Source organism: Candidatus Nomurabacteria bacterium (assembly GCA_020632395.1).
In the GTDB taxonomy this organism is placed as follows: domain Bacteria; phylum Patescibacteriota; class Dojkabacteria; order SC72; family JAHDCA01; genus JACKFQ01.
This window is the reverse complement of the sequence record JACKFQ010000001.1, coordinates 115,343-173,013: the sequence shown is the minus strand read 5'-3', so window position 1 is coordinate 173,013 and position 57,671 is coordinate 115,343. Positions and strand designations below refer to the sequence as shown.

Genomic DNA, 57,671 nt, shown 5'->3' with positions numbered 1-57,671 from the left:
GAATCTTTAAGGGCATCATGTAATTTCAATGATGTTGATCTGTTAGAAACAACTTCATTCAACTCATCAATACTCAGACCATGCATATTAGCTACTGATCCAAACTTTTTCATAAGCTTTTTCTTGATCTTAGGCCCAACACCTTCAACCCTATCTAGTAGCGAGCCTTTCATCCCTTTTGCCCTAGCGATCCTGTGGTGCTTCAGAGCAAAACGATGCGCCTCATCACGTAGTACCACTAGAAGTCTTGGCTCTTTAGTAAATACCTGTTCTGTACTATCTTCCCGATGTAACCAGAACATATCTTTTCTCCTTTTACCGCGTTTTCTTAGACTCCTTCCCTTGCTTATTCCCATAAGCGTTATCTCAGTCGGTATCTCCTCTGCAACTGCAGATATCTGTCCTTTCCCACCATCGATCAGTATCAAGTTTGGTTTATTGGATAGTGAGACGTCATCGGATATCGAAAGATGTTTTATCCGCCTTGATATCACCTCATTGAGCATTTCGAAATCGTCTGGAGTTTTCCCCTTGCGTATTTTAAATACTCGATATTGATCTGGTCTAAGCTCCCCATCAATAGCTACTGTCATGGAGCCATAGGCGTGATCTCCTTGTAGATTTGATATGTCATAACATTCGATGCGTTCAGGAAGTGGGATAGCAAAATCTTTCTGATATTTCTGAATGATCTTATGATTCTGTGTCTTCTTTTGAATTATGAAATCTGATTCACTCTGATAGTAAGGAATGTCCTCTCCAAGATGCTCAAGGTCATATATCTTATCCCTTAGTATCGCTGCATTTTCATAATCACGATCCTGACTTAGCTGATCCATCTGTTTCCTTAATTCTTTTATATGATTACGCTTACTACCCTCAAGGAACTTAATGACTCCTTCTATACTCTGCTGGTATTGAGACAAGGTATGGTCTCCAAATTTGGGGTTATTGCATAATTTCATTCGATAATACAAACACGGTTCACTCGGAGAATCACATGTACAGAAAGGATGGATCTGACGAATATATCTGAATATCTGTCGGGTAGCTCGACTATTTGGGTATGGTCCAAATAATCTACCCTTTTTATAATCTTTGAGATTTATTGATCTGAGGATAGACACTGTTGGTAGTTCATCTCTTGTGTTTATGTATATCCATGCGTAAGATTTGTCATCTTTCAGCATGATATTGTAGTGAGGCTGATTTTCTTTGATCAATGCACTCTCTAAAACTAATGCCTCTATCTCATTTTCTGTCTCAGTTACTTCGATCTTTTCGATCTGTTCGATCATCGGAATGATATGAGGTCGATCATCATGGATCTGGGTGAAATATGATCTCACTCGAGTTCTGAGATTGTTTGCCTTTCCTACATACAGAAGTTTTCCTGACTTATCTATGAATTTGTATATCCCTGATGTGTTGGGGATCTTGTCTAGTTGCCTTTCGATAGATAATTTTGCCACTAAGAGAATTTTTTAAGATAAGCTTCAGTCTGCTCATCGACCTGTACTGGACGGTCAAGATACACCGATCTTTCACTACTATCCTCATCAACTATAGTGATCTTAACAGGAACATCACCCGGATGTTCGCGAATGTACTGCTTTAATTCATTAATTTCCTCAACAGAATGCTTACTCGTCACTTTGAATGTGATGCCTTGAAAATTGGTCCCGTGTTTCTCTTCATCAACAACTTTTGCCTTCTCAAGTACAAAACTTATCTCATTATTATCTCTCTGATTCAATCGACCGGCAAATAAAGTTGGTTTATTGGGCTGAAGTTCATCTTGTAATTCGTCATAAGAGGATGGGAATACGACCATCTCTATACTACCTGTTTTGTCTTCAACTGTAAGAAAAGCCATATAGTCGCCTTTCTTTGTGGTTATTCGCTTTATATTTGCTACGATACCCCCTACTATATAAATCTTCCTTGAGGGTGGTTCGTGTATCAACCTCGAGATCTGGATAACACCTTTTGATTCGAAAAAATCATGCAGATCATCAAGAGGGTGACTAGTAAGATACAGCCCGAGAAGTTCTTTCTCCCATTCTAAACGTTGATGAACAGTCGTTGGCTCCGCTTCTTGCAGAACTGTAGGGGTTTCGATATGTGTCTTTATTTCACCATTACCAAAAAGATCGAACTGACCTCGCTCAGCGTCTTGATATTCTGACTTATATCTTTCATACAAATTACTCAGATTAAAGATCAGTTGATTGCGATCACCAAGGGTATCCATTGTACCGGCTTGTATAAGATATTCGATTGTTCGCTTCTGGATACGTTTTTTGACTATACGGAACAAGAAGTCATCAAAGTTGAGAAATGGTCCGTTCTGCTTTCTTTCTTTAACGATCTGGTGAATAACGTCCTCTCCGACATTTTTTATCGCTGCCATTCCAAATCTAATGTTCTCTTCATCTTCGATAGTGAATTTTGCATCACTCAAGTTTATATCCGGTGGTAAAACAGCGATTCCCAATCTCTCACACTCCTGCAGATCGATCACAACACGATCGAAATTGTCCAGATCCCCTTCTAGTAGTGCGGCCATGAACTCTAGCGGATAGTGTGCTTTAAGGTAACCTGTCCAATACGAAACCAAGGCATAAGATGCACTATGAGCTTTATTAAAACCATAATTTGCAAATTGTAAAAGTCTTTCCCAAAGAGCATCAACACTTGCTTGATTAAAACCTTTTTCAACCGCTCCTGATATAAACTTCGGCTTTTCCTTCTCCATTACATCCATCAATTTTTTACCCATAGCTTTTCTAAGCATATCGGCAGCACCCATCGAATATCCTGCAATATCTACCGCTATTCTGATGACCTGTTCCTGATACGTGATAACTCCGTTTGTGATCCTCAAGATCGGCTCTAGTTCAGGCATTAGATATTCGGCTTCCTTATCTCCATCCTTTACAGAGATGTACTCTGGGATAAATTGCATTGGACCTGGTCGATATGCCGCAAGGAGGTAACAGATCTCTTCCTGAGTAGCTGGTTTCAAACCTTTTATAGTTTTTCTCATACCTTCACTCTCAAGTTGGAAAATACCTACCGTATGTCCTCGTTGAATTATCTTGAACGTATCTTCGTCATTTGGGTCAACACTCATTAGGTCTACATCAATACCTCTGGTATCTTTAATTTTTTCTAATGCTTCACCAATTACAGCTAAATTCCTCAATCCTAAGAAGTCAAACTTCATCAGACCAACAGGTTCAAGGTCGAACATCTCATATTGTGTCATTCCGATACCTTCGTTCTTTGAATCTCTCTGTAGAGGTACGTAGTCAGATACTGGTGTGGGAGTAATAACAACACCACAAGCATGAGTGGACACACCTCTGCATAGTCCAGCGATCTTCCGAACTATTTCAGCCATTCTTTGAAGTTCAGGTGATGAATTGATAAGATCTGCAAACTCAATGTTGTTCTCGATCATATAATCGATGCTCCTAGCCTTACCGAAAAGGATCTCTACCATTTTACTTAGCTGATCGGCGACCTTAAGATCTATCCCTAATACTCGAGATACATCACGGATAGCTTGTCTTGTCTGTAATTTACTGAATGTACCTATCTGTTTTACATTCTCTTCTCCAAAATGATCGATCGCAAATTGGATCACTTCGTCGCGTCTTGCATCAGCAATGTCAAGGTCAAAATCTGGTGGTGAGTTTCTCTCAGGATTTAAGAATCTCTCGAAGTATAGCTCCCACGATATCGGCTCAAGATGGGTAATATCAGTACAGTAAGCAACAACAGATCCACATCCTGAGCCTCGCATTCCGACAACAATTCCATTATCCCTGCAGAATTTCACGAACATCCTCGTTACTAAGAAATAATCGTTATATCCTTTGTCATTGATTACAGATAGCTCAAAATCTATCCTTTCTTGCAACTCTCGAGTTATCTTGCCGTATTTCTTCTCTGCTCCTTCGTATGTTAGCTTACGCAAGAAAGTCTCAGAGTTCTCTCCTTCTGGTAATTCATCAAATATCGGTTCTACCCTACCGAAGGTGATATCAAATTCTTCTATCTGCTCTTTTATCTTTTGAGTATTTTCTAAGGCTTCAGGAAGATCTGAGAAAAGCTCTTCCATCTCCTCTGAAGTTTTTAGATACAGTTCCTGAGTTCCATAACTTCTACGTGTCGGGTCATCTAATGTTTTTCCGTCAGCAATACACCATAGTATCTCCTGGATCATTGAATCATCCCTATCCAGATAGTGAGCATCACAGGTGGCAACAATAGGAAGTGAAAGTTCCTCCGCTACTTGAAGTAACTGTGGATTCACATCATCTTGTTCTTTTAGACCGTTTCGCTGGATCTCGATATAGAATCTATCGGGAAACATCTCCTTGTACATAATGGCATTGTTCTTAGCCTTATCGTACTGTCCGTTCAATAGATCTTTGGCAACAACACCTCCAAGACATGCAGATGTGGCAATTAATCCTTTCGAATACTTTCGGAGATGCTCTACATCTATTCGAGGTTTGTAATAGAAGCCTTCCAAATGAGAAATAGAGAGTATCTTTATAAGGTTCTTATAACCCTCGAGATCCTTTGCAAGTAAAACCATATGGTTGTACTTATTGTCTATTCCGGCTTCTTTCATATGATGATCTCTAGGGGCGACATATATCTCACAACCTATGATCGGTTTTAGACCCGCTTCCTTCATCATCTTGTAAAACTTGTAGGCTCCATACATCACACCATGGTCCGTGATAGCACAAGCATCCATACCTGAGGCTTTAAGTTTCTCGATCAATGCAGGGATCTTTATCGTCCCATCAAGCAAAGAATATTCTGTATGTAGATGTAGATGTGTAAATTTCATAAATTCGTATAATTCATTATACTGATATTGAATAAGAGTCAAACCATTCTGTTATACTATGCATACAAAAGTGATAATATACCACTCAATTTAAAATGACCCTGACTCTACTGTGCGTAGGATAGTCGCAATAGCAAAAAACTTCATACTGATATTTATCCTTATCATAACATTCGTTCAATTTTGGTCTCCAAATCTCAAACCACGGATCGAATCAGTCCTGATAACTCTAGCTTCAGAAAAAAGGTCGACATCTACTCAGTACCTATCTGCTATCGCAGATCGTGAAAATTCTGCAGAAGCAGTAGCTGGGATCACAAATCGTCAAGCAGTAGATCCTAACGACCTTCCTCAAATAATTACAACAGATCCACGGATCATTGCAATGAGAAACTTCCTTATAGATTATCAAAGCCCTATGTATCCTTATGCAGATGTATTTGTCACTGAAGCAGATAAGGTTGGATTGGATTGGCGATTGGTAGCTGCTATTTCAGGTGTTGAATCAGCATTTGGCAATCTCATTCCATATAGATCTAACAATGCATGGGGGTGGAAAGGCGATCCTACGCGGGATTGGAGCTATTTCACTAGTTGGCGACAAGGTATCACGACTGTCACACAGCGTTTAGCCATAGGATACGGGACAGATCTAACACCTTTTGATATTGAAGCAACATACTGTCCTCCATGTGGCCTAAATCCAGCACATGCTTGGGCTAACGGTGTCAACAATTTCATGATCGAACTTGACTCATATACAAAAGACCTATAGTCCCATTGTGATATAATACACACATGGCTAAAATAGACCTTAAAAAGTCTGCAGGTTTTGACCTAGTATATGATCAGGGCTCGTTGATATCTCAAGACCTCACTGTGAAAAGATCTAAAATGTTCTCGATCGACGATATTCGAGAACAACTTCTAAATCGAGAGCTTTCTTATCCCGAGCACTGTTATACGAAATTTTACTCATTAGATCATGAGGGGGTGTTTGAGGAGAAGGGATTCAAAGTAAACATATATGTAATCCCACAAAATCTAGCAGGCATCGAATTCATCAAAACACGAGCACTTCGCGCAGATACTCCTAGGATCATGGAGGTTCTTTCTGGAGGAGGTACGATCATTGTCCAGAATTACATTAAAGGAGAGAATGATGTTATCGTTTCTAAGGTCAAACGTGATCAGAAGATCCTCATACCAAAGGGTTATGCTGTATCACTTATAAACACACGACAATCATCTTTCATCATCTCAGAGGTTATACCTATGGATGCGAAACTTACACCAGTTCTAGACGAGATGAATGGTATGGCATATTATGTAATCAGAAAGAATGCAAAACAGGAAGTTGTACGAAATCCGTTATACAAAGATGTTGTTAGTTATAGGAAAGTTGTTTGGGAAAAAATAGTACAAAATTACGGGATCACGTTGAAAACCCCCTTAATAAAACAGATACTACGTAAGCATGAAAAATTTGAATGGTTATATGCAAATTCTGGGATCACTATTGAGATCTAAAGGTCTTTCCGTTCTGTTTTTAATACTCTTTTACATCCTTCCACAACAAGTAGTTGCTGTAGAAGATAGTGTGACGATCTCATCCTCATTAACCTATGACCTAAGGGATCCTGGAGGTACAGTCGATGGAACTCTTCTAACTGTGGTCTCAAATAGTAGTGATTCACCAATTCCAATACGTACCATAACCATCACGTTGCCTACCACATCCCCATCTAAGATTTTGGTGAGAAGATCTTCAAAATATTTAGAAACAAAACTTAAACCGATCACAAGTGGTACTGAGGTGACGATCGATCTAAATAATGAGATCGCACGAAAGAATGATCCCATACTGATCCAAACAACCTATGAATTTAGTAGTAAGGACGATCCACAAGATACAATGATCACTCTTCCAACTAATTTCGGAGGTACTTCGATCTCCTCAGCTGAGATATTGATCCCCGAGCCTACCGAGCTTCATCTACTCAGTCCTTACTCTGATAGATCCTCACGTACTGACTATACAAAATACTTCATCGAGGAACCGAGATGGAATATCTATCTACTGACTGGCGAAAGTATTCCGTATAAATTCATATTAACGCATGAACTGACCAATCCAGACAGTATTTCTAAAAGTTTTCATATATCACTTCCTCCGTCAGACAGATCACAATTATTGTCGATCACGCAGATAACCCCCCTTCCTGATTCATCAAACGAAGATAGCGAGGGTAATCTCGATCTGATGTATACTCTACAGCCTTCTTCTACAGTATCAGTATCTATTTTGGGTAATATTACTAAAAAGATCATCTCAGAACCTCTACTATCAAATCCGTTCTTGAATCCTTTATACAGCATAGAAACTGGTTATTGGTCAATAACCGATCCTAACATTGAAGATCTCCCTACGATCACGAACTGGGGTGAAAGTACGCAGGGTGAGAGGAGTAGATTTATCGATTCTGTGAACTCAAAGGTGACAGAGTCCTTAGACATTTCGAGATCAACTGAGCTTACTTATCGCTTGGGTGGAGATGTTCTCTTGAAAGGAAATACTGAGGCTACTCCACAAGATTATGTCGATCTCACTCTAAGCCTCCTTCGCGAAAATAAAGTTCCTTCACGACAAGTGATTGGTTACACACTTGATATCATGGATGACAAAACTCCTGGCACTACTCATACTTGGGTCGAGTATTGGGATCCTCTCACAGGATGGATGCAGTTAGATACTTATGAAGCTGAGCTTTATGGTAATAACAAAAGCAATGACTTTGTACTAAGTAGGATCAACCTGATGTATAGAGGTTTGGATCCTACATATCCACAATTCAACAGCTACACCATTAAGGAGCTTTCGTTAACACCATTGAACCAACCCTTTTCCCCTATCGATTCGATAGGATTATCCGCTTATACCCAAGAAGCAAGCATATTTGATACAAATTCATCATTTACTATTGAGATATTGAATAATGGAAGCACAATAGTCAGATCTGCAAATATCCTTATAGATGGGGTTCTGAAAGAGACGCTACCGGATCTTATCATCCTACCCGGTCAGACTTTCACACATAGTATACCCATTTCTACAAAAGCTCCTGAAGATCTAGACATCCAGGTGAATACTGTAAGTGATCGCGGTACAACATTACAAGACTTTGTTTCTGTGACACCTCAGATCTCATTTCCATGGTGGTGGGGTCATATGATAAATATTATCAATCTGATACTATTTGTAGGAATGATATTTTTAATTCAATTATTCTCCGAGAAGATCTATGGACGGCTTACTCGTAAATAATGTAATCCTTATACTACTTTTAGTAATAGTTGGTGGTGGAGTATTTCTGGGTTTCATTATGAAAAAAGCTTCTCCCAAAAAGAGGCTCATACTCGATAAGCTAGATATGCTACGCGCCCTATCTTCTATCAATGCTACTTCAGAAGCTGAGTTAAGAGATCTTGTAATAAGAGCGGATAATATAACTGCTGATTCTTTTCATTCATATTTCGGAAATTCAGGTACTTTTGGAGATAATCTAAAAAAAGCAAAGTACTTATTCACTTCTATCGAGTATAATAAGATATGGGATGCTCACAAGATACGAAACAAGGTAGTACATGAGCAGTACGCACCTAATAAAAGCGAAGTTTCGGAACTACTTTATACATTTGCAAAAGCTGTAGGTAAGTTATTATAAGAAAATAGTTATGAAAAATTTGTCTCTACTGTTAGCGATACCGATACTTTTAGTCTTGCTCAATACGGTGTTTGATCCTTCTATTGTTTCCGCACAGAAAGATGATACGCCACCTGATGGTGCGGAAGAAATTCTTCAAGATCAAAATGTCTACGATAATTCACCTGATATTCCAGAACAGATGGATAGTATTGATACAACCACAGACGAGAATGGTAAGATCCTAGACCCATTTTTTGTTGATATATCTGTTGGTCCACAATCACCATGGAATGGAAAAGTTCCTTTGACAGTAACGATCCGTTCAAAGATCGACGCTAGCAGGACAGAGGTAACATGGGAATATGGATATGGGGTGAGTATAGACGATACAAAGTATAAGAATTTCTTCCCACTACCAAAAGATACAGAGACCACAGTCACGGGTTACCTCAAACCAGCTCAATCAGGTCCATATACCATAACGGTCAACGTGACAGATTGGGGCTATGGTAGAAACTATTCCTCAACAGACACTGTACGTATCGACATAGATGAGAACCTCTTAGTCACTCCAAGTCATCCCAATAGAGTTATGTTGGTGATCATTCGAGTTATCGTGTTGATATTACTTGCCATAGTTTTTCTCGTTATTATCTATTTCTTAGGGAAAAAGTTCTTAACATGGCTCAAGATCTGGCTCAAACCACCCCAAATATAATGAATCGAAGATTGATGGTTGTAATTTATCTCACGACTCTGATATTTACAGCCTTTGTGATCGCACTAATTGTATGGGTCATAGATCGTCAGGATGGACTTATCACGGTTGATGTGGAAACTTACGAACAGCTTTCCTCACAGATATCAGATGGAAATGAAAAGCTTAATCTGATCGATGACAATATCACCTCTTTGAACGAGACCCTTGTTTCAGCATCTGATCTTGATGAGAGAAAGAACTTACTGGCTGATCTTTCTGCGCTTTATACTCAAGCCATCCTGATAAACGAACAGATATATTATGAATACGAGCAGATCGCCACTCTAGATCTAGCTGATGAGTATATATTTGATGCTGAAAATCAATTGATACGACTTGATAGTGCCACAGAAAAATACCGTATAACTCTTGAACGGATAGATAGGGAGAGGTTTACGATCGATTTCAACAATTCCTATCAGAGCGCACTTACCTGTTATGATGGTATCGATCTTAAAGAAACTTCGGCGATCATCTCATCAGAAGTCACTAAATGCCATAGACTTTTAGATGATGCGCGTCTGATCATTGAACCATATAGTGCACATTTAACTGTCACAAGGGAGTATTTACAGCTTATCAGATCATACTGGGATACAAATGTGCAATTATACTCTGCAATTGAAGCTCAGGATGAAGCCAAAGCCAATCAGTTACGAACGGAGATCGACAGTATAACCACTCAAAGACAAGAAAAAGAGCCGTTGTCCTCTGCTGAACTCGACTCTTTCACAAACGGTACAGAATGATGCTCATTCTTCGGGGTATCGCAATTCCTTTTTCAGCTTGTTTATCTCCTTTGTAAGCTTTTTTAGTGTATTCTCGATACTTTCTAATCTCTCGTCTAAGCGTATATTGTTGCTGTCAGATAAGAAGAAGGATAAGGGCCGTTTAAGTTCTACAGCAATACGATTAAGGGTTTCGAGTGGTGGAAGTGTTCTTCCGCTTTCATATGCGCTTATAGCTTTATCAGATAATCCAAGAGACATACCCAATTTCTTTTGTGATACTCCAGCTTTTTCCCTATATTCTTTTATTTTTTCGCCGATATGAATTTCCATCCAACCGATACCATTAACTTAATCACTGCACAGAGAAAAGTTCTATTATCTTGTCTTTCAAGCTTTTTGTTCGTTTTTTAATCGCTGAACTCCCAATACTGTCAGAAAACATCGGAACTGAGAAACCGGCTACTGATGAAGTGTCAACCTCCTTTTCTGTATGTAGACCAACTGGATCTGAACCAGATCGATTATCCGGATCAAGAGTCGTTGTATTAGAATCATCAGTCGGGAGTGATTCGTATTGGTCGTTTGTTGTTGACTCAACATCGAGCTTTTTACCAGTATCATGATTCTCTATAAACTGTGGTATTGAGGATTTGGGGCTTTGGAAGCTGTATGGATTGTTTTGATCTCTACGTAACTGTTGTATTAATCGATTCTTTTCCTCAAGAAGATCTGCGAGACTACTGAATTCTTCTAGCTGATCTTTTATTTGTCCCTCTAGCATTTTCACTCTAGTCTCAGCTTGTTCCGCTCTATCCTTCATCTTTTTATAATCCTTCCCATCCTGCAATAATTGGACGTGCTCTTTACCTACCAGTAGTTGAGCTATGATCTCATTCTCTCCAAGTGTGCTGTATTTATAGTAGTTAATATCACGAGTATCTGGCTTTCTATTTAACACATCCTGATATACTTTTTCGATCATTTCAACCCTTTCAGCAGGTGTCAGCTGTTTTGGTGGTTGATTTGCATTAGGATTACCCCAATTTTGCTGACCTCCTCGGGGATCTGCGCTCCAAGGGTCAGACCACGGATCTGCCCACGGATCTGCACCTATGGAATTGGAACCAAATCCACCTCCGCCGAGATCATTTCTAAAACCTCCTGTATTGCCTCCACCAAATCCTGCACCCAATCCTCCACCCAATCCTCCACCAAACCCTCCAAGACCCATATTCCCTACAGTACCTTGTTGCATCTGTGCACCACTTGATCGTTGTTGCTGACTTTGGTTTTGCTGATTGTTTACTTGCTGATTGTGTACTTGCTGATTGGGGGCTTTCTGGGTAGCGGTTTGCTGGTGGTTAGAGACTGGTTGTTGATCTATCTGTTGCTGTGGAGTGGCCTGTGGGTTGGTTTGTTGTTGTGTAGAGGTATTTTGTTGGGCATTAGTTTTTGGCTGTATAGCGTCTTGTTGCTGATCATCACTACTTGAGACTTGGTGAGAAGAGTTGGTATCTGGATTTTGTAGATCAGTAATAATATTCAGGTGATTGGTATCATTATTATTGTCGGCAACTGAGGCTTGGTCATTCTGAAATTCAGCAGTATTTTTTTCTTCGGATTGGATCTTTGAAGAGGTTCCGCCCTTTTTTGGTCGTGCATCATCTACTAGAGCGGAACTTTTTTTTGTTGAGATCGATACAGTAGGAGATTTGGGAACATTTTGTGAAGGATCATCGTTAGTTTTGCCGGTAATTGAAGGTGGCTTAACTGTTCTCAAAGGAGTATTACTACTATTTTGGATAGTGACATTTGTGGCAAAATCATCAGATGAGTTTGCTTTCTTAGTAACTGTAGGAAGTTTTATATCTTTCATAACAAGTACTAATATTTAGTACTTTATTATAGCAAAAAATGGCTCTAAGATACAGGATTATACTTACTCTACAGAAAGTAGCTCTATTTCGAACACAAGTGCAGATCCTCCAGGAATTGCAGGAGGTCTACCCTCGGGACCATAACCAAGTTCAGAAGGTATAGTGATCTTCCTTACTTCTCCTACTTTCATACCCAATACACCTTGTTCCCAACCTTGGATCACTTGACCAGATCCCAATGTGAATGAAAAAGGTTGATCTCTATCCAGAGAGCTATCAAATTTTGAGCCATTGAGCAAAGTACCAGTATAGTGAACTGTTACTGTGTCACCCTCTTTTGCTTCTTCTCCATTACCCTCTGTTATGATTTCTGTAAGTAGTTCTTCTACATCCTCGCCTTGAGGTGTATCAGTAGTAGACCTAGTTGAATCTGTTGTATTGTCGACATTCGTACCTTGTTGTGCAGGAGTTTGGATATTTGTATTTAGAAGTAGGTAGAAGACAAGTCCTGTAAGACCGATAACTGAGATCCCAAACATAATAGTATTTTTATTCATATTAGATTATTAAGAATTAAATTACTAAGCTCTTAAGTTGCAGACCGCATCAACAATTCCACCAAGATCCCACTGATAGGTCTCATTTCATTTTGAAAATCTTTAGAGTAAAAATTCTCAAAAAGCGGGAGACGGGGGTCGAACCCGCAACCTTCTCCTTGGAAGGGAGACATTCTAGCCAATTGAACTACTCCCGCATATTATCGATCCTGCGATTATTCTTCACTGACAGGTTCTTGTGAAGATGTATCGGATGTAGATCCGACTTCTTCTGCAACAACTTCTGCTTGATCTTGAGCTTCTGTCTGATCTGATAGTTCTTGTTCTTTTTCGACAATTTTCTGGTCATCTATAGGCATAAGCTCTGAACCTTTTATCTTCATTGCTTTTCTACCGATACGATCTCTCATATAGTAGATCTTTGATTGTCTTACTTTACCACGCTTAACTACCTCGATCTTTTCTAATGTTGGAGAATGAACAGGGACTATTTTTTCCACACCTACACCAAAAGAAATCTTTCGAACTGTCACTGTCTGATCCATCCCACTACCTTTTATAGCTAATACGATCCCTTCAAAAATCTGGATCCTGGATTTTTCACCTTCTGTGATCCTCATATGAAGTTTCACTGTATCGCCTACTTGCATATCAGGACGATCTTGCAGTTGAGTTTTTTGAACTGTATTAATGATATCTGTGTTCATTATCTTTCTGGAAATATCTTATCTACTAACGGATTGGGGAGATTATAGAATAATTTACAGAAATGTGCCACAATGAATTTAACTATTGTCGGAATGCTATATGAATGAAGGTCTACTTTCCCAAAAAGTGATGCTAATAATTATGGACGGATTAGGTGCTGCCCCTGTAGATAAAGGGAATGCGGTGACTCTTGCCAGACCTGAAAATCTCATAAGATACTGGGATTCGTATCCACATACATATCTTCAAGCCTCCGGGCCAGCTGTAGGATTACCGGAGGGAATATACGGCAATAGTGAGGTTGGCCATCTTAACATCGGTGCAGGAAAGGTCATATTACAAAACTTACCCAAGATAAATCGCGCTATCGAGACTGGGGCATATTATTCCAATACAACACTTCTTTCAGCACTACAACACGCCCAAACAAATGGTTCGAACATACATATCATAGGATGTTTCAGCGACGGTGGAGTACATTCCCATATAGATCACTTTTTAGCTACTCACAAATTCTTTGTACAAAGAGCAGTAAAAAACCCCATATATTTCCACTGCTTTACTGATGGACGAGATAGCCCTCCAAAAGAAGCACGAAGATTCTTCCAGATCCTTAACAAGCAGATCAATGATACGGGATTTGGACATATTGCTTCGATAATAGGGAGAGCATATGCTATGGATCGAAATAACAATTGGGATAGAACAAAATTAGCATATGACCTACTCACTCTTGGTAAAGGAGAATTGTTCAACAATTGGGAAGATGCTCTTAATAATTCATATCTCAAAGGTTTTACAGACGAATATATCAAGCCCTCAATTATCAAAAAAGACCAAAATGTGCCTGTCATCACAAGTAATGACGTTATTCTTTTCTTGAACTATCGTGCTGATAGGGCATTACAATTAACTGAGGCGTTCTTATCTGAAAGATTTGATTCATTCCAGACAAAAGCATTACAAAATATCTTCTTTGCATCTATGGTCTCATACCGAAAAGATTATCCAAATCATGTGATCATGCCAAAAGAATATGTAAATCTTTCATTAGGTAGGATCATTTCTGAGAATGGAATGAGACAACTACGTATCGCCGAATCCGAAAAGTTCCCACATGTGACTTATTTCTTCAATGGTGGTCTTTCTATCAAGTATTCCGGTGAAGATAGGATCGAGGTACCATCACCAAATGTACCTACTTACGATCGAAAACCCGAGATGAGTGCTATGGAGATCCTTACGATCCTTAAACAACGACTGAATCTGAACATCTATGATTTTGTTGTCCTAAATCTAGCAAATACTGATATGGTCGGACACACAGGAAATCTTCAAGCGTGCATCAGAAGCGTACAAGTCGTGGATCATGTCGTCGATCAGCTCGTAAAGCAGTTCACCTCACTTGGTGGCACTGTTATCTTAACAGCTGATCATGGGAATGTGGAGGAGGTGATCAAAGTTGGTACAAATGATATCGATACTGAGCATTCACTCAATCCCGTACCGTTTATGATCATAAATAGCTCTTTGAAGAAGGACAACCTCCCATACGGTCAATTATCAGATATTGCTCCTACGATATTGGATCTTATGAATATCAGGAAACCAGATGAGATGATGGGGCGATCCCTCCTACCAGCTAACTTATAGTCGGTAGGAGTTTTCAGTTACTCTTTCCCTAATAAGGTTTTTCAATTTCTTAACTAAAGCTGATTAGTTATTAATGGATCTTTAATAGTATTTTTAGATGGATCCTACGGTTATAGAAGAGAAGATGCTGATCTCTGGAATTGGTTTGGATTTCCAACCCCATGCGTGAGCTTTATATCTGAAATAGTGTTCATTAGACATTAAATTCACCAGAACGTATCTTCTTTATATTGGAATATCCGAGAGAAACAGCAGGGATCAGAAATAAGATCGCCATGAATACCAATTGCTTACTATCAAATGAATTGATTGCTACTTTTTCTAATTCCAAGCCATCTTGAGCTGTATTTATCACAAACGGGTATACCTCTCTGAACGATCCGATCACCAATCCCAATATCACAGACATGAAAACTGCTATATGATTATCCATGAGGTGCTTGATCAATTTTGAGGATATTGCTAATCCGCTTATAGAACCTAGTGAAAAAGCTGTGATATTGATAATTATTTGTAGGTCGAAATTGAAAGTAATGATGTCTTTGATATTGGATATCACGCTGTAATAGACCCCAAGTACCAAAAGAATAAACGACCCGCTGAGTCCGGGTACGATCATCCCGGAAAGAGCTGTAAACCCGGCGAAAGCTAAGTATATTGGACTTGGCTGTGATATATCAACATTTTGCATACCTAATAAGTACCACGACAATACTGCAAAAACAGCAGTAAAAAGATACAAAACGTATTTTTTATCAATGTAATGTATCGGAATAGGAATAACCGCTACCACAAGCCCCATGATGAACGCTAGTGCATAGTGCGGGGTATTCTCAAAGATTCCCATAACCACAAATGTAAGCGCGATCGTACCGATAACAAGTCCCACAGTAGCAGCTCCTATGAATGTGATGTCCCATCCTTTAATGATTTCGGATAATTTTGTTATCTTTCCTTTTCGTAGATCAGAAAGGATCTTCTTAAACGAATTCATTATCACCGCGATCTGTTCGATCCTCTTCTCGTATACTCCTAAAAGCAATGCGACAATCGAACCATTGATAGCCGGAAGTATCTCAGCTGCACCCATAAGAAAGCCGTTCAAGAAATTTCTCATAATTATATCGTTATTAAAGTATTTTTGAATTATATAGCAGGTGACAGATAACCCATAGTATGCTATAATATGAAGTTGGTATATTACTTTTGTAAGAGATCCAACGATGACATTATCACTAAAAAAGAGAATATTATCAATCACTGCAGGTACACTGATACTTGGTAACTTTGCCTCCTTAGGTATAGAAAATCCACAGAATAATAGGTTCTACTCATCACAACCTGTGTATGCTATCGATGCCTACGAGGCAACTATAGCGCTAGAAGAATATAAGGTGGCTTACGAGACCAAGAACTCTGCTGAGATCGAACTACGTTTGAGAGATATCGACCTGAACAAAGTACAGGTCGAAAAGATCAGAGCCTATCTTGAAAAAAGAGGTGCTCCTTTATCTGCTCATGCTGAAACATTTGTACGAATGGCTAAGAAGTACGATCTACCTTATAACCTCATGCCAGCTATCTCAATAATTGAGTCTAGTGGTGGGAAATATAACTACAGACCCTACAATTATGCAGGGATGGGCGGTCAAGGAAATGCAAAATCTTTTGCGAATTATGATGAAGCGATAGAATTTCATGCTACATTCTTAAGAGCTGGATATTTTGATAAAGGGGCTGACACACCTGAAGAGATCGAAAAATACTACTGTTATCAATGTCCTACATGGGGAGAAAAAGTACAAGGTGTTATGAATGCAATAGATTCAATGTAAATTACCATAAGCATTAGTCTGATAGTACAAAAGGGACATTCAAACTGTCCCCTATTTTTATTCCCCAAAGATCAGATAGCCCTCCGTTCAACTCTAAAACATATCGATAATGCATGGGTGGTACATAGGAAGTACATTGGATTGTCGGCTCACACGGTTGTGCATTCTTATTTATATCTACGATCCTTAAATTCTGGTCGATAAAGATCATATCCAAAGGTATTAGCGTGTTCTTCATCCAAAATCCGTGTCGAATATCACTCTCAAATATGAAGAACATACCTTCATCAGTAGATAAATCAGTAACGCCCATCAATCCTTTCTGACGTTGGGCATCTGTTCTAGCGATCTCGACATTCACATCAAGATCCTTATCTGCTGTTCTTATTGTGACTATATCTATACTACTTATAACCTCAGGGTTGACTACCCTACTCTGCTGTTTCGAGTAGATAAGTACTAATAGAGAAATTATGAAAACTACAGTTACAACAAACAGGAGCTTTATAAATGTACTGCTTTTCATGATTGAACTGATGATATAATCATATCAATGAAAAAGAAAGTATACGTAGGGATGTCAGGCGGTGTAGATAGTTCTGTTGCTGCATATCTCTTATTAAAACAAGGTTATGAGGTTATCGGTGTCTATATGAAGAACTGGTCAGGAGAAGGTTATGGCCTTGAGGACAACTGCCCGTGGGAGGAAGATATTCAATTTGTCACAGCTGTATGCGAGAAATTACAAATTAAGCTTAAGATCTACAACTTTGAGCGAGAGTATAGGGAGGCTGTCATCGAAGATTTCTTTGAGCAGTATCGTTTAGGCAACACCCCAAATCCCGATATTCTTTGTAATAAATATATTAAATTTGAAGCTTTTCTAAACAAAGCTCTAGATGACGGTGCCGATATGATCGCCACAGGTCACTACTCAAAAACAGATCTGGGACGATTGTTCAAAGCTGTCGATACAACAAAGGATCAGACATATTTCTTATCTGCACTTAATTCTATTCAGCTATCAAGTACTATATTCCCATTGGGAGATCTGACCAAAAAGGAGGTGCGTCAAATTGCACATGAGAACGACCTAGCCTCAGCAGATCGACCTGATAGCCAAGGTATCTGTTTTATTGGTGAAGTTGATATCAAGCAATTCCTGTCAATGAATCTAACCGTTAAACAAGGCGATATCGTGGATATTGATACAGGACATGTAGTTGGAGAACATGACGGAGTGTGGTTTTACACATTGGGTCAACGGAGAGGTATCGGGATCGGAGGTACATCGCAACCGTACTTTGTAGTAGGCAAAGATGTCAAAACAAATACCCTTTATGTAGGTATGGGCAGAGATCACCCTACTCTATGGCAGAAACAGATAATCGTAGAGGAAGTCCATACTATCAGTACTAGTACAGATCTGACCAAGATACAAGATCTTGAGGCGATGATAAGATATCGAGGAAAACTAAGTCGAACGGAGATATCTCCCTTAGCTGAGAACAACGGGCGATATCTACTGACATTTTCAGATGCTCAATGGGCACCTGCACCTGGTCAAAGTGTCGTTTTTTATTGTAGCAATGAGTGTTTAGGACTTGCCAAGATCGTTTAGATGTAGTATATTTCGCTTTGTTACTTCGCATAATGTCCATATGCAAGACTTTTATCAATATCTGAACCCGATCCACTCCTCTCTGGAGAGGATATCCGATACTTCTGACCTTTCTCCAAAAAATCCTTTAGAAAAAGTTGAATTTGAATACCTAAAGGATGTTATATTGCCCTTGGCTGAGGATCTAAAGGCTGGTGTATCTCATATTGATAACCTATCGGAACAGATAGAGCATATGATCTGGGTTATCGATAATGAGACAGGAGATGATAAGACTGAAGCTATAGGTCTTTACAACAAGCTTATACAACAGATGCAGGATCTAGTCGATAGATTAAATCGCTTGTTTGATATTCTCGATACACCCTATTTCGGTAAGGTGATCTTTGAACGAAAAGCCGGTGAGGGGTTCTCAAAGACAACTATGCCTGCATATATTGGCAAGTTTGGCTATTTCGATAAATCAACGGGCAAAGCGCTTATATCAGACTGGCGTTCGCCTATTGCAAATCTCTACTACAATAATTCCGGTCCTCAAAAAGGTGTCTCTTTTGTTAGTCCTGTTGGAACTCAGCATGGGGATCTGACTGAAAAACTGCAATTTGATGTATCCATGGGTCGTATTCGAGAGATCTACAAAACAGAAAGTGGAAACATTGCTGTAGATGAATTTTTATTAAAAGAACTTAAGCAGAGATCCGGCGAAAAGCTCAAGGAGATAGTTTCAACCATACAGGCACAACAGAACAACATAATCCGAGCAGATATTGACTCACCGTTACTTATACAGGGAGTAGCAGGATCAGGAAAGACCACGATCATACTTCATAGGATGGCCTATCTTATGTATGCCTATCCTGAAAAGATATTACCTAAGAGGTCCTTAGTGATAGCACCAAACAAGCTTTTCATTGATTATATTTCTGATGTCCTTCCGAGTCTTGGTGTGAAAGGAATGCAACAAAATACATATCTTTTCTGGTCAAGGGAGCTAGTTGCTTTAAGTGACAAGCATGTCATAGATGATACAGAACCGATAGAAGTTAAAAGCATCAAAGGTTCAATACTTTACTATGAACATATCAAGTCTTATCTTGAGCAATTCATTGAGAAATTCTTTGCAAATATGCCTACGACAGCTGCACCTTATGTGGAAGAATCTTTTTATGAGATCAGGGAAAAACATCCGGAATTACCATTTAAGGAACTTGTTGATCTCGCTGTAGAATCAGTATTTTCAACTAGAACTCTCAACCGATCCTTTTCAGAGTCACTATCCAGATCAGGAGCGGATAAAGAACGTGAGAAACATATAAAGGATTATATTCGTTCGAATTTGAACGTATATAACATCTATCTCGCATCTTTCAAGGATAAACATCCTAACAACACACCACTTACCAATGAACAATGGATGTTGATAACCCGAGCTTCGACCCAAACAACACGAAAGAACAAAGGTTTTATGGGTTATGCAACATCTGACCTTGCACCACTTGTTATGATACGGGATTTTCTATTTGGTACTCTCAATGATATGTACGATCACATACTCATCGATGAGGCTCAGGATCTCAGTCCGTTTCAAATAGCTACATTAGTTGTTCATGCGAAAAAGGGTAATGTCACGATAGCTGGTGACACCGCACAATCTATCATTCCTCCTTTCCACTACAAAGAGTGGTCGGGTTTGATCGAATTCCTTTCGAATATTGCCGGGCTAGAAGTGCAATACCATGACCTAAATAAGAGTTATCGTTCAACACAGCAGATCATCGAATTTTCAACTAAGATATTAGCTTCAGAATTCCCTAAAACATACAAGCTTCCTGAAGCTGTCCTGCGTACCGGTGACGATGTTATCATTGATAGAACTGATGATATCATAAAGAATGATCCAGAGGCTTTTAAGTCGCTTCTCAAAGCTATCAAAGAAGAGATAGAAACAAAAGCTCCCTCTGTAGCGGTTATATGTAGAGATGACATACATTCTGATCTTCTATATTCTCTCATTTCACAAGAAGATCTCGGATTGCAGGTATATTCTCATCAGATGGAAAATTTTCATGATGGTATACAGGTACTTCCTGTGCGCATGGCTAAGGGATTAGAATTCTCGTCTGTTATCGTAGTCGATCTAGCAAAGGAATTTTATGATAACGAAGAAGAAGCTCGTTTACTATACGTATCTTTCACAAGAGCCTTGCACAGATTACGCATAATTGCACCAAAGTCCGGTGTCAGCAGGTTTCTGGATTCAATCAGCTAAAGCTTCGTTTAATCTATCGAGAACGTTATCTCTATTTACTATCAGGTAATTCCTCTTTTTCGCCAACTCCTCCGCATCATATTTGGGCTCATAAAGGAAGGAGATATCGACTTGATCCAGTATCTCAAAATCTGCAACACTATCTCCCATTCCAAATGTTTTTTCAGTAGTTTGCAATAAGCTTTTTGTGACTGATCTCTTTTTGTTCTCATCAATTATTGTCGTAAAATCGCCTGTAGCTATATTCTCATCAAAATGAAACTCAGTACCAAAGAATGAGTCAAAGTCCAACAAGTCCTGTGCTTCTTCAAGCAAGAAATCCCAACACCCAGATACAACGATCGTCAGATATCCATTATCCTTTAGAATACTTATAAATTTCTTTGACCAGGGGAAAAGAAGTTTCGTCATATCAAATTCCTCTCGAACAAATCTCACTATATCCGTCCTTTTTAACCCTTCATAATATCTTCCAAAAATCTTCTTATCATCTCGGAACTTCGTATTGTAATCTATGTATCCTTGTTCATAATTTCCTTGTACTTCTTCGATCTCTTCTCTCAAACCGTGCTCGATCAAACCCTTCTCTTCCATCAGAAAACCAAGCTCGTATCTTGAATAACCTTCTGAAAGAGTATTATCATAGTCTAGTATTGCGATATTCATGATATGATTATTATCTTATGAACAGAATTAAAACAGCTTTAGAGCTACAAGTAAAGTTCAAGCAGTGGATAACATATAGAACACGCAGGTCATTACCCGCAGTTCTATTTATTGGTGTCTTCATATTTCTCGGTTTATCAATGATAACTGATATGTCAGGGACCACAGATGAAAAGTACCATCTAACCCGAGGTATCATGTATCTAAACACAGGAGATCCAAGGATCAATCAGCACCACCCTATGTTATTCAACACTTACTATGCAATTCCTACATTATTTGACGACGACCTAGTAATTCCTTCTGAAACAGACCCTTTATGGGTCAACGCTCAAAAAGATTCTATCTCTGATGAGCTAGTGAAAATGAACGGTGGCAAGGTACTTTTTTCACAAAATGTACTGTTCGGACCCAGAGCACTAGCAATTATGACCTCTGCATTCTTGCTTTATGTGATTTTTCGATTAGTCGAAAGATCGTATGGATATAAGATCTCTCTTATACTATTGGCATTCCTATCATTAAGCCCTACAGTCATTGCTCATTCGGCACTTGTGACAACAGACGCCCCCGCAATGTATATGATCTTTATTTCAACACTTGTTTCAGCCGAGTTGATAAAAGATTTTCCAAATAAATGGGATCGTACAAAAACAGTTCTTCTCGTATCAGTTCTTACTACAGCACTTCTAACGAAATATACCGCTGTTTTCTCTGTTTCTTTGATACTGATCATATTTTTGTTAAAAAATTGGAGAGTTACGAAAGGTGGTTTCAAAAAAAAGATATCTCTGACGGTCAAACATCTCTATGGACTACTATTTCCAATCTTTCTGTTGATATTTACTGCATACTCGTTTCAGATCGGTAGTATGTTTGACATGACCTACGGAAATCAGGCAAAAGTATTTGCGAATGTCGATGGATTTAGGATCTTTTATCAGGTACTTCCTTTTCTAGAAAGGCCGTTGAAATTCCTCTTCTACCATATTCCCCTACCATTCCCTCAGTACATCAATGGTTTCTATGAGAACGTCTTTAAACACAATATCTTCGGTCATGACTCATTTCTGCTTGGTCAATTCAGTAAACGGGGGTGGGTATACTATTTCCCAGTCACTTTCATTGTAAAAGAGTATATAGGTGTAGTTATTGTTGTACTGACAGGACTAATTACATACCTCTACAAATATCTGAGTAGATCAAGAAATTCACATAAGAACTCTATCATAAACAGAAAAACAGTAATGGTAGCAGTACCGATCCTGTTAGCCTTCTTGTCTCTATCTAGTTCGATAAATTTAGGGATCAGACATTTCTTACCGGTATATCCATTTTTATTCTTAGGTGTTTTGATATGGCTTTCTGGCCAACTTAACCCAAAGCTATTCAATATCATTATCATCATACTAATCACAGGAAATATCATCGCCCTAGCAAGGCAGTATCCTTATTATCTTGAATATTTCAACGTGATCACAGGAGAACCCGGAGAAGGATATAGATTCGTGCGAGATAGCAATTTCGATTGGGAACAGAATGAGATCCGCATTCAACGATACATAACAGATAACCCTGATCTTATCATCACGAGGGATCCTATGAATTTCATCTACTCTGATGCAATAGTCATATCAAAAGAAGATCTTTATCCCAAGCCATCTAAAGTAAATAGTGAGATCCTAGAACTTCAAAGACTGTATGAGATAGGTAATGACAGTGTAAAGATCGGGAGAACACACCTGGTCATCTTCAACGATCGGCCTGTTGACCGGTAACAATGTCGCGTATACCGTATTCTGTAATTTCGGTACGAGAGCTCATGCGAATAAATTCGATCATTACTCCAAACAGTAACGATACCCCTGCAAAAAAGCCTAACATCAAGGTTGCAACTCCCAGTAAGATCGATAGCTCTCCACCCCAAAAGATCAGAGTACAAATTGCTGTAACAAAAGCTAATGAAAGACTTATGATACTGATCCATCCAAATAGGTAAACCGGTGTTTCAGAGAAGAAGTTATACAGTGCAACAACTGACATATCAAATAAGCCAGCTTGTATGCGATTTTTCAAATTGAAATTACTCTTACCAAAGATCCTTTTACGATTTTCGATAGGAACTTCTGTGATCTTATAACCTTTTGCTTGTAACAATGAAGGAATATATCTGTACCACCTACCTTTTAAATTCAATCGTTTTGCGACATAAGACTGATAACCCTTAAACCCACAATTCATATCATGAACATCTGTACCTGTGATCAATCTTGTAAATGCATTGCCTACATATGATTGGAGAACATAAAATGCACCATCCTTTCTCTTCTGTTTATGTCCGACTACCAGATCGTAACCTTCATCAAGCTTTTGGATGAATTTATGAATATCGGCGGGGTTATCCTGATAATCAGAATCCATCTGGATTATGTATCTTCCCTTTGCTCTATGAAAACCGATCATATACTGAACTGTCTTGCCACTTCCGGCTACTCGTCTATCAGATAGCCTGATCCCTGTGAAATTATCATACTTCTTGGCATACTCAACATAAACTGGATAGCTGGGATTATCAGAAGGAGTATCGATCGCAATTATCTCAAAACTCTTATTGAGTTTACGCATTTCATTGTATATCTCCTCAAGAAGGACTTTTACAGATTCGCCTTCATTAAGACTCGGAAGTATAATACTTACATCATATTGATAATTCTTCTCCATTTCGTTTCATTAAGAAATAATACAAATAATACCCTACAAAGCCGGTCAATTCACCCAGTATGAATACTATTCGAGCCGCTAAGGCTATCACTACGGCATTTTCTATTGAATAACCTAATGCATTAGTTAAAGCAAATACCATAACACTCTCTCGTACACCAGCTCCACTTGGAGTGACAATTGCAAGGTATCCAGCAGAATATGCGAGTGCATTTACAGAGATCAGACTCGGTATGTTCAAGGCGTTTAGATCAATTACAGAACTTACTACCAGTACAAAACTCAAGGAGTATATGATCCAGGAGAGAGTATATCTGCCAAGCATTTCTATACGGACCTTTGGAGAGAGTCTCAACGGTGTGGCTTCCTTTTTAGCTGCCTCAGGTAGCTTTTTGGCAATTTTGCCTTCGAATACTCTTTCTAAAAGATCGTTCCTCAGAAGTATGAACAAACCAACAACAAAAGCCACGACCATCAATCCCAGTACGCTATATGAAGCAAATTGTGTTTTTAGTACGGCATAACTCCCAATGAAGATCCCTAATGCTAGATATACGATATTCTCAAAGAACCATCCCCATAAACTCTTAAACATTGGTATTCCGTAAGGCTTATTGAGGATCGCCCTTCCCATTATTCCTACGACATTTCCGGGAACATATCGCATCAGATAAGATTTCAGATAAACCCTCATTTGCTGATCTAATTTTGTCTGCTCGCCAGATCGTTCGATCAGATAATCCCAATTCAGACCATTCCATATATTATGAGTAGAAAATAGAAGTGTTGCAGCTAATAAATAAGGATAATCTATCTCTACGTTTCTGATCTGCTCTAGATTACCACCCAACTTTGAGTATATGAAATATCCAACAATCGCATAGATCGAATACTCAAGGATCTTCTTAACAATTCGTTTCTGTTCTTTAGTGAATTTCATAAAAAATATGTTTAGTTATGTTTCTGCATACAAAATGACAGATCAGCCACCTATCGATAGCTGATCTTATCAAAAGATGCAGTATGCTCCTTACTGATGCACTAAGAATGTGACTACTTGTTTGTCGCTCCTTTGATCATACCGGATATCTTAGTTGCCATATCATCCAGAGATAGATTGCTACCACTTCCAACCTTCTCAAAAGCCCGTAATACTTCGATCGGGATAGCAAATATCACTGTGTTCGATTGGTCAGAAGATAGGTCGTTCAAAGTACTCAAGGTTCTAAGATGTAGTGCTCCTGGTGACTTCGACATCATTTCTGCAGCCTTTGAGAGATTCTCTGCTGCTATCAACTCACCTTCTGCTTTTGTTATGACAGATAATTTTTCTCTTTCAGCTTCTGCCTGCTTAGCCATTGTTCGCTTCATATCATCAGGAAGAACTATATCTTTTAATTCTACTCCAATAATATGTAATCCCCAGTCTGTAGCCTTTGATTCGATTATAGCTTCAATATTATTTGCAACTTCATCTCTTCCACTTAAAAGTTTGTTCAATTCAACCTCACCAACAGCTGTTCGCATTGTGGTCTCAGCCAACTGTGAGATAGCCCACTGATAATTCTCTACTTCTAGAACAGCTCTAGAGGCATCAACAATTTTAAAGAATACTACGGCACCAATCTTTACAGAAACATTATCTGCAGTCATACCACCCTGATCAGCAAGATCAATAGTTTTGGTACGAACATCAACGATCTTCATAGATTGAAATATTGGAATAATGAATGTCCAACCACTATTTACTACTCTTTTATATTTACCCATCACAAATAGTATTCCTCTTTGATATTCATTGATCTGCCTGATATTTGTAAGTAGCATGATAAGCAGAATAAACGATGGTAAACCGAAACAGGATAGAATAAATAATTCCACAACTAATAAAACGAAAAACTTAGATATGTACGATTATACATTATCTGATAGATGTGATGAATGATTTTCAGAGTTGAGTTGATGAATTCGAAAGCTACTCGATTTGCAGACATTGCATCAAGAATAGAAAACCGTAGCATTCTTAGATAAATATCAATAACGAATTGCACTAATTGGAACATTGGAATGATATTTAAAGAAGGAAGCGGTGTTTGAGTTGTAGCAGTTACACAAATGGAACAAATATTTGTGATAAATCTGGCGTAGATAGGACGAAAAACTTTATCTGCAAACAATAACATATCAATCTAACGTATTTATGTGAAGAATTAGGAACAAAACTCTCTTAGTTTGAGAATTAATCTACTCCTCAATTTCCACTCCTTCACTCTTTAACTTCTCTAATAGTTTTTCTGGGACTGATAACCGTCGTAAATTTGCCGCAAGAACTAACGAAAAAATGCTTATGAAAAAAGTATGAACGCTGATGCTGCATGTACAGCCCAATATGGACTATCTAGATAAGTGTTAGTTTCTGCGAATAGAATTAACAGCATCACAAGACTTAAAAATCCAAAGAGATTCAATACAATTGACGCACCTTTCCAAAAATCTTTCATGGTAATTATATCGTTAAAATTAGTATTCAATCTAAATTATTCAGGAGTAAACAAGGATTAATGTATAGTGAAATGGATATGGTGAGCCGCCAGGGAGTCGAACCCTGAACCTGCGGGTTAAAAGCCCGATGCTCTGCCAATTGAGCTAGCGGCCCAGAACTGCGAGATTATACTCTAATGTTTAGGAGTTTTACAATAAAAAGTCCATCTTTCTTTGTGACAATTGCTAAAACCAATCTAGCATCCTTATCAAAGACCCCATTTTTGTAACACCAATAATCGTAAGTTCCTAATATTCTTCTGATCTTCCGAATATCGAAAGAGCTTTCTATGTACGAATGGATATTAGCTGAAACACCTTTGACCTCGACGATAATGTATTCATCATTCATCTGGAATAATCTGTCGATCTCACCCTGATGCGAATGGAAATTTCTTACGAGAACTTTCCATCCCTTATCACATAACACTTTTTCTACAATATCTTCAAATACCTTCCCTTTTGTGGAGGTAGACTTATTGTGAGTCCTGATGCTTGAGGATATCTGAAATCGGTGCATATGTCTTTCTATGTATTGCTGTGACCCCATGTTGTTTTAGCTCCTCTTGATGCTGTTTTGTGCCATAACCTTTATGTTTATCAAATCTGAATTCTGGGTATTTCTGCGTATACTCTTCCATTATTCGATCTCGAGTGACTTTTGCAATGATTGATGCAGCAGCGATGGAATAATGCAAACCATCACCTTTATTGACTTTGTATTGCTTATACAAAGGAATACTCTGTACATTCTGACCATCTATCAGTAGATATTCTACAAGCTTATTGATCTCAGTTTCTATACCCTTTACTGCTGACTCCATTGCTATACGAATTGCTGCATTTATTCCTAGAGTATCAATAACAGACGGCTCTACAACACCCACACCCCATTTATGATAGGACGAGTTAATGATCTTTTCATAGGCGATGAGCCTTCTTGCTTCTGTCATCTTCTTACTATCAGTTACAGCAATATCTGGTATGTGATCCTGAAGTACTAATACTGCACCTGCTACGACAGGACCAGCCCAAGGTCCGCGTCCAGCCTCATCTAAGCCGACAATATATTTAAACCCCTCATCCCAAAGCTTCTTTTCTAGTTGTATATCTGTATTTATCATATAATAAGATAATTATATTTAGAGAAGCTGAAAAATATATGAAGTCAGTCATCAAAACATTATTAATAATAATATCACTCTACGGAATTCTTTTCCTGACCAACGCAAGAATATATGCGCAAGACAATCTGAATTCAAAGTATACCCTTTATGTCCTAGACAGCTGTCCGCATTGTCAAAAGTTATTAGAAGAGGCTGAACCCTCTGGGGTATTGGAAATCCTAGACGTCACAGTAATCGAGGTTACTCCAGACGAAAACAAACAATTACTACTTAATGATCTTGAGACTTGTAATGACAATGATCAGATAGTACCAACCCTTGTAGTTGATTCCACTTGTTATCAAGGAGCAAGTGATATTGAGAGGTTACTTTTTGCGAATGCAGGTATCGCTCTTCCACTAGACGAGCCAACAGAGGTGCAAGACCCTAACGATACCGAGCAACCCAATGATTCTGAGAACCTGCCTGATTCGACCAAGCTAGACACATCCAACGAGGAAAATACCACCACCGATAATGCGACCACATCAGATGAAGAGCCTATCAGACTGTCTGAAGTTCTCGATGAAGAAAAGAATACATACGAACGCCCGGAAGTAAGTGCCTTTCAGCTGTTAATAATCATATTATCAATTGGAACATTTCTGTTTATCGGTTATCTAATGATCAAAAAACTCCAATTATAGACTCAATGCAATTTATCTGATGAATGAGTTTATGATCCAACCTTAATCAGTAAGGTGTAATGTTCTACTGGTAAAGTAGTTATGTTCATAGTAATATTGAACATTAAATTGAAACTAAACTACACAATGAGTAAAGGAACTTCATTTGTAAAAGGTGCAGTTGCAGGTGCCATCGCTGGGACTGTCGCAGGCGTATTATTTGCCCCTAAATCAGGAAAAGAAACACGCAATGACATCAAGAAAAAAGCTCAAGAGCTAAAAACTCAAGCTGAGGATGTCTACAAGAAGGCTAAAATGTCTCTTGACAAGAAGGTTGCAGAAGTAAAGAAGCTCGGTACGAAGATCGACAAGGTTAAATACGAAGAGTTAGTCGATGGTGTTCTGGCTGAACTGAAAAACAACAAAGAGATCACTTCTGAAGCATCTAAGAAATTAGGAGTTCAACTTAAAGCAGATTGGAATAAGATAAAGGATGCCTTACAGGCATAATAAATCTTTGTAGCTGTAACAATATACAGCTACAATGCGGGATTAGTTTAATGGTAAAATGCCACCTTCCCAAGGTAGAGATACGAGTTCGATTCTCGTATCCCGCTCCATGAGAAATTAGATCCACCCTTAGGTGGATTTTGTTTATCTGTACTGTGGGTTATAGATCGTATACAACATTTCGATATAAACAGAGCAAGTAGCATTTTAAAGGCTGAATAATAAATCAAGTTTTGATAATGAATAATATTGGATATAGAACATTGATTTTTATCAAATACCTATTTAGTGGTAGATTACAAATGTATCTTAAATATTTCAAACAGTTGCTATCAGTTTAAGAACAACTACAAATTGATTTGGCGGTGATGTTTCTACGTTATTTTTCGAATCAACTAAGTTATATTTACATACTGCCTTATAAAACAGAACCAATCCATACACTCAAATATTTGAATATTCTTATTCCATAAAGGTGAGATCTAAATTATCTGTTGTATAATGAACTATGACACAAAAAAGTATTAACCCACATAATAACGAGTTATTAGGCGAATATCCGACCCACACATCTTCAGAAATAGATCAGATACTTGATCGCTCTCAACTTGCACAAGGTAAATGGAAAAAAGAAAATATCAAAACACGATCGGATCTTCTATTAAAATTCTCTAAGGTGCTATCTGATAACAAACAAGGGATCGCAGAATTGATCAGTCTAGAAATGGGCAAACCGATCAAAGAATCTTTTGCTGAGATCGACAAATCCATCTGGTGTATTGAGTATTATGCAGAAAGGGCTTCTGGGCTACTCTCTATTGAACGGATCGATACAGAGGCTTTTCGTACCTATGTTACAAAAGAACCCTTAGGTGTGATCTTAGGTGTTATGCCTTGGAACTTCCCACTATGGCAGGTTGTGAGATTTGCTATACCTACTCTACTTGCTGGGAATAGTATCGTAATAAAGCATGCCTCAAATATCCCACAATTCAGTCAATTTCTTGAATTGCTATTCACCCGATCAGAATTTCCTGAAGATCTCTATCTAAATGTGCTTACAGATAGAGTCGGCGTTGAGCAGATGTTACACAACCACTATATCAAAGGTGTTTCTGTCACAGGCGGTACTAAGGCAGGTTCAGCTATTGGAAGTATAGCTGGAAGTGTACAAAAGAAGAGTGTTATGGAGCTGGGTGGAAGTGATCCGTTCATTGTATTTCCTGATGCAGATATCCGTAAAGCTGCAGAGGTAGCTGTAAGATCAAGGATGATCAATAACGGGCAAAGTTGCATTGCTGCAAAAAGATTTCTAATCCAGGAGAAAGCATACCAGAGATTTCTTGATGCTTTTCTAGATGAATTGAACAGATTGAAGGTCGGGGATCCCTTAAAAGAAGATACTGACTTAGGTCCACTTGCTACAGCATCGATCCTTGAAAGCATTGACCTACAGATCCAACAAAGTATCAAAATGGGTGGTAGAGTAGTAATTGGAAGCACAAGGATCGAAAAACCAGGTAACTACTATTCACCTACTGTAATCGTTGATGTCACACCTGATATGCCCGTCATGGGAGAAGAGACATTTGGTCCTGTAGCAGCGATACAGACCTTTTCACAAGATTATGAAGCTATACAGATCGCAAATGATACAGAATATGGACTAGGTGCATCTATCTGGACTAAAGATCATGAAAGGGCTGAGCAGCTGATCCCTCAAATAGAAGCGGGTAATGTTTTTATAAATCAGATGGTCAGATCGGATCCGCGTCTTCCTTTTGGTGGTGTCAAAAGATCAGGATATGGAAGGGAATTAGGTTCATTTGGTATACACGAGTTTGTCAACCTTAAAAGCGTCTGGATAGAGTAGTTCACAATTAGCTATTATCAGTCGTCTGCGAAATTTGAAGTATAGTAATTACTAGCAGATATGAACAAATGGGTATCGTTATTACTACTTTCCGATTGTAGGCTAATAACTCTCACTATAAGTTAGCTGGATGAATCTACACCCCTCCCTACTCACCTCTTTCAGGAGCTGCTCGATCTCGCGTATATGCATCCAACTATAAGGGATACCATAACCTTCTACTATCTTGCCAACATCAGGTAGATCAAGATCAACCCCAAACTCCTCAAGACCTTCTTTTTTCTGTTTACGAGCTATCATCTCATATCTTTCATTTCGTATCATAATTATGCACTGATCATTTGCAAATCTCCGAACGGTTCCAAGGTCATAAGAAGACATCAAGAATCCCCCATCGCCTACTATAGTTACAACTTTATTCTTAGGGATTAGTCGCGAAATAGATGCTCCCATCGCAATTCCACCGCCCATAGTTGCTAATGCATTATCTAATATGATTTGGTCAGTCCTTCTACATCTGAAATATCTTGAAAATGCCCATTTGTATGAGCCATTATCTAACACAACGGTATCTTCCGGTGAGAGTATAGAATTCAAACCTTCGATCATTGAACGAAGATAGATCTCATACTGATCGATATCGACCCCTTGCACAAATCTGTTAAGTGAAGAATAGAAGTCAACTTCTTCATACTCGACCTCAATTTCACTAAATACCTTAGCAACATTAGCTGGAATATCGCCGACAAGCTGTACATCAGGCATAAATAACGGATCAAGATCCAGAAAATGTGTGCTAAAGGAGAGTACTTTCTTTTCTCCATTTGTATTCAAAGAGAAAGGTCGTTCATGTGATTGATACCCTACTGTGATTATAAGATCAGAGAAATTTATCGCTTTGTTCAACGGATCATCAAATTCTGAGACTATTGTACCGAGATAATTTTCACCCATCTCATCGATACTACCCTTACCCATCGCCGTACTTATATGTGGTATCTTGTACTTAGTAACAATTTTGTTCAGAACCTGTGATATTTTTCGATCCTGAGAACCTCCTGCTGAAATGATCAACGGATGTTTTGAATTAATAATATATTCTTTCGCCCTACTGATAGTATCGTCAGAGGCTATAGACTTACTGTAGCTTCCTATCTCGATATTATCGATCCTTATTGTGCTTTTGGATATATCGTACGGGATCTGTATGTGAGAAACACCGGGTTTAGTCGAATATAGGGCATATTGATATGCACTTTCGAGCATTGATGGTATACGATCAGCTCTTTCAAGGCGTTCTGAGAAATTTGAAACTGGTTTAAAAAGTGACACAGCGTCGATTTGTTGAAAACTTGAGTGTGGTACGTTAAACGCCTTATCAGCGGTTATCAAAAGTATAGGTATTCCAGCTAGTTGACTATGAGCGATAGAGGTAAGAACGTTGGTTGCACCGGGTCCTAGGGTTGTTAGTACGACAGCAATATCTCCTGTGATCCGTGCTTCTGCGGCTGCCATGAATCCTGCTGTTGCTTCATGATCTACTCTTATGAATTCGATCTTAGCTTCACGGATGGCATCCAGTAGATGTAGATCTTCTTCTCCTGGTAGTCCATATACTGTTTTTACTCCTCTCTTGATCAGCCAAGATGCGATATATTGAGATACTGTCATACTTCAATCTATCATGATGTGGTGATGATATAAAGTGCTGTCTAGTAGCTATCTATCGATTGTGATAATATACGGCGGTATGCTGGCGTAGCTCAGTTGGTAGAGCAAATCTTTCGTAAAGATTAGGTCGTGTGTTCGAATCACACCGCCAGCTCCATCCCGCTAACTTATAGTGCGGAGGGAGGGAGAGTATGATCCACAGAACATTCCACCAGTGAGGATCTCCCGTTCTATGGTCCGTCGTGAACATAGAGTACACCGGTCAACCCAGTTCCGATATCAATAAAATCTATCACATCAAACTAAATACCACTTATAGTGGCGTAGCTCTAGACAACCACCCTCTCCTGTTATACTATTGTTACGCAAATGACACTCCCAAAGTACACCAATACAAATCTGATGATCCAGTATCTGATCAAGATAGAGCTTTCGCTGGATCGGATCAGACATACAAAACTTCCTAAAAATTATCATGAGAAAGTTGTACAAGATCTACATATCAGCGAGATCATGCACTTATCTATGCTAGTGGGAGAGCCGATAGGTCTGGATGAAGCTGAAAGAGTCTATCTGGGTAAGGTTTTGCCGTCTGCTCGATCTAAGCATTTACTGTATAGTAATTATCGCAATGCGTTGGAGTTTGCGAAGAATTATGATCCTAGGCACTTTGTACGACCGTCATCAGAATTGATATTACATCTAAATAAATTAGTAAGTAATAGATTAAGTGAAGATTGGGAGTCTGGGAGATTCAGAAATTTCTCAGAAAAGCCTGTGCCTTTCTATGATGATTGGTACAAATTGAGAGATTACTATACATCCGTGAATTTTGAACAGTATTTTGATGAGCTGTTAGATCTACTGATCAATCGCCCTAACAGGATACAACCAACGATCCGATACGCCCTGATCTTATATGAGATTATCGATAAAGCACCTTTATTAATAGCCAATCAGCTTACTTCTATAGCACTTCTGGTCACCTTATCAAAAGAGAAGGAATTCGATCAATATGCCACTTTCCCTATTGTGAAAGCTATACAATTCATATCAAAGGAGATCGTTGAAGCGTACAAGCTATCAAAATCCAGAAGGGATGTGACACCTTTTATAGAGGCGTTCTTATACGCTATGTCGATCCAGATACGAGAACAGGAAGATATCTATACAAACACCCTTGAAAACAAGGTGAAGAAACACGGGGACTTGAAGGATAAACTGAACAATCGGCAGATAAAGGCTCTTGATCATCTAGAACACACAAAAAGTGTCACAAGAGAAGAGTATTCTAAGATGATGGGTGTCTCATTCATGACAGCCTACAGGGATCTACAGGATCTTCTTAAACAGGGTTTTATCGAACAGATGGGGGTCGGTAGAGGCACACACTACCTAATAAAAGGATCACCAGATGAGGAGATGGAAGATAAGAACACAGACAAGGAGAAGCTTGAGGTATTTAGTGACTTAGATTAATCTAGTTAGTATGACTCCTGAACCTGCCCCAACTAATATTGCCGGTAGTGGCGGATCAATAGATACAACACTATTGATTGCGTTATTTCTTGCGATAATCCCGATTTTTCTATGTTTCACTTCCTGTGCATTATTCATGATCACAGCATTTTCTCTTCCACTTTCTTCTGAACAACCAATTAATCCACCTAGCCAAAATGTTGAACGAGTTATTACAGAAACCTTTGATCCACAGAGCACACTTGATCTAGGCGATATCATTATTGATCCATATACGGACGAGGAACTTACTGCACAATTCCTTGAATCCTCAAAGAGAACTTTTCAATTCAGTTTTGATGATAATACCAATGGTTCGTTGTATGGTTATGAAAAAAACTTTCTCCTAGCGAACACCCAATATCAGTATGAAAGATTAAGTATACGCTTCCGTAAAGAATTAGAAGATCCGATCAGCTTTATACTCACAGATGATCAATCAAAATATGAGTTAGAACTCGGTTTTCTTTATGATTCTCAACTACAATACGCTGGGTTGACAAAACTTGGGATGATAATGATCTTGATCTCTCCTGAGAGGGATTATGATAAAGCAGATCTAGTTCGCCTAATTACCCATGAACTGGTTCATGCTTATCAGTTCGACTCAGAACAATCTATCGTTTTATCCTCACCTCTCTGGTTTACAGAAGGTACAGCTGAATACTATTCTTCCCAGTCCCTACATTATGATCCAACTCTCTTTAGATCGACATCAAACCTCAATACATTGGAGGATGTTGACAAGGCGTTACATTCTTCAGATCTCGATCAAGCTCTTTCTGCATATGTAGTAGCCCACTCTTTCATCGAGGAATTGGTACAGCTAAAGAGTGAGGAGGATCTATCTGATCTAATGCTTGACCAAGATAAACGTTTCTCCTTCATACAAAAATTCATTAATCATTTTGGAGCTACACCTGCAGAGTTATATCATGTATGGTATACAGAGAAATTCATGGTCGAATGGTTCTCTCTTAACAAGAAGCCAAAAACCGATTATATGTTGTATAATACTTTGACCTTTGAATGAACTTGCCGAGGTGGCGGAACTGGCAGACGCGCATGGCTTAGGACCATGTGGGAGTATATCCTGTGGAGGTTCGAGTCCTCTCCTCGGCACCAATTAGAAATATAGAAAATGATAAAAAAAATAACATTGCCATTTCAAATAGTTCTATTACGAAGGAGGTTGTGTCCTGGTTGTACTCATCCATTGGATAAGTGCGATCGCCATCAATTTAGAACTAACAAAGCAATGCTACAGTGTAAGTGTAAGCGAAGATATGTTATTGATCTGGATACAAACACTTACAAAAGAGCGACTTTTGATGAAGAGAGAGAGTATCTTAACAATAGGTAAATAAAGAAGTAAAATACTCGAGATGCCGCCATCGTCTAATGGTTAGGACACCGGGTTTTCATCCCGGCAATCGGGGTTCGATCCCCCGTGGCGGTACCACGGCATAATCTAACTGCCTAACTGAATGGAAAGCGTAACTACAGATATTGCAGATCTAAGAAAGATCGAAAAAGAAACTTCCTTGATCGGGGGATTGGTGTCATTTGTGCTAGAAAGCATTGAGGCCATAATTGTAGCCTTAGCTGTTTGCACTGTGCTGTACCTATTTCTCATAACTCCACACGAGGTAGTTGGAAAATCAATGGATCCTTCGTTCAAGAATGGCGAATACCTTATCGCCAATAAATTGGCATACAGGATAGGAGAGCCACAACGTGGCGATGTGATTATCTTTAGACACTCAGCCACACAAGATTACATCAAAAGGATAATTGGTCTCTCTGGAGATGAGATCAGTCTAAAAGATGGAAGATTTTATGTAAATGGCCTATTGCTAGATGAGACAGCATATCTTGACCCAGCTGTTTACACAAATGGAGGTGCAGTACTCAAGGAGGGTGAGACATTTGTTGTACCCGAAGGAGAATATTTTGTCGCAGGAGACAACAGGCCCCATAGCTCTGATTCAAGAACCTTCGGATCTATTGAGAAAACCGACATCAAAGGTAAAGCTTGGATCGTATACTTCCCATTCAACCAATTCAGATTGATAGAACATCAAACTTATATACAAGATAAATGAATCCCGAAGATAACAACGGAATGTATGATCTGAAAAAAGAAGCTCCTAAGACTTTTGGACAAAAAGTCCTCCACTTCTTTCAAACCCTACCCTCTCGTGCATTCTCTATCCTTCAAAATTTTGTAATATTCTCCGCGATCCTAGTAGTACTTTATCTTGTACTAATTACCCCTCATCAAGTTGATGGGTTGTCTATGTATCCAACATATCAAGATAAAGAATACCTGATAGCAAACAAATTAGTCTACAGAATATCAGAGCCTAAGCGAGGCGAAGTTGTGATCTTCAAATATTCAGAAACTAGGGATTTCATTAAACGTGTAATAGCAGTTGCAGGTGATACGGTTTCTATCTCACAGGGTAAATTGATGGTAAATGGGGCTTATCTCGATGAAAGTGATTATCTTTCACCTACAGTTGTCACATCCTCAGGAGCATTCTTAAAAGAAGGTCAAGTTCTTACAATACCTGATGGTTATATCTTTGTGTGTGGTGATAATCGCCCTCATAGCTCAGACTCTAGAGCTTTCGGTCCAATAAAAGTAGAACAAGTAAAAGGTAAGGTTTGGTTCGTATTTTTTCCAATTTCTGAATTTCGATTAATTACCACACCAAACTATTGAAGCATAAGTTCAATTGCGGGTAGAGGTTCAATCAGATACAATGAACTCATATGAAAGTTTTTGTTATTGCTAATCAAAAAGGAGGAGTGGGTAAGACAACAACAGCTATCAATCTAGGAGCTGGTCTTGCAGCACTCGGTAAGAAGGTCCTGTTGATCGACCTCGATCCCCAGGCAAATCTATCATCAGGCATAGGATTTACAGCTAGTTATGATCTCAATCAGTGGGACAAGGACAGCAAAGCACCTTACAAGAACATCTATGATATTTTAGTGAATAAGGAACCGATATCCTCGGTATTTGTCACTACAGAGTATCAAAACCTAATGTTAGTTCCTTCACATCTTAGCCTTGCTGGTGCTGAAGTCGAAATGGTCAATATGATGGCTCGAGAGACCATTCTGAAGAAAGCGCTTTCCGGGTTCAAAAGTGATGTAGAGTATGTGATCATTGATTGTCCACCATCATTGGGCCTACTCACAATCAACGCCCTTACAGCGGCTGACAGCATGCTAGTTCCTATACAGTGCGAGTACTTTGCCCTTGAGGGCTTAGGACAGCTTTTGAGGACTACAGAGCTTGTGAAGAGCATCAACCCAGAGCTTACGATCGGTGGTGTCATACTGACGATGTTTGATAGCCGTACTAAACTTTCAAATCAGGTTGTGAACGAAGTCAATGAGTATTTTTCTGATATCGTTTTCAACACTATCATCCCGAGAAATGTTAGACTGTCGGAAGCACCTTCCTTTGGTCAACCTATCAATGAATACGATTCAAATTCATCAGGGGCTAATGCATACCAGCAGTTAGCCAAAGAATTTGTAGCTAGGTTTGAAGGTAAATGAATTTAGTGTAAGATTGTATCATGGCAACCAAAAAATCCACATTAGGCAAAGGACTTTCAGCTCTGATAGCCTCTTCAGAGATGTCTGGAACTGATTCTCCATACAAGGAGAAGTTCGATATCGAGAAGATCTCTCCAAACCCTTATCAGCCACGTATGAATATCGATCCAGCCGAGTTAGTTGAGATCGCTGATTCGATCCGTGAGAATGGTGTCATCCAACCTCTGATCATCACCAAGAACCCAGATGGACCGAATTATTACATCATTGCAGGGGAGCGAAGATTTCGTGCCTCAAAATTAGCTGGACTAAAGCATGTTCCTGTAGTGATCAAAGATTCATCTCCTCAAGAGATGCTAGAGCTTGCTCTGATCGAGAACATACAAAGACAAGATCTCAATCCACTGGAAGAAGCTACAGCATTCAAACAGCTACAAGATCAGTTCGGATTAACTCAAACTGATATATCTAAAAAGATGGGGCTGAGTCGCGTTGCAATAACCAACAAGATCAGACTACTCGCCTTACCTTCTGCTGTTCAAGAGTATGTTCTTAATCAAGATCTATCTGAAGGACATGCTAGGGCTCTATTAGGAATTAGTGATGATTCATCACTCGTTGCAGCTGCAAACATCATTGTCAAAAAGAAACTAAGTGTTAGGGAAACCGAAGAGTTGGTGAGAAAGATCAACTTCGGAAAAGATAAGGCAAAGAATGAAAGGATCGAATTTGATCATAGAACAAGAAAAGCCTTAGAACGGATCTCAGAGAGACTTGGCTATACAACTCGTCTTACACGAATGTCTAAAGGTGGGAAGCTTACCATACGCTATCTTACAAATTCAGAACTTACAGATCTTCTAAAGAAACTTGCTGAATAGGGAGTTTTCCTAATTAACATACAGTAGTATGTCATTTCCTAAGAGGACTGCCTTCTGAGCCCAGATCTTGTCGAGCCTTTTCATACATTACCAATGATGATGCTACACTTACATTTAGCGACCCCAATCCACCTTTCATTGGTATCGAGATCAATTTATCTGCCCTATCTATCATCTTGCTACTGATACCGATATCTTCAGACCCCATTAGAAATGCCTTTGGACCAGTAAGATCAGTTGTATACATACTCTGACCTTCCATATTCACACCGACTATCTCAACAGCATTTTTTTGTAGTACTTTAATGGCTGTAAATAAACTCATCTCTACGATAGGTATTCTCAAGCATGTACCCATAGAAATCCTAATAACCTCATCACTAAGAAGATTGCCTTTTTGTATGGGTGTAATTATGCAATTCACCCCTGCTGCATAAGCAGTACGAAATATCGCACCAATATTGTATGGATATCGGATATCGTTGAAGATCAGTACGAATGGAGTTAATCCCAGATCAAAAATCTCATCTAAAACCTCTGTAAGATCAAACTGGTTATCTACTCTCATTAATCCAATTACGCTTTCTTTGCTTGAAGTTTTTGATCTCCGACTTATAGATCTTCGCGCAACCTTTTCTACAAGTATTCCTTTTTGACCCGCAAGTTCAACGATCCTTCTGGTTTTAGGATCCTTAAATGCATTATTTGCTATGAATATTTTTTCGAATGTCTTACCCTCCTCTAGGAGTTCGAGGAGTGCATTCTTGTTCTCAACTTGAACAAATTTCGTTCGTGACATACTTTTGTGACCCGCGATATTTAATCTTCCGTAGGAAGAACGTCTACATAGTATTGGGATCGTTTCTTACCGGTCATTCTTCGGAATTTCACCACCCCATCAGAGATCGCATATATGCTGTGATCTTTTGATACTTTTGTGTTCAATCCTGCATGGTATACAGTACCTCTCTGTCTGATAAGGATGTTACCATTCAATACTTTCTCACCAGCATATTTTTTGACTCCAAGTCTTTTCCCTGCGACATTTGCGGAGATCTTTACACTTCCGGCTGCTGCTGTCTTTGACATTCGAGCTATCTGATAACTAATGTTTTAGTCTTGCGACTAATAAATTGCGCCTAATAATACTATTAGAACGCTCCCAATGCAAGACCTCCTGTTCAGATGCGACACTAAAGATCTTCCATCTTGAAGGAAACACCTCACTGTACCTCAATGTGACCCAACCTTTGTGGCTTTTATATACAGGAAAAACTGAAACCAGCCTTAGACCGGGTTTCCGTATACGTCCAAGCACATCCAAGATCGCTTTATACAATCCATTTACCCCATCGAGTAGTTCATTTGCATATTTCAATGATATTTCCCTGCGAACAGCTGGTCCCATGTATGGTTCGAACACAACTGCATTGATATCTGTATTTCGTAGTGTCTTCTGGAACCAACGACTGATCTTGGTCACATCTTGTTCAAGAAGTTTATACCTGACATCACCTAAATCATACTGTTTGGATAGCCACTCAATATTCTTCTGTGTACCCTCTACTGCTTCAGGATCAATGTCTGACCCGATCACATCATAGCCTAAGAGTAAGCTTTCAATTACTATAGATCCAGAACCACAGAAAGGGTCCCAGATCGTAGAACCAGGTTTAAGTCCAGCTAGATTTACCATTATTCGTGCTAGTTTGGGAGGAAGTACCCCCATCTCGATGTTTGTGTATGGTTTTTCCATATCTCTGAGAGTAAATTCTTCAAGATCTTGTACTGCTAATGTTCTGGCTAATTTCAGAGTACCATCAACATTTTTATACAGGATCAGCTCAAATCCCTCTTCAAGTAACTCTGTTGCTGTTATCTGTCCTGATGATAATGCTCCAGTCCCCTTACCTATATAACGAACTCGTTTACCTATATGCTTTGCATGTTCCTTTATGTTCTTTCTGAGCTTCTTTGCTAGATCTGTTAGCTGATCATCTCTCTCATTTCTACAGATATATGGACTCACACCAAATTTCTTGACCTTCTCAGTAAGTAATGAGGTGATATCGAATGTTTCAGCAAGGATCTCAGCGATCTTAATTGATCCGCCTAAACGTCTAAAGACCTCAACGATCTCTTTTGATGATAGTTGATGTTGTACGACCAGATCACCACATTCGGTTTCATAGCTCTCAAAACCACCTTTACAAGCCCAAGAAGCTACAGCTTTTATCTCTGCGATGGATAGAGCCTTGTTTCGGCCTAATATGAATAGATGTTCTGAATATGAGTTACTCAAGATCTATGCTGTGATCTGAACTATCTCTAATCTTGTGACAAGAGCTCTAGAACCGTAGGTTCTCCTATATCTAGACTTTGCTTTAAACTTGAAAACCCTTAGTTTATCGCCCTTTTTCTGTGAATCGATCTTTGCGATAACTTTAGCGCCCTTGATGTATGGCTTACCGACTTTCACATCTGTACCATTTGCGTACAAAAGTACTTTTGTTAATTCCAATGTATCGCCTTTAATACCATCATGCTTATTTAGTTCGTAGGTTTTGCCTTCTTGAACTAGTAGCTGGGTCCCATTGACATCTACTACGGCGATCTTCTGATCGTCCACTTTAGAAGGACCCTTCTTTGAAGTAGATACTACTTGCTTTGTAGCTTGTTCAGGTTTCTTTGGTGTTGATGATTCCTTTTTGGTGACAGTTTTCTTTGTAGGAACAGCTTTTGTAGCAGTTTTTTTAGTAGTTGCTTTCTTTTCCACACTACCTGTAGTGGCTTTTTTTACAACCTTTTTACTCTTTGTATTTTCTGTTTTCTTTGTTTCAGCCTTTTGTGCCATGACGGAGGCATTTTAAATTAGTAAATCTTCGTTGTCAATCAGGAGTTCGTGTTGGAATACTTCCTGGCTGCTTGAGATTATACTTTGAATTATACCAAATGAAAAGAAAGTAACTACAATATTTGTACCTCCGGCACTTAACAAGGGAAGCGGGATCCCTGTAGCAGGTATCAAACCTGTATTAGTACCGATATTTATAAATACTTCGATCAAGAGCTTAATTGAGATACCAAAGATCACCATGGATGAGAAGATATCTTGTGAACTCATCTTATAAGCATATAAAAGACCTTTTAATATTAGCAATGCATAAAGAACTATCAAAATCATCGATCCGACCAAGCCGAATTGTTCAGCATACGTCGCAAATATAAAATCAGTTTGATGTTCTGGGACATATTGCAACCTACTTTGAGAACCGGAGCCGAAACCTTTACCCCAGATCCCTCCAGAACCGATCGCAACTTTTGATTGTTCGACATTGAATGATTGGTCTACATCAACACCTTCCGGATCAAAGAATGTTTCTATCCTCTCTCTTTGATAATCCTTAAGTAGATCATTCCAACTGAAATTCAGCGCTCCTCCGACAATTACCCCTGCTATAGTGACAATTATTAGTAATTTCCTTAATTCCTCTATCCGATAAGAGGTAAGTACAAGAATCGTTACCGATGCAATAGCAAAAAGTATACCCAGACCAACAGTCCCGTTCAATAACAACAAACTTGAACCTGTTGCTGAAAACATCAAGACAAATAACAGGATATTCCTTCTCTGTTCGCGCATATATGTGATCACCAAGATCCCCCAGATCAGGAGGGTTATCATTGTCATAGAACCGTGTGGCTCTAAATATATAAGCAGGAGAATGGGTATTTGGGGGAGGAAAGATAAAATCCCAAGCAATAGGTCATCGAAATGATTGCGAATCGTAAATATCGCTGCTGTTGTGAATATTACAATGATCTTAGCAAATTCAGACGGCTGAACCTGCACACCTCCGATCACTATCCATCTCCTGACATTATTTATCACAGGTCCAGCAAGAACTACATACAGTAGGACTGCAATGATAACTAAAGATACAGGTACAAGGATCTGAGGGTATCGCAGATATGTCGGATTAGCTAAACTGACCAGAAAATATATCACCAGCCCTGTCAGCATAAAGGTGACCTGCCTGGAGAATACGCCACCCAGATCAATATTACCCTCAATATCGATATTCGTCGAAAGTAGAGTAAATAACCCGATCACCGAAAGTATCAGTATTAACGCAAGAATTGTCCAATCGTGTCTTTTAAACATCTCTGAGATGATAACACGATATTCAGATAGCTTTCACTATGATCTGATAACTATGCAGCTTCAAGTTTTACCCAGATCAACTCATCATTTACTTTCAATTCTGTCATAGAGTCATCCGAACTTGATGCAAGAAGTATCTTATCAACACTCAGTCTGCCCTTCAGCTCATCAGTCCACTTCTGTACGACATCAGCAAGTGCTTTACTCTGTGTCACATAATGTAGAGATACTATCTCGCCTACTTGAAGTCCTTTCTCTTTTCTTTGAACTTGTATCTGTCGAGCAAGCTCATTCATCAATCCTTCTGATAACAGGTCTTCAGTTAGGTTCAGGTCAAGACCTAGATACAAACCATTACTCTCTACTACTGTAAGATGATCTTTATCCTTTGGTTGAGTCTTACTGTAATCAACTTCCCTGACATTCAACTCTGCTTTCAGGATACTTCTCAGATCAGGATCTTCTATAGGTGCTACAGCTTTTAGAAGCGGTTGTCGCAATTTTAGCCTATTCTCATCCCTTATGTTCAACCCCAATGAACACAATGTTTGCACCCATGACATATCTTCGAGTAGTTTTTCATCATGATCCAGATCGGATGGATAATCTTCAAGATGCACTGATTCCTTTGCGCCATCAAGTCCGACATTCACCACTAGATTTTGATAGAATTCTTCCATCAGAAAAGGCATTTGTGGTGCAAAAGCTTTACTCATCAATACCAGCGTGGCATACAACGCTTGCAATGCATCTGTATCTCCATTGGCAAATCTATCTCTGGATCGTCTTATCCACCATGTAGACACGGCGTCTATAGTAGGTTGTAATACCTTCACTGAACTTGGTATATCGTACCCCTCTATCGCTTCTGAATACTCCTTTACAGCCTTTTTAACCATAGATGCCAACCACCTATCTAAGATATTTTCTATTGGGAAATGATCATCGGTTGGTGTCCAATCATGAAGATTGGCGTACATTGTGAGATATCTATAGGTATTCCAATAAGGTATAAGTATTGTTTTTACCCTTTCATTCAATTCCTCATCAGACCAGTTCATATCACCTCCAGCCATCAACGGTGATCCCATACCGTACAATCGCATAGCTTCTCCTCCGAGATTCTTTAGTACATCTTCGGGATCTGTGTAATTACCATAGGTCTTTGACATCTTTCTCCCGTCATTCCCAGACAATACTCCATGACAAACGACATTTTTAAATGGTTCCTTATCAAAAAGGAATGTCGACATTCTAAACAGAACATTGAACCATGCACGTACCTGACCTGAATATTCAACTATGAAGTCGGCAGGAAATGCATTATTAAAGGTTTCTTCATTTTCAAATGGGTAGTGATACTCAGCAAAAGGTACTGAACCCGAGTCCATCCAACAGTCGAGGACTTCTGGTACTCTATGATACTCCACCCCATCTTTTGTAAGGACAATTTTGTCACAGATATCCCTATGAAAAGAAAACGGTTCTCCATCCACAAAATATTTTGTTTTCCCATCAACCTCCTTCTTATCTATCTGATCTGTCATTTCCCTCATCTCCTCGATACTGCCTACAACGATCTCTTCTCCTTTCTCATTTACCCAGAGAGGCATAACAGTTGCCCAATAACGACTCCTTGATATAGTCCAATCAGGTGAAGTGCCGACAGTTTCTGCAAATCTCCCATTCTTATAATGCTCTGGATACCAATTCACATTTTGATTCAACTCCAGCATTCTGTCCTTTAACTTCTGTACATCTAAAAAGTACGCATCCTGAGCCATGTATATCAAGGGATTATCCCCTCGATAGAATGGCAACCTGTGTACATATGGTTCTGTTCTCAAAAGTAACCCTTTCTCGGACATATCCTCTGCCATTAGAGGTGAGGCATCACGAAGATATACTCCTTTCCATGGTTCTACGACCATATTTCCCTCCTCATCTATGTCAGAATGGAAACTAAGGTTCATTTTCAAACCAAACTGAAAGTCGACATCTCCAAAAGCAGGTGCAATATGCAAGACTCCTGTACCTTCATCATTTGTAACATCGTCTAAGAGATATACCTTAAAGTCATTCTTAGTTGTTCGATCTACAAAATGATCATAAGCTGGATAGTATTCTAAACCTTCAAGTTCAGACCCAGTAAGTCTCTTTAGTATCTGGACTGTCTTTCCTGCATCTTCACCTATTTCCTGTTCACTTGTGTCAAATGCATACTCTAGTCTTACTTCTGAAAGGATAAAGTATTCACCATTGAACTCAACTAAGACATAATCGAACGCTTCATTTACAGCAAGTGCAAAGTTAGATGGTATTGTCCACGGTGTTGTTGTCCATGCCAACATATGCACAGGATTATCGGCTACAATATCTTTCCAAGGATGTTCTTTTAGTTTGAATTTCAAAAATATAGCTAGATCCTCAGTATCCTGATAATTATCAGGATCCATAGCTACCTCAAAGTTGGATACAGGTGTAGCAGTATCTGTTGAGTACAAAGAAACTCTTTTTCCTTTATATATCAATCCCTTTTCCCATGCCTGTTTGAATGCCCAGATCACTGACTCGTTGAATTCGGGATACATGGTGTAATACGCATTATCCATATCTGCCCAACGACCGATCTTTTCTATATACCATCTCCAATTCTCCGAGAACTCCTCAACGTATTTACGACACTCTTTAACATATCTATCCACTCCAAACTCCTCTTCTATCTGCTTCCTCCCTTTCAACTTGTATTTCATATTTACTTTTGCTTCTATAGGTAATCCGTGACAATCCCATCCAAAAACCCTTCTTACCCGCTTTCCTTTCATAGTCCAATATCGAGGGATCACATCTTTTGCTATAGACACAAATAGATGTGCAGGATGTGGCATACCAGAAACGAACGGTGGACCGTCTACAAATGAGAATCGTTCATCTTCTGGTCTTTGTTCGATCGATTTTTTAAAGAGATCGTTCTTTTTCCAAAATTCTGAGATCTTCTCCTCCATCTTCGGGAAACTTGCTCTTTGTTCTGCTTCTTTTATCTTTGACATGTTCGTTCTATTAAATATTAAACAAAAACCCCTCCACACGTTATGTGCGGAGGGGTGTGATCTCATACATATTCACACGGTACCACCCTCTTTCCAGTTAAGGTTGCCCAGAACTGCTTTGCACCCACGCTTTGAATGGTATGGGTTTGTGATATCACGGTCACTCCCGTCGAGATCTACTTTCCTATGGATTTCTTCTCGCCGCTCCCCTGTGATTGCAGGATCGGTGCGTTTCAAGACTACGAGATTATACTTGATGAGAATTTGTAATTCAACACTACTCAGTATCTACTCCCTTATTCTCTTTAGAATATTGCCAGTACTGCCTTACCAGTTCCAGCAGAACCACCATTGTATCATCTACTGATCCAAAAAAAGGTATAACGTCAGGGAGGATATCTATTGGGGATAACACATATATGGCAGCGATCATCAGAAGCCAATTCTGTTTGATGAATCCTTTTAGATTTTGTTTCATTCGGATATTTCTACTAATTTATCTCTACTTCTTGTTCCTGAGATGATGCGAACGTTTGAACTAGGTATCTGAAAATGTTCCGCTAACAGTTGGATGGTTTCCTTGTTAGCCAGGCTTTTGTCCGGAACAGATCTAACATGAATATGAATTTTATCACCTTTCAAAATAACTTTCTGATGTTTCTTTCGGGGATACACTCTGATACTCACGATCATGGCAGATCAATTTCGTCGTCTCATGAACGCAGGAACATCCAACGTATCTTGATCATCGATCATAGATTGGGGTAGAGAGCTCTGTTTCTTCGGTGTTGGGTCATCGTGTTCGTTTGCAGTAGGTTCTTCCTCGATCATCTCGCGATATTCCTGATCTTGAACTAGCTTGATCGGTGGTGCCTCTGTTGTCTTCTTTGTGTGTACCTGCCTTGATTCATCAAAACCTGTAGCTACTATTGTTATGATGATCTCATCCTTCATATTCTCGTCAATCGTAGCTCCAAAGATAACATTTGCATCAGGGTCAACAGCCTCAGATATTAGCTCAGCTGCTGTATCGATCTCTTTCATCGTAAGGTCAAGACCTCCAACAACATTGAAGAGAACACCTGTAGCGCCCTCTATAGACATATCAAGCAGTGGGCTGTTTGTAGCTTGTCTAGCTGCAGATTCTGCACGATTATCCCCACTTGCCTTACCCATACCCATCAGTGACGAGCCAGCCTCAGTCATAATAGATCGTACATCTGCGAAATCAACATTTATAAAGCCTGATTGGGTGACTAAACTGGATATGCTCTTGACTCCTTCTGCCAAAACCTTATCCACTTCTTTCATCGCTTCAAGAAATGATATGTTCTCATCAATTATTTCGAGTAGTCTCTGATTTGGGACAATTATTAGTGTATCAACCTTATCTTTTAATTCGCCTAAGCCTTCAAAAGCGACGGTTTCTCTGTGTTTTCCTTCAAATTTGAATGGCCTTGTGACAACAGCTACAGTTAATGCACCGAGATTCTTTGCCACACCTGCAACTACTGGTGCAGCCCCAGTACCGGTTCCACCACCCATACCTGCAGTTATAAATACCATATCAGCACCTGCCAGATGCTCATGAATATCATCAAGACTCTCTTCTGCAGCCTGTGCTCCAAGATTATGATCACCACCGACTCCAAGACCCCTTGTAAGATCACTACCAAGTTGTAGTGTTGTTGGTGCGAGGGAATTTTTTAAAGCCTGTGCATCTGTATTGAACGCATAGAACTCAACACCATCAACATTATAGTCTGATATCATAGTGTTAATAGCATTTCCTCCAGCACCACCGACTCCAACTACCTTGATTTTTGCTACCGGATCCATGTTCTTAGGTGTGACCAACATTGTCTTTAAACTTTGAAGTTATAGATAAATTAGGGCAGAAGCGATTTGAACCAACTTACTAGCTTACTAAATATACTACCAAATCCATCGAAGCCTGACGACCCCGACGAATGGGTTTCTCCTTCATCTTCCATCGCATGCTTTACCAATCCCTGTACTGCAGCATATGCAGGATCATTGATTTCCTCGACCATACCTGATAATCCACCCGGATAACCGATCCTAGCAGGAACACCGAAGACGCCTTGGGCAAATTTCGTGATATCTTTTAATTGTGCGGTACCACCTGTAACTACAACTCCAGCTGGCATTGCAACATCAAAACCTGCTTTTGAAACTTGGTCTCTTACCATTTCAAATATTTCTTCCATCCTAGCCTGTGTGATCTGCAATAACATTGTCTTAGAGATCTCTTCCTTGCTCCTGATCGATAGCCCTGTGATATTTACCATATCCTGTGCGTCCTTTTTCTTATCTTTAGGTTCCTCTACTTTTCGGAGGAGAGCTGGTGTGTGATCTTCAGGGTCGATCTCCTTTACCTTACCTTCAAGTATCTCTTCCATATTTACTTTGACCCGTTCTGCTTCTTCTAGAGAAAGTTGAAGACCTATCGCTAGATCGCTTGTGATACTGATACCCCCGAGAGGTACTGACCCACTATATACGATAGCACCCTCTTGGAAGATCGAAATACTGGTAGTTCCGGCACCAATATCTAGTAGTGCAACTCCGAGTTCTTTTTCAGTTTCGGTTAATACAGAAAGATTTGAAGCCCAGCCTGTAAATACGATATCAATAACTGTAAGTCCTAACTGTTCTACACATTTTCTCAAGTTCTTCCATGAAGAGGTAGGGGCAGTAATGATATGTGTTTCTACCTCAAGTCTTTGTCCTGACATACCAATCGGATATTTAATGCCATCCTGATTATCTACTACAAATTCTCTGGGGATGATATGGATCGGATTCATATCTTGAGGAAGGGATAGAGTTCGCGCATTTTCTATAGCTCTATAGGTATCCTCGATCGTGATCTCAGATCCTGATACTGCAACAACTCCTCGATTATTGATACTCGATACCTGTTGTCCATTAATAGTCACATATACCTCAGATACTGTTACTCCAGCCATTCTTTCGGCTGCAGTTAGACTCTCAGAAATAGCCTCGGTAGCCTCATCAATATTTACTATGACGCCTTTTTTGACACCATGTGAAGGATGAGAATATACCCCGATAACTGTTGGTAGGGAGTCCGCATCTTCGGCCGCTGCGATAACCGTTGTGATCTTACTCGACCCTACGTCTATCGCTGTAATAATTCTCTTAGCCATTTTAGAAGCGAGCTAAACAAATATTAACTGATGTTGATCAATCAGATGTTCTAGATTCTAATCCAATATATAAGAAATTTCTTGCACGTGCAAGAGAACGCTTTATATTACTTATGAAGTACGGGACGTTTATACCTGACATCAACCTGCTTGAAATCCGGTCTATCAATGTCCATTTGTGCTAGTACCAAGACCAATCTCTTAGCTTGGATATCGAAATCATCATCAAGATCAACGACTACACTGACACCTCCAGTTAACTGAATAATACTTCCGTCTCCCATGACATTTATCGAATTTATCTCATAACCCTGATCATCTAATATGCCATATAGAACATATATCTGATCGAAATAGATGAATTTGTTAGAGTTAAATATATTCTGGATAGATGGATCAGTAACTGAGACAGGTATAACACCAGTAAGAGTACGCATGATAACGCAAGGATCATCTACTACCCCAGTTAGTGCATTTACTTTGCCTAGCGATTCTTTTGTGAGATCTTCATTCTCTGGATTCTCTGGATTTTCTGCATTATCTGAATCAACTACACTTTGCTGATTATTAGTACTCTCTGCGTTATTTCCAATCCCTGAATTATTTGCAATACTCGCATTATCCGCAACCCCAGAGTTATTCTCGCCATCTGAATCAGTTGGTACTACTGAACGTTCAGCGATCAAGACTTCATTATTACTATCTATCAAATAACAGCTCTCTTGGTGTTCAACTCGTAAATAAGGCTCTCGCAGTAATATCCTCAACTCGATAGCATCAGGGAATATCTTGGTCACGATGACTTGATCGATAAATGTTGAAACCATACTAGCCTGATCACGTATAGTTACAGGATCGATCAAGAAGTAGTTTTGGGACATATATCTTTGTTCTAGATCTCTATCAATCGTTTCAATATCCATGTATTGAGAAACCGGATCCCCAACATATTCTATCCTGACCTCTTTTAGCTGAAAGATGGAGGATCGTGTTGAAACGAGATACAGGGCAATAATGATCATCAAAGAACCTAGATATTTTGGAAGTTGTTGAATGAGCCGACGTAACATTCTCTTTCGACTCTCATTTCTATAATCATTTACGTTCTCAATTTGTTTTTGCCTTTCAATATTTTTCACTCAAATTTTTTAAAACCTCTTTTTTCCGAGTAAAAAGTTCCAGATCCTATCAGAAAGTATTTTACGAGCAAGGAGAATTGTTCCAGCATAGCGACCTGCAGGGTATCTAAAAGCTCCGTTATCCGATGTAGCGGCCCGGTATATAACTTTTGCCACTACTTCAGGTCCTTGGACACCAGAAGGTGTGTCCCCACTACCTTGTTTCAGTTCATTAGATGTATTCTTGTATTCCTTTAACTTCTTCTCACCAAGTTTCATAGATGAACCGGCGAAATTTGTCTCAATAGGGCCTGGTTCTACAACCTTGACTTTGATACCAAATTGCCTCAATTCGTGTAGGATCTGCTCAGAAAAAGCCTCAACTGCCCATTTCGTACTTGCATATATCCCACCAACTGGAAATGAGAATTTACCAACAACAGAAGATATGTTGATTATACATCCTGATTTACGAGCTCTCATAAATGGGATCACCATCCTTGTGACAGCCATTAATCCAAAAACGTTAACATCGTACTGATGTCGGATCTGCTTTTCAGAGATCGTTTCGAAGAAGCCAAACATACCGTAACCTGCATTGTTAACCAAAAGATCTATCTGTCCGTTGTATTTCTCCTGGATCAATCTTTCGATATTATCAATATCTTCCTGAACCGTAACATCTAATTTCTCTACCAAGATCGAATCCTTGTCTAGATCATCTGAAGCCTTTGATGTATCTCTCATAGTAGCTATCACCCTCCAATCCTTTTCGGCAAATAATTTTGCTGTGGCAAGACCTATTCCCGAAGAGCACCCGGTGATCAAAACAACCTTTTGCATTGTGCATTTACTCAAAAATTAGATCTTGGTCATCAAACTACTTCTAACAGTTCACTCCAAGATGTTGTATACCTTCTTGATAACAGATTTCTTTGCATATGCCAACTTTGATCGAAACCTTCTGCTCCCAATCTGACGGTAGATCGTCCCCATGTACGATTCACATCATCAACAGCTTCCATCAATTGCTCGGATCTATGTCGGATCTTCCTTTCTTCAAAAAGTGAAAACTGCAAGTTAGAAAGAGGCGTGATATCTGAGATGATAATCCCGGCTTTCTTATACGCATATCCATTTATATATATCCTGTCCATCCCTAACAAAGCAGAATTGAGTAGGTCTCTGGTATCTGAGGATGGTTGAGCTAGATTGACGGTACAACCGTTTGAATAGAAAGGTTTATCCTTATGGAACGGATTTGTATGCAAAAATACATATATCGACGAAGCAACAGACCTCTGCCTCCTCAATTTCTCACAAGCAGTCGCAACATACTTCGCGATCGCCTCTCGCATTTCTGTTCTATCAACAACCGGGCGTCCAAATGACCTGGTCGATGCAATAGTTTTCTTTGGTACTGGAATACCTTCTAAAGCAAAGTACGAATATCCCCGAAGCTCTAGATGTGTTCTATAGACCATCACATTTGTCCGCTTTCTAAGTGACAAACCATCACAATTAGCCAGATCGTAAGCATTCTCTATACCATAAATACGTAGTTTCATCCCCCAGCGGCGATTTATACCCCATATATCTTCTAGTTCTGTATGACGAAGGATATGATCCGTATATTCTTGTGTAGGAGTCACCAGTTCGGAAACTCCATCAAGAGTAGATTCCTTTTTACATCTTTCACATGCGATCTTGGCAAGGGTCTTTGTCTTTGCAAGACCTATGGAGACCGGTATACCGGTACTTTTAAGTATCCGTTCTCTTAGTTCTCTCATCTTCTGTTTGACCAAATTGGGGGAGATGGAATTCAACGTAAAGAATGCTTCATCGATCGAATATATCTCCAGATCTCGGACCTCTTCCCTCGCAATATCTACAACCCTCCTCGACATATCGGAGTAAAGTGTATAGTTGCTCGAAAACACATTTACCCGTTGATCCTCAACTAGATCTTTGATCTTAAATAAAGGTATCCCCATCGGTATACCCAATGCTTTTGCTTCTTGTGAACGAGCAACGACACAGCCATCGTTATTTGAAAGCACTACTACTGGTCGATCCTTTAGTTCGGGCCTAAACGCTCTCTCGCAAGATGCAAAAAAATTATTACAATCGATCAATCCATAGAACATACACACCTCCTTAGAGATCACCTTAGATGATGCAGTGAATGCGTTACTACACCCCAGATCTGAAACTCGTCACTCCCTTCTATTATCATATCCCTAAATTTAGGGTTTTCCGATCGTAAAACAACTCTTCCCTGTTCGGGAAGATATCTCTTGACCGCAAATTCACCATTTACTGCAGCTATGACAACATCTCCCCGAGAGGGAGAGATCGATCGATCCACAACAAGAATATCCGAAGGCATGATCCCAACTCCTTTCATGGATTCACCAACTACTCGTACAAAATATGTAGCAGAGGGATGTTTAACTACATATTCATTAAGATCAAGGGGGGTCTCGATCATATCATCTGCAGTTCCAGGGAAGCCTGCATATACGACAGAAATATAAAGATTTGGTAACGAATTTGCCTCGCTCATTTACTAAAACCTAAGATCTAATATTCTCCAATACGACTATCCTTGATGTGCTGGATTATCCAAGACTGTGATCACCTTCCCCAGTATCAGGTCAGTATCAAAACTCATGTATATCGGGTGATGTATAGGGTTATCAGATTCAGGGGAGAGGATCAACATGTCACCTTTCCTGTGATAAGTCTTTACTGTAGCCGATCCATTTATAGTAGCTATAACTACATCACCGTCATTGATAGCTACATCTTTTGCTACGATCACATAATTCCCATTATCCATTTTCACACCATTCATCACTCGTTGATTCATAGAATCTCCCCGTAACTCTATACCAAAAACCTTACGTCTTGGACGGATTATCTTTTCCTCAACCATTATTTCACCAATGAATTCTTCCTGAGCATCGATCAGAGGTTCTCCGGCATTTGCATACCCAATTATCGCGATAGGTACGAATTGACCTGACATATCTTTTATCAACCTTATCCCACGCGAACCTCCTGTTCGAGTGATATACCCCTTTCTTTCCAACGCATCAAGATGAAATGCTACACCCTTTTTGGTACTTATCCCCATCTCTTCCATAAGTTCTGAAAGAGTTGGTGAACTATCATTATCCCGTATATACGTTTCGATAATGTTGTATAGCTTCCTCTGCCTTTGAGTAAGGGAATTATTTTTCATATTCTCTTTTATCATTAAAATGATACACCTTGTACAGGTGTAATACTACACCTACTACACTTCTTTTTCAACCAAAAAACAAGCTTATAAAAATATATCGACTTTACGTTCGGGGTATTTTTGTTATATGTCCGTTTTTCCGAGCATTGGATTCGCGAAGGGAGACTAAACTTTTTCACCATACTTACGCATGGCGTATTAAGTTTGGTTCATAATAAGGATCTTTGGTGAAAATATCGTTGGAAGCAGGGTTCAATCTTCAAGTAGTTCGATACCATTATCAAGCATAAGTTCTTCGATATCATCGATCATATCTGCAAAAGCTATAGGGATATATAACTCAGAACTACTCATCTCAAATTCACATTGATAGTAGCCAGCTTCTTCTAGGAGCTTGATCAAATAATCAGCTTCCTTAGGATCTTTAACGCCTTTGACATGATATCTCTGATATTCATCCATAATTTGTATGAATAAACATTGTTAACCTAATTTACCATAGCAGAGGTAAACAGGCTAGAGGGTAGGTTCAAGGATTTGATCCTATGGAAGATCAACCTGAAGTTGATGAACATGTTTCGGATAGTTCTTCAACTTTCTCAATGTACTTTCGATCTGGGACAGAGTTGAAAAGAGTAGAATCTACAGTATCACCCTTCTGAAAGAATAATGCGCGATCATATGGGTTTATGACCACACTATCAAAATTTGTATACAGATTTTCATTGATAATAGCGTTATATCCCGTAGGATCGATCTTCAGATATTCGAACAGATCACCCCATTCCATTTCTGATCCGTGTACATGAACAATATCACCAATACTATCGTGCAGATGTACCTCCCCTTTTTCAGCATCATGTGCCTCTTCCTCATCTCCACAAGGGGAGATCGACATATATTCAATACCTGAAAGATCTAAAGGTGTAGAATTCTCATCTAAAATATGGAATGACGCATGATAATGTACATCTTGCGCTACTGCACTTTTATCTCGTCTGAAAAAATATACTCCACCCAGAATTACCACCAAGATGATCACGATGTATAGAAGATACCTATTCATCTGTTGATACCGCTGAAAGTTCAAGCTCAATCAGATCTTTGATATCTTGATATGAAAGAGACCTACTCTGTTTCTGATTTACAAATACAGTCGGAGTACCCTCTAATCTCAACTCGTTTGCCTGATCCAGCTCAGAATTTACAATACCTATGATCTCCTCACTGTTGTAAGCTTCAACAAAAGAATCCCTATTGATATCAAGTTCCTCTGCATAATCAGCAAAGATCTCTCCAGCATCAGAACCACTCACTTTAGACCAATCAGATTGTCTCTCATACAGCAGATCGTGCATTTCCCAGAATTTCCCTTCTGTTGCAGCAACTTGTGCTGCTCTAGCGGCTTCATTAGCATTTGGGTGAATGCTCAACAAAGGAAAATGCCGATATTGGAATGCTACCCTGTCACCGTATTCATCAAATAACTGTTGTAATACAGGTGAAAATGTCTTGCATGCAGGGCATTGGAAATCTGCAAATTCTGTTACTACCACTTTCGAATCAAGTTTACCTCTTGCCTTATCACCTACTGATACAGCAGTTTTTAAAATTCCGTCATCAACCTTCTGTTTACTACCTCCTGAACTACCTAATAGGACCACAAACAGTAGTCCTACAACTGATAGACCTACTACAATTAGTACAGGTTTTAATCGCTCTTTTAGTTCTTCCATCAAGATCTGATTGAAATTAGAGATTCAGGGCTTTGAACTAGATCAAAGCCCTGTCTTTAAAAACTACTTAAGATATTTTTCAATTGTAGCTTGAAACACTGAGAATGGCTGTGCACCTGCGATAACCTCTCCTACGACATTTCCATCCTTATCGAGCTTGCCGATTATGAAGCCAGGAGTACCGGTCACACCGGCTGCCTGACCATCAGCAAGGTCCTTGGTTACTTCGTCTTTGAACTGTTCGGAATCTAAGCATTTCTTGAAATCATCTGCATCAACACCAACTTGTCCTGCTAAGGTATATAGTTCTGCTGGGTCTAATCCTACATTCGAGTTCGTAGCACCAAAGATCAGATCTCCATATTCATAATACTTAGCGTCACCTGCAAGATCCTGCACACACTCTGCTGCCATTGCTTCTTGTGTAGCGAGTGGATCATGGAAACTCAAGGGGAAATCACGAAACACCATCACAGCATCACCTGTATCGATATATTGACTGATGATCTGATCTTTTGTTTCTTCATGATGTCGCTTACAAAACGGACATTCATAGTCACTAAATTCTACGATCGCAACCTTGGCAGTATCAAGATCTCCCATCACAGGATCATCATCAAGGGTTGTACTACCGTTTAAAGTAGGTTGTACATCTTCTGTTGGAACTGTTCCTCCAGTTTCAGACCCTGTGTTGATCGCTGTACCAGCTACGTTTCCGTCATTTCTGGTAACGAAGATCACCCCAGAGATGATCACAGCACCTATGATTATAGACAAAGGAGTCATTAATGCTTTCACATCGATAGTGATCACACCATCTGTTGACTCAGATTCGTTCATGGACTTAGCCATATATTAAATTCCTGAAAATTTTATCTACTACTTGTATAGTAGATACTCGATTTTATGTCAATCATTTTTTGATCGGAGTGAAAAATCTCTCGAGTGTTTGTACTTCCCTAGACATATTTATCTCTGTATATTGCCTACATTCTGAAGAATCTACAGGGTATGAACTAGCAGCATAAACCCCACTGACACTTGATTGGAAATTCAAAAGCATAAGTAATGCGGGTAATACAAACATAGCTGAAAGTGGGTTTAGGACTGTTCGGAAAATGAATGTCCTCGGTACACCATCAGATATACTTGATATCCTCAGATGACCATAGGCTGATGGTGCTATAGCTAAATTTGATATCCGAGATGGATCTGACCACTCTAAACTTTTTTTCAAGCCAGTTAAGATCGATAATCCATCACCTTGTTGATCTTTGACATATGAGTCGGCTGACACCTCTAGCAACGTTCGAAATGTAGCAGATCCCTGATAAAACGGGACTATCTCAGCTGTCAATCTATCAAGAACTATCATTAATGGATGTCGATTGGCTTGGTGATACTTCTCATGTAAGATCAAAGAGCAGAGCTCTTCTTGATCCAAGTTCTCCAGATACCAATTTGATATATAGATCTTAGGGGATAACAAACCTGCAGTGAAAGCAAATGGTTTGTCCCCCTCAAATACATTTACACCTGATATCTCTGAAATTACGCTAATTTTTCGTATCTGCTTTTCTGTGATCAGATACCATGAAATTGTCCGATATATCGCCCTGATCGTTTTTAGTAGTAAAAGTATAGAGGCTGAAGTGAAAATTATTGAAAATAGCAATCCGGTACCTCCGACTTGTTGGTATGCATTTATACACATCTGCCCTACTTCCTTCCAATTACCCTCGATCACACTTTCAGAAAGTATGAATGACCTGAAGATCAGTGCTGTCAGAACAACAAGATAGGATACTAACCCAATTAGTGTGGATAGAAATGCGATAAGTATTAGGGGCGTAAATTTACTGTTTTTTCTTGTTTTTGGCTTTATTGATGGCATCTTGCAATATTTTCATATTCTTTGGATCATCTCCCAAGGATTGTACGAATTGGGCAACTGCTATATCACCGAAATTATTAAGGATCTCATCAAAATGACTGGATAGACGATTCTTTGCATATTCCTCCATCGTACTCTTCACGGAATATGTATATCCCTTACCCTGTTGATCTCTTTCAAGGAATCCTTTTTCATATAGAGTTGTCATGATGGTCATTATGGTTGTGTACGCATGACCATCATCCAATGTTTCAAGCACTTCTCTAGGTGTCATGGAACATTTACATGACCATAAGACATTCATAACTTTCTGTTCCAATTTTCCGAGTAATTTTACACGCTTCATGAATTAATCATCAAGTTCAAGTAAATAATCACCAGTTTCGGCGATCGACATTGCTATCTCATCTAACTCCTCTCTATAGATATCAGGAATCTTAAGTTTTTTCAAAGACACATCGTATTCACAACCAACAAAACCTGCATCCTCAAGTTGCAACTCGATAAATACCTTGCTTGATTCACCTGTTGCTCCTTTTACCCCTATCTTCATAATATACTTATACTTATTCTATGCGTATTTATCAAGCCCCATACGACATTTACAGCATTGTTTGATCGTAATAGATTACTTCACATTCTCTTCACAATGTTGTTATATACTCTATGCATAAGATCTACATAAATAATCCATTTTGAAAAGAATAAAGTTCTTTGTATACTCTCCTTTCTTGCTGACTGCATTGTTGTGGTTATTATCAAAAGGATCTATCAGTGATATATCAAATAATGTGCTTAGGTCTATCGTTCAATTATCTGCAATGGTAGGTGCAACTGCAATTGTAATTGAACCGATCCTCTCTAGCAGATCAAGGATCCTTGAGATGTTTATAGGCTCACAAGACAAGTTGTATCGAGAGCATCGTA

Annotated in this window: 58 protein-coding genes and 6 tRNA genes (2 of these 64 running past the window's edge); 25 read left to right on the top strand and 39 right to left on the bottom strand. The window is 39.2% G+C overall.

Annotated elements, in window-relative coordinates; all coding sequences use genetic code 11:
* Both H6763_00855 and dnaE read right to left on the bottom strand, forming a co-directional pair.
* Positions 1-1,472 carry the 5' portion of a GIY-YIG nuclease family protein gene (locus tag H6763_00855; protein MCB9803358.1) on the bottom strand. Its footprint begins 34 nt before the window's first position, so the window shows 1,472 of its 1,506 coding nt (coding positions 1-1,472); it begins with the start codon at positions 1,470-1,472; its stop codon lies off the left edge, out of view.
* A complete protein-coding gene (gene dnaE, locus H6763_00850; GenBank protein ID MCB9803357.1) occupies positions 1,472-4,873 on the bottom strand; it encodes a DNA polymerase III subunit alpha in 3,402 nt (1,133 codons plus the stop codon). Before dnaE ends, H6763_00855 begins: the two co-directional genes overlap by 1 nt.
* 112 nt (positions 4,874-4,985) lie before the next feature.
* Between dnaE and H6763_00845 the strand changes: the two genes are divergently transcribed.
* The 6 genes from H6763_00845 to H6763_00820 are packed head-to-tail and all read left to right on the top strand — an operon-like array spanning position 4,986 to position 10,089.
* Positions 4,986-5,648: a hypothetical protein gene (locus tag H6763_00845; GenBank protein ID MCB9803356.1), complete on the top strand. Its 663-nt coding sequence runs from the start codon at positions 4,986-4,988 to the stop codon at positions 5,646-5,648.
* Between the two features lie 23 nt (positions 5,649-5,671).
* Positions 5,672-6,403 carry a hypothetical protein gene (locus tag H6763_00840; protein ID MCB9803355.1) on the top strand — a complete coding sequence of 244 codons (732 nt, stop codon included), beginning with the start codon at positions 5,672-5,674 and terminating at the stop codon, positions 6,401-6,403.
* Positions 6,351-8,198 (top strand): transglutaminase domain-containing protein, encoded by a 1,848-nt coding sequence (locus H6763_00835; GenBank protein ID MCB9803354.1) that lies wholly within the window; start codon positions 6,351-6,353, stop codon positions 8,196-8,198. Before H6763_00840 ends, H6763_00835 begins: the two co-directional genes overlap by 53 nt.
* Entirely contained in the window at positions 8,176-8,598 is a 423-nt protein-coding gene (locus H6763_00830) for a hypothetical protein (protein MCB9803353.1), read from the top strand. The genes H6763_00835 and H6763_00830 overlap by 23 nt, the downstream gene beginning before the upstream one ends.
* Before the next feature lie 10 nt (positions 8,599-8,608).
* Entirely contained in the window at positions 8,609-9,298 is a 690-nt protein-coding gene (locus H6763_00825; GenBank protein MCB9803352.1) for a hypothetical protein, read from the top strand.
* Positions 9,262-10,089, top strand: a complete 828-nt coding sequence (locus H6763_00820; protein MCB9803351.1) for a hypothetical protein — start codon at positions 9,262-9,264, stop codon at positions 10,087-10,089. Before H6763_00825 ends, H6763_00820 begins: the two co-directional genes overlap by 37 nt.
* A gap of 3 nt (positions 10,090-10,092) precedes the next feature.
* On the opposite strand, the gene H6763_00815 is transcribed toward H6763_00820, so the two are convergent.
* From H6763_00815 to rplS, 5 genes are all read right to left on the bottom strand, one after another.
* A complete protein-coding gene (locus tag H6763_00815) occupies positions 10,093-10,401 on the bottom strand; it encodes a helix-turn-helix transcriptional regulator (GenBank protein MCB9803350.1) in 309 nt (102 codons plus the stop codon).
* A gap of 22 nt (positions 10,402-10,423) precedes the next feature.
* Positions 10,424-11,947, bottom strand: coding sequence for a hypothetical protein (locus H6763_00810; GenBank protein ID MCB9803349.1), 1,524 nt, complete (start codon positions 11,945-11,947; stop codon positions 10,424-10,426).
* Positions 11,948-12,010: 63 nt separating this feature from the next.
* Complete coding sequence (locus H6763_00805) at positions 12,011-12,487, bottom strand: FKBP-type peptidyl-prolyl cis-trans isomerase (protein MCB9803348.1); 477 nt, start codon at positions 12,485-12,487, stop codon at positions 12,011-12,013.
* 141 nt (positions 12,488-12,628) lie between these two features.
* Positions 12,629-12,702 (bottom strand) — tRNA-Gly (locus H6763_00800).
* A gap of 18 nt (positions 12,703-12,720) precedes the next feature.
* Positions 12,721-13,212, bottom strand: a complete 492-nt coding sequence (gene rplS, locus H6763_00795; protein MCB9803347.1) for a 50S ribosomal protein L19 — start codon at positions 13,210-13,212, stop codon at positions 12,721-12,723.
* 100 nt (positions 13,213-13,312) lie between these two features.
* Between rplS and H6763_00790 the strand changes: the two genes are divergently transcribed.
* Entirely contained in the window at positions 13,313-14,866 is a 1,554-nt protein-coding gene (locus H6763_00790; protein ID MCB9803346.1) for a 2,3-bisphosphoglycerate-independent phosphoglycerate mutase, read from the top strand.
* A 193-nt stretch (positions 14,867-15,059) separates the two neighbouring features.
* Here the strand turns inward: H6763_00790 and H6763_00785 are convergent, their stop codons facing one another.
* The gene (locus H6763_00785; protein MCB9803345.1) at positions 15,060-15,983 is read right to left on the bottom strand and encodes a DUF368 domain-containing protein; all 924 of its coding nucleotides are present in this window, start codon (positions 15,981-15,983) and stop codon (positions 15,060-15,062) included.
* Between the two features lie 106 nt (positions 15,984-16,089).
* On the opposite strand from H6763_00785, the gene H6763_00780 reads away from it, so the two are divergent.
* Complete coding sequence (locus H6763_00780) at positions 16,090-16,701, top strand: glucosaminidase domain-containing protein (protein MCB9803344.1); 612 nt, start codon at positions 16,090-16,092, stop codon at positions 16,699-16,701.
* 13 nt (positions 16,702-16,714) lie between these two features.
* Here H6763_00780 and H6763_00775 read toward each other — a convergent pair whose 3' ends face one another.
* A complete protein-coding gene (locus H6763_00775) occupies positions 16,715-17,227 on the bottom strand; it encodes a DUF192 domain-containing protein (GenBank protein ID MCB9803343.1) in 513 nt (170 codons plus the stop codon).
* 27 nt (positions 17,228-17,254) lie between these two features.
* Here H6763_00775 and mnmA point away from each other — a divergent pair, with 27 nt between their 5' ends.
* Positions 17,255-18,322, top strand: a complete 1,068-nt coding sequence (gene mnmA, locus H6763_00770; protein MCB9803342.1) for a tRNA 2-thiouridine(34) synthase MnmA — start codon at positions 17,255-17,257, stop codon at positions 18,320-18,322.
* A 40-nt stretch (positions 18,323-18,362) separates the two neighbouring features.
* Complete coding sequence (locus tag H6763_00765; protein ID MCB9803341.1) at positions 18,363-20,591, top strand: UvrD-helicase domain-containing protein; 2,229 nt, start codon at positions 18,363-18,365, stop codon at positions 20,589-20,591.
* Here H6763_00765 and H6763_00760 read toward each other — a convergent pair.
* Entirely contained in the window at positions 20,580-21,257 is a 678-nt protein-coding gene (locus tag H6763_00760; protein ID MCB9803340.1) for an HAD-IB family phosphatase, read from the bottom strand. The genes H6763_00765 and H6763_00760 overlap by 12 nt on opposite strands.
* A gap of 17 nt (positions 21,258-21,274) precedes the next feature.
* Here H6763_00760 and H6763_00755 point away from each other — a divergent pair, with 17 nt between their 5' ends.
* The gene (locus H6763_00755; GenBank protein ID MCB9803339.1) at positions 21,275-23,035 is read left to right on the top strand and encodes a glycosyltransferase family 39 protein; all 1,761 of its coding nucleotides are present in this window, start codon (positions 21,275-21,277) and stop codon (positions 23,033-23,035) included.
* On the opposite strand, the gene H6763_00750 is transcribed toward H6763_00755, so the two are convergent.
* The 6 genes from H6763_00750 to H6763_00725 all read right to left on the bottom strand — a co-directional run bounded on the left by H6763_00750 (position 23,010) and on the right by H6763_00725 (position 27,643).
* Positions 23,010-23,978: a glycosyltransferase gene (locus H6763_00750; protein MCB9803338.1), complete on the bottom strand. Its 969-nt coding sequence runs from the start codon at positions 23,976-23,978 to the stop codon at positions 23,010-23,012. The two genes, H6763_00755 and H6763_00750, sit on opposite strands and share 26 nt — an antisense overlap.
* Positions 23,956-24,918, bottom strand: coding sequence for a flippase-like domain-containing protein (locus H6763_00745; GenBank protein MCB9803337.1), 963 nt, complete (start codon positions 24,916-24,918; stop codon positions 23,956-23,958). Before H6763_00745 ends, H6763_00750 begins: the two co-directional genes overlap by 23 nt.
* A gap of 113 nt (positions 24,919-25,031) precedes the next feature.
* Positions 25,032-25,805 (bottom strand): slipin family protein, encoded by a 774-nt coding sequence (locus tag H6763_00740; GenBank protein ID MCB9803336.1) that lies wholly within the window; start codon positions 25,803-25,805, stop codon positions 25,032-25,034.
* Positions 25,806-26,558: 753 nt separating this feature from the next.
* Positions 26,559-26,634 (bottom strand) — tRNA-Lys (locus H6763_00735).
* A 12-nt stretch (positions 26,635-26,646) separates the two neighbouring features.
* Positions 26,647-27,039, bottom strand: coding sequence for a YraN family protein (locus H6763_00730; protein MCB9803335.1), 393 nt, complete (start codon positions 27,037-27,039; stop codon positions 26,647-26,649).
* Positions 26,996-27,643 carry a ribonuclease HII gene (locus H6763_00725; protein MCB9803334.1) on the bottom strand — a complete coding sequence of 216 codons (648 nt, stop codon included), beginning with the start codon at positions 27,641-27,643 and terminating at the stop codon, positions 26,996-26,998. The genes H6763_00730 and H6763_00725 overlap by 44 nt, the downstream gene beginning before the upstream one ends.
* Positions 27,644-27,681: 38 nt before the next feature.
* Here H6763_00725 and H6763_00720 point away from each other — a divergent pair, with 38 nt between their 5' ends.
* The 4 genes from H6763_00720 to H6763_00705 all read left to right on the top strand — a co-directional run bounded on the left by H6763_00720 (position 27,682) and on the right by H6763_00705 (position 30,694).
* Positions 27,682-28,332, top strand: coding sequence for a hypothetical protein (locus tag H6763_00720; GenBank protein MCB9803333.1), 651 nt, complete (start codon positions 27,682-27,684; stop codon positions 28,330-28,332).
* Positions 28,333-28,458: 126 nt separating this feature from the next.
* Positions 28,459-28,821 (top strand): YtxH domain-containing protein, encoded by a 363-nt coding sequence (locus tag H6763_00715; protein ID MCB9803332.1) that lies wholly within the window; start codon positions 28,459-28,461, stop codon positions 28,819-28,821.
* A gap of 36 nt (positions 28,822-28,857) precedes the next feature.
* Positions 28,858-28,931 (top strand) — tRNA-Gly (locus H6763_00710).
* A 398-nt stretch (positions 28,932-29,329) separates the two neighbouring features.
* Positions 29,330-30,694, top strand: coding sequence for an NAD-dependent succinate-semialdehyde dehydrogenase (locus H6763_00705; GenBank protein ID MCB9803331.1), 1,365 nt, complete (start codon positions 29,330-29,332; stop codon positions 30,692-30,694).
* A 102-nt stretch (positions 30,695-30,796) separates the two neighbouring features.
* Here the strand turns inward: H6763_00705 and H6763_00700 are convergent, their stop codons facing one another.
* The gene (locus tag H6763_00700; protein MCB9803330.1) at positions 30,797-32,365 is read right to left on the bottom strand and encodes a hypothetical protein; all 1,569 of its coding nucleotides are present in this window, start codon (positions 32,363-32,365) and stop codon (positions 30,797-30,799) included.
* 81 nt (positions 32,366-32,446) lie between these two features.
* Between H6763_00700 and H6763_00695 the strand changes: the two genes are divergently transcribed.
* The 9 genes from H6763_00695 to H6763_00655 all read left to right on the top strand — a co-directional run bounded on the left by H6763_00695 (position 32,447) and on the right by H6763_00655 (position 38,340).
* Positions 32,447-32,522 (top strand) — tRNA-Thr (locus H6763_00695).
* Positions 32,523-32,734: 212 nt separating this feature from the next.
* Positions 32,735-33,844, top strand: a complete 1,110-nt coding sequence (locus H6763_00690) for a hypothetical protein (GenBank protein ID MCB9803329.1) — start codon at positions 32,735-32,737, stop codon at positions 33,842-33,844.
* A gap of 10 nt (positions 33,845-33,854) precedes the next feature.
* Positions 33,855-34,916, top strand: coding sequence for a hypothetical protein (locus H6763_00685; protein MCB9803328.1), 1,062 nt, complete (start codon positions 33,855-33,857; stop codon positions 34,914-34,916).
* A gap of 4 nt (positions 34,917-34,920) precedes the next feature.
* Positions 34,921-35,008: transfer RNA gene (locus tag H6763_00680), tRNA-Leu, on the top strand.
* A 262-nt stretch (positions 35,009-35,270) separates the two neighbouring features.
* Positions 35,271-35,345: transfer RNA gene (locus H6763_00675), tRNA-Glu, on the top strand.
* A gap of 25 nt (positions 35,346-35,370) precedes the next feature.
* Positions 35,371-35,988: a signal peptidase I gene (gene lepB, locus H6763_00670; protein MCB9803327.1), complete on the top strand. Its 618-nt coding sequence runs from the start codon at positions 35,371-35,373 to the stop codon at positions 35,986-35,988.
* Positions 35,985-36,611 carry a signal peptidase I gene (lepB, locus tag H6763_00665; GenBank protein MCB9803326.1) on the top strand — a complete coding sequence of 209 codons (627 nt, stop codon included), beginning with the start codon at positions 35,985-35,987 and terminating at the stop codon, positions 36,609-36,611. The genes lepB (H6763_00670) and lepB (H6763_00665) overlap by 4 nt, the downstream gene beginning before the upstream one ends.
* A 50-nt stretch (positions 36,612-36,661) precedes the next feature.
* Positions 36,662-37,459, top strand: a complete 798-nt coding sequence (locus tag H6763_00660; GenBank protein MCB9803325.1) for a ParA family protein — start codon at positions 36,662-36,664, stop codon at positions 37,457-37,459.
* Positions 37,460-37,479: 20 nt separating this feature from the next.
* Entirely contained in the window at positions 37,480-38,340 is an 861-nt protein-coding gene (locus tag H6763_00655; protein ID MCB9803324.1) for a ParB/RepB/Spo0J family partition protein, read from the top strand.
* Between the two features lie 31 nt (positions 38,341-38,371).
* Here the strand turns inward: H6763_00655 and H6763_00650 are convergent, their stop codons facing one another.
* The 22 genes from H6763_00650 to H6763_00545 form a co-directional block, all read right to left on the bottom strand.
* Positions 38,372-39,139 carry an RNA methyltransferase gene (locus H6763_00650; GenBank protein ID MCB9803323.1) on the bottom strand — a complete coding sequence of 256 codons (768 nt, stop codon included), beginning with the start codon at positions 39,137-39,139 and terminating at the stop codon, positions 38,372-38,374.
* Positions 39,140-39,159: 20 nt separating this feature from the next.
* The gene (gene rpmA / locus H6763_00645; protein MCB9803322.1) at positions 39,160-39,429 is read right to left on the bottom strand and encodes a 50S ribosomal protein L27; all 270 of its coding nucleotides are present in this window, start codon (positions 39,427-39,429) and stop codon (positions 39,160-39,162) included.
* A 16-nt stretch (positions 39,430-39,445) separates the two neighbouring features.
* Positions 39,446-40,642 (bottom strand): hypothetical protein, encoded by a 1,197-nt coding sequence (locus H6763_00640; protein MCB9803321.1) that lies wholly within the window; start codon positions 40,640-40,642, stop codon positions 39,446-39,448.
* 3 nt (positions 40,643-40,645) lie between these two features.
* Complete coding sequence (gene rplU, locus H6763_00635; protein ID MCB9803320.1) at positions 40,646-41,194, bottom strand: 50S ribosomal protein L21; 549 nt, start codon at positions 41,192-41,194, stop codon at positions 40,646-40,648.
* Positions 41,195-41,206: 12 nt separating this feature from the next.
* Complete coding sequence (rodA, locus tag H6763_00630) at positions 41,207-42,505, bottom strand: rod shape-determining protein RodA (protein MCB9803319.1); 1,299 nt, start codon at positions 42,503-42,505, stop codon at positions 41,207-41,209.
* Between the two features lie 50 nt (positions 42,506-42,555).
* Positions 42,556-45,555, bottom strand: a complete 3,000-nt coding sequence (locus H6763_00625) for an isoleucine--tRNA ligase (GenBank protein MCB9803318.1) — start codon at positions 45,553-45,555, stop codon at positions 42,556-42,558.
* A gap of 277 nt (positions 45,556-45,832) precedes the next feature.
* Positions 45,833-46,033, bottom strand: a complete 201-nt coding sequence (locus H6763_00620) for a DUF1232 domain-containing protein (protein MCB9803317.1) — start codon at positions 46,031-46,033, stop codon at positions 45,833-45,835.
* Positions 46,030-46,242 (bottom strand): DUF167 domain-containing protein, encoded by a 213-nt coding sequence (locus H6763_00615; GenBank protein ID MCB9803316.1) that lies wholly within the window; start codon positions 46,240-46,242, stop codon positions 46,030-46,032. The genes H6763_00620 and H6763_00615 overlap by 4 nt, the downstream gene beginning before the upstream one ends.
* Before the next feature lie 12 nt (positions 46,243-46,254).
* Positions 46,255-47,415 carry a cell division protein FtsZ gene (gene ftsZ, locus H6763_00610; protein MCB9803315.1) on the bottom strand — a complete coding sequence of 387 codons (1,161 nt, stop codon included), beginning with the start codon at positions 47,413-47,415 and terminating at the stop codon, positions 46,255-46,257.
* A 29-nt stretch (positions 47,416-47,444) separates the two neighbouring features.
* Complete coding sequence (gene ftsA / locus H6763_00605) at positions 47,445-48,749, bottom strand: cell division protein FtsA (protein MCB9803314.1); 1,305 nt, start codon at positions 48,747-48,749, stop codon at positions 47,445-47,447.
* Positions 48,750-48,856: 107 nt separating this feature from the next.
* A complete protein-coding gene (locus tag H6763_00600; protein ID MCB9803313.1) occupies positions 48,857-49,888 on the bottom strand; it encodes a hypothetical protein in 1,032 nt (343 codons plus the stop codon).
* Positions 49,889-49,897: 9 nt separating this feature from the next.
* Positions 49,898-50,710, bottom strand: a complete 813-nt coding sequence (locus tag H6763_00595) for an SDR family oxidoreductase (GenBank protein MCB9803312.1) — start codon at positions 50,708-50,710, stop codon at positions 49,898-49,900.
* 32 nt (positions 50,711-50,742) lie between these two features.
* Positions 50,743-52,014, bottom strand: a complete 1,272-nt coding sequence (locus tag H6763_00590; protein MCB9803311.1) for a Y-family DNA polymerase — start codon at positions 52,012-52,014, stop codon at positions 50,743-50,745.
* 17 nt (positions 52,015-52,031) lie between these two features.
* Complete coding sequence (gene umuD, locus H6763_00585; protein ID MCB9803310.1) at positions 52,032-52,433, bottom strand: translesion error-prone DNA polymerase V autoproteolytic subunit; 402 nt, start codon at positions 52,431-52,433, stop codon at positions 52,032-52,034.
* 36 nt (positions 52,434-52,469) lie between these two features.
* On the bottom strand, positions 52,470-53,114 hold the full coding sequence (gene lexA / locus H6763_00580) for a repressor LexA (protein MCB9803309.1): 645 nt from the start codon (positions 53,112-53,114) through the stop codon (positions 52,470-52,472).
* Between the two features lie 252 nt (positions 53,115-53,366).
* The gene (locus H6763_00575; GenBank protein MCB9803308.1) at positions 53,367-53,576 is read right to left on the bottom strand and encodes a hypothetical protein; all 210 of its coding nucleotides are present in this window, start codon (positions 53,574-53,576) and stop codon (positions 53,367-53,369) included.
* Positions 53,577-53,667: 91 nt separating this feature from the next.
* Positions 53,668-54,180 (bottom strand): hypothetical protein, encoded by a 513-nt coding sequence (locus H6763_00570; GenBank protein ID MCB9803307.1) that lies wholly within the window; start codon positions 54,178-54,180, stop codon positions 53,668-53,670.
* Positions 54,173-54,850, bottom strand: a complete 678-nt coding sequence (locus H6763_00565) for a thioredoxin domain-containing protein (protein ID MCB9803306.1) — start codon at positions 54,848-54,850, stop codon at positions 54,173-54,175. The genes H6763_00570 and H6763_00565 overlap by 8 nt, the downstream gene beginning before the upstream one ends.
* A gap of 63 nt (positions 54,851-54,913) precedes the next feature.
* Positions 54,914-55,690 carry a DsbA family protein gene (locus H6763_00560; GenBank protein MCB9803305.1) on the bottom strand — a complete coding sequence of 259 codons (777 nt, stop codon included), beginning with the start codon at positions 55,688-55,690 and terminating at the stop codon, positions 54,914-54,916.
* Positions 55,691-55,763: 73 nt separating this feature from the next.
* Positions 55,764-56,744: a M56 family metallopeptidase gene (locus H6763_00555; protein ID MCB9803304.1), complete on the bottom strand. Its 981-nt coding sequence runs from the start codon at positions 56,742-56,744 to the stop codon at positions 55,764-55,766.
* The gene (locus H6763_00550; protein MCB9803303.1) at positions 56,707-57,090 is read right to left on the bottom strand and encodes a BlaI/MecI/CopY family transcriptional regulator; all 384 of its coding nucleotides are present in this window, start codon (positions 57,088-57,090) and stop codon (positions 56,707-56,709) included. Before H6763_00550 ends, H6763_00555 begins: the two co-directional genes overlap by 38 nt.
* A gap of 3 nt (positions 57,091-57,093) precedes the next feature.
* The gene (locus H6763_00545) at positions 57,094-57,297 is read right to left on the bottom strand and encodes a hypothetical protein (GenBank protein ID MCB9803302.1); all 204 of its coding nucleotides are present in this window, start codon (positions 57,295-57,297) and stop codon (positions 57,094-57,096) included.
* A 142-nt stretch (positions 57,298-57,439) separates the two neighbouring features.
* Here H6763_00545 and H6763_00540 point away from each other — a divergent pair, with 142 nt between their 5' ends.
* On the top strand, positions 57,440-57,671 hold the 5' portion of the coding sequence (locus H6763_00540; protein MCB9803301.1) for a ferric reductase-like transmembrane domain-containing protein. It continues 1,061 nt past the right edge of the window; the window shows 232 of its 1,293 coding nt (coding positions 1-232); the start codon lies at positions 57,440-57,442; its stop codon lies beyond the right edge, outside the window.

Excerpts from the sequence above, each read along its gene's own strand:
- dnaE (MCB9803357.1), bottom strand. The coding sequence starts at position 4,873 with ATGAAATTTACACATCTACATCTACATACAGAATATTCTTTGCTTGAT.
- H6763_00840 (MCB9803355.1), top strand. The coding sequence starts at position 5,672 with ATGGCTAAAATAGACCTTAAAAAGTCTGCAGGTTTTGACCTAGTATAT.
- H6763_00835 (MCB9803354.1), top strand. The coding sequence starts at position 6,351 with ATGAAAAATTTGAATGGTTATATGCAAATTCTGGGATCACTATTGAGA.
- H6763_00830 (MCB9803353.1), top strand. The coding sequence starts at position 8,176 with ATGGACGGCTTACTCGTAAATAATGTAATCCTTATACTACTTTTAGTA.
- H6763_00825 (MCB9803352.1), top strand. The coding sequence starts at position 8,609 with ATGAAAAATTTGTCTCTACTGTTAGCGATACCGATACTTTTAGTCTTG.
- H6763_00820 (MCB9803351.1), top strand. The coding sequence starts at position 9,262 with ATGGCTCAAGATCTGGCTCAAACCACCCCAAATATAATGAATCGAAGA.
- H6763_00815 (MCB9803350.1), bottom strand. The coding sequence starts at position 10,401 with ATGGAAATTCATATCGGCGAAAAAATAAAAGAATATAGGGAAAAAGCT.
- H6763_00810 (MCB9803349.1), bottom strand. The coding sequence starts at position 11,947 with ATGAAAGATATAAAACTTCCTACAGTTACTAAGAAAGCAAACTCATCT.
- H6763_00805 (MCB9803348.1), bottom strand. The coding sequence starts at position 12,487 with ATGTTTGGGATCTCAGTTATCGGTCTTACAGGACTTGTCTTCTACCTA.
- rplS (MCB9803347.1), bottom strand. The coding sequence starts at position 13,212 with ATGAACACAGATATCATTAATACAGTTCAAAAAACTCAACTGCAAGAT.
- H6763_00790 (MCB9803346.1), top strand. The coding sequence starts at position 13,313 with ATGAATGAAGGTCTACTTTCCCAAAAAGTGATGCTAATAATTATGGAC.
- H6763_00785 (MCB9803345.1), bottom strand. The coding sequence starts at position 15,983 with ATGAGAAATTTCTTGAACGGCTTTCTTATGGGTGCAGCTGAGATACTT.
- H6763_00780 (MCB9803344.1), top strand. The coding sequence starts at position 16,090 with ATGACATTATCACTAAAAAAGAGAATATTATCAATCACTGCAGGTACA.
- H6763_00775 (MCB9803343.1), bottom strand. The coding sequence starts at position 17,227 with ATGAAAAGCAGTACATTTATAAAGCTCCTGTTTGTTGTAACTGTAGTT.
- mnmA (MCB9803342.1), top strand. The coding sequence starts at position 17,255 with ATGAAAAAGAAAGTATACGTAGGGATGTCAGGCGGTGTAGATAGTTCT.
- H6763_00765 (MCB9803341.1), top strand. The coding sequence starts at position 18,363 with ATGCAAGACTTTTATCAATATCTGAACCCGATCCACTCCTCTCTGGAG.
- H6763_00760 (MCB9803340.1), bottom strand. The coding sequence starts at position 21,257 with ATGAATATCGCAATACTAGACTATGATAATACTCTTTCAGAAGGTTAT.
- H6763_00755 (MCB9803339.1), top strand. The coding sequence starts at position 21,275 with ATGAACAGAATTAAAACAGCTTTAGAGCTACAAGTAAAGTTCAAGCAG.
- H6763_00750 (MCB9803338.1), bottom strand. The coding sequence starts at position 23,978 with ATGGAGAAGAATTATCAATATGATGTAAGTATTATACTTCCGAGTCTT.
- H6763_00745 (MCB9803337.1), bottom strand. The coding sequence starts at position 24,918 with ATGAAATTCACTAAAGAACAGAAACGAATTGTTAAGAAGATCCTTGAG.
- H6763_00740 (MCB9803336.1), bottom strand. The coding sequence starts at position 25,805 with ATGCTACTTACAAATATCAGGCAGATCAATGAATATCAAAGAGGAATA.
- H6763_00730 (MCB9803335.1), bottom strand. The coding sequence starts at position 27,039 with ATGCACCGATTTCAGATATCCTCAAGCATCAGGACTCACAATAAGTCT.
- H6763_00725 (MCB9803334.1), bottom strand. The coding sequence starts at position 27,643 with ATGATAAATACAGATATACAACTAGAAAAGAAGCTTTGGGATGAGGGG.
- H6763_00720 (MCB9803333.1), top strand. The coding sequence starts at position 27,682 with ATGAAGTCAGTCATCAAAACATTATTAATAATAATATCACTCTACGGA.
- H6763_00715 (MCB9803332.1), top strand. The coding sequence starts at position 28,459 with ATGAGTAAAGGAACTTCATTTGTAAAAGGTGCAGTTGCAGGTGCCATC.
- H6763_00705 (MCB9803331.1), top strand. The coding sequence starts at position 29,330 with ATGACACAAAAAAGTATTAACCCACATAATAACGAGTTATTAGGCGAA.
- H6763_00700 (MCB9803330.1), bottom strand. The coding sequence starts at position 32,365 with ATGACAGTATCTCAATATATCGCATCTTGGCTGATCAAGAGAGGAGTA.
- H6763_00690 (MCB9803329.1), top strand. The coding sequence starts at position 32,735 with ATGACACTCCCAAAGTACACCAATACAAATCTGATGATCCAGTATCTG.
- H6763_00685 (MCB9803328.1), top strand. The coding sequence starts at position 33,855 with ATGACTCCTGAACCTGCCCCAACTAATATTGCCGGTAGTGGCGGATCA.
- lepB (MCB9803327.1), top strand. The coding sequence starts at position 35,371 with ATGGAAAGCGTAACTACAGATATTGCAGATCTAAGAAAGATCGAAAAA.
- lepB (MCB9803326.1), top strand. The coding sequence starts at position 35,985 with ATGAATCCCGAAGATAACAACGGAATGTATGATCTGAAAAAAGAAGCT.
- H6763_00660 (MCB9803325.1), top strand. The coding sequence starts at position 36,662 with ATGAAAGTTTTTGTTATTGCTAATCAAAAAGGAGGAGTGGGTAAGACA.
- H6763_00655 (MCB9803324.1), top strand. The coding sequence starts at position 37,480 with ATGGCAACCAAAAAATCCACATTAGGCAAAGGACTTTCAGCTCTGATA.
- H6763_00650 (MCB9803323.1), bottom strand. The coding sequence starts at position 39,139 with ATGTCACGAACGAAATTTGTTCAAGTTGAGAACAAGAATGCACTCCTC.
- rpmA (MCB9803322.1), bottom strand. The coding sequence starts at position 39,429 with ATGTCAAAGACAGCAGCAGCCGGAAGTGTAAAGATCTCCGCAAATGTC.
- rplU (MCB9803320.1), bottom strand. The coding sequence starts at position 41,194 with ATGGCACAAAAGGCTGAAACAAAGAAAACAGAAAATACAAAGAGTAAA.
- rodA (MCB9803319.1), bottom strand. The coding sequence starts at position 42,505 with ATGTTTAAAAGACACGATTGGACAATTCTTGCGTTAATACTGATACTT.
- H6763_00625 (MCB9803318.1), bottom strand. The coding sequence starts at position 45,555 with ATGTCAAAGATAAAAGAAGCAGAACAAAGAGCAAGTTTCCCGAAGATG.
- H6763_00620 (MCB9803317.1), bottom strand. The coding sequence starts at position 46,033 with ATGAAACAAAATCTAAAAGGATTCATCAAACAGAATTGGCTTCTGATG.
- ftsZ (MCB9803315.1), bottom strand. The coding sequence starts at position 47,415 with ATGTTGGTCACACCTAAGAACATGGATCCGGTAGCAAAAATCAAGGTA.
- ftsA (MCB9803314.1), bottom strand. The coding sequence starts at position 48,749 with ATGGCTAAGAGAATTATTACAGCGATAGACGTAGGGTCGAGTAAGATC.
- H6763_00595 (MCB9803312.1), bottom strand. The coding sequence starts at position 50,710 with ATGCAAAAGGTTGTTTTGATCACCGGGTGCTCTTCGGGAATAGGTCTT.
- H6763_00590 (MCB9803311.1), bottom strand. The coding sequence starts at position 52,014 with ATGTTCTATGGATTGATCGATTGTAATAATTTTTTTGCATCTTGCGAG.
- umuD (MCB9803310.1), bottom strand. The coding sequence starts at position 52,433 with ATGAGCGAGGCAAATTCGTTACCAAATCTTTATATTTCTGTCGTATAT.
- lexA (MCB9803309.1), bottom strand. The coding sequence starts at position 53,114 with ATGAAAAATAATTCCCTTACTCAAAGGCAGAGGAAGCTATACAACATT.
- H6763_00575 (MCB9803308.1), bottom strand. The coding sequence starts at position 53,576 with ATGGATGAATATCAGAGATATCATGTCAAAGGCGTTAAAGATCCTAAG.
- H6763_00570 (MCB9803307.1), bottom strand. The coding sequence starts at position 54,180 with ATGAATAGGTATCTTCTATACATCGTGATCATCTTGGTGGTAATTCTG.
- H6763_00565 (MCB9803306.1), bottom strand. The coding sequence starts at position 54,850 with ATGGAAGAACTAAAAGAGCGATTAAAACCTGTACTAATTGTAGTAGGT.
- H6763_00560 (MCB9803305.1), bottom strand. The coding sequence starts at position 55,690 with ATGAACGAATCTGAGTCAACAGATGGTGTGATCACTATCGATGTGAAA.
- H6763_00555 (MCB9803304.1), bottom strand. The coding sequence starts at position 56,744 with ATGCCATCAATAAAGCCAAAAACAAGAAAAAACAGTAAATTTACGCCC.
- H6763_00550 (MCB9803303.1), bottom strand. The coding sequence starts at position 57,090 with ATGAAGCGTGTAAAATTACTCGGAAAATTGGAACAGAAAGTTATGAAT.
- H6763_00545 (MCB9803302.1), bottom strand. The coding sequence starts at position 57,297 with ATGAAGATAGGGGTAAAAGGAGCAACAGGTGAATCAAGCAAGGTATTT.